The organism is Massilimicrobiota sp. An105 (genome assembly GCF_002161155.1).
GTDB classification, from domain to species: Bacteria; Bacillota_I; Bacilli_A; order Erysipelotrichales; family Coprobacillaceae; genus Allocoprobacillus; species Allocoprobacillus merdigallinarum.
In genome coordinates, this window is record NZ_NFLY01000014.1 from 1 (window position 1) to 55,926 (window position 55,926).

Annotated in this window: 62 protein-coding genes and 1 pseudogene; 16 read left to right on the forward strand and 47 right to left on the reverse strand. The window is 31.2% G+C overall.

The window, feature by feature from the left end; genetic code table 11:
• Positions 1–165 precede the first annotated feature (165 nt).
• Positions 166–573: a hypothetical protein gene (locus B5E48_RS05385; RefSeq protein ID WP_087297525.1), complete on the reverse strand. Its 408-nt coding sequence runs from the start codon at positions 571–573 to the stop codon at positions 166–168.
• A 1-nt stretch (position 574) separates the two neighbouring features.
• Positions 575–1,600: an amidase domain-containing protein gene (locus B5E48_RS05390; protein ID WP_087304349.1), complete on the reverse strand. Its 1,026-nt coding sequence runs from the start codon at positions 1,598–1,600 to the stop codon at positions 575–577.
• Positions 1,601–1,786: 186 nt separating this feature from the next.
• On the opposite strand from B5E48_RS05390, the gene B5E48_RS05395 reads away from it, so the two are divergent.
• Positions 1,787–2,080 carry a hypothetical protein gene (locus B5E48_RS05395; protein ID WP_087244274.1) on the forward strand — a complete coding sequence of 98 codons (294 nt, stop codon included), beginning with the start codon at positions 1,787–1,789 and terminating at the stop codon, positions 2,078–2,080.
• A 33-nt stretch (positions 2,081–2,113) separates the two neighbouring features.
• Here the strand turns inward: B5E48_RS05395 and B5E48_RS05400 are convergent, their stop codons facing one another.
• The 8 genes from B5E48_RS05400 to B5E48_RS05435 all read right to left on the reverse strand — a co-directional run bounded on the left by B5E48_RS05400 (position 2,114) and on the right by B5E48_RS05435 (position 7,754).
• Positions 2,114–3,115 carry a DUF362 domain-containing protein gene (locus B5E48_RS05400; protein ID WP_087304350.1) on the reverse strand — a complete coding sequence of 334 codons (1,002 nt, stop codon included), beginning with the start codon at positions 3,113–3,115 and terminating at the stop codon, positions 2,114–2,116.
• Between the two features lie 112 nt (positions 3,116–3,227).
• Positions 3,228–3,857, reverse strand: a complete 630-nt coding sequence (locus B5E48_RS05405) for an NAD(P)-dependent oxidoreductase (protein ID WP_087304351.1) — start codon at positions 3,855–3,857, stop codon at positions 3,228–3,230.
• 129 nt (positions 3,858–3,986) lie between these two features.
• Positions 3,987–4,793 carry a Cof-type HAD-IIB family hydrolase gene (locus B5E48_RS05410; RefSeq protein WP_087304352.1) on the reverse strand — a complete coding sequence of 269 codons (807 nt, stop codon included), beginning with the start codon at positions 4,791–4,793 and terminating at the stop codon, positions 3,987–3,989.
• 45 nt (positions 4,794–4,838) lie between these two features.
• Complete coding sequence (locus B5E48_RS05415) at positions 4,839–5,105, reverse strand: hypothetical protein (RefSeq protein WP_087297521.1); 267 nt, start codon at positions 5,103–5,105, stop codon at positions 4,839–4,841.
• Between the two features lie 17 nt (positions 5,106–5,122).
• Positions 5,123–5,956, reverse strand: coding sequence for a PTS system mannose/fructose/sorbose family transporter subunit IID (locus B5E48_RS05420; protein WP_087304353.1), 834 nt, complete (start codon positions 5,954–5,956; stop codon positions 5,123–5,125).
• Position 5,957: 1 nt separating this feature from the next.
• The gene (locus B5E48_RS05425; RefSeq protein ID WP_087304354.1) at positions 5,958–6,800 is read right to left on the reverse strand and encodes a PTS mannose/fructose/sorbose/N-acetylgalactosamine transporter subunit IIC; all 843 of its coding nucleotides are present in this window, start codon (positions 6,798–6,800) and stop codon (positions 5,958–5,960) included.
• Between the two features lie 25 nt (positions 6,801–6,825).
• Positions 6,826–7,317, reverse strand: coding sequence for a PTS sugar transporter subunit IIB (locus tag B5E48_RS05430; protein WP_087304355.1), 492 nt, complete (start codon positions 7,315–7,317; stop codon positions 6,826–6,828).
• 14 nt (positions 7,318–7,331) lie between these two features.
• Entirely contained in the window at positions 7,332–7,754 is a 423-nt protein-coding gene (locus B5E48_RS05435) for a PTS sugar transporter subunit IIA (protein ID WP_087244266.1), read from the reverse strand.
• 410 nt (positions 7,755–8,164) lie between these two features.
• Between B5E48_RS05435 and B5E48_RS13835 the strand changes: the two genes are divergently transcribed.
• Positions 8,165–8,269, forward strand: a complete 105-nt coding sequence (locus B5E48_RS13835; protein WP_143747008.1) for a DUF3990 domain-containing protein — start codon at positions 8,165–8,167, stop codon at positions 8,267–8,269.
• A gap of 45 nt (positions 8,270–8,314) precedes the next feature.
• Positions 8,315–8,746 carry an NADAR family protein gene (locus tag B5E48_RS05440; protein ID WP_087304356.1) on the forward strand — a complete coding sequence of 144 codons (432 nt, stop codon included), beginning with the start codon at positions 8,315–8,317 and terminating at the stop codon, positions 8,744–8,746.
• Between the two features lie 194 nt (positions 8,747–8,940).
• Here B5E48_RS05440 and B5E48_RS05445 read toward each other — a convergent pair whose 3' ends face one another.
• From B5E48_RS05445 to B5E48_RS05475, 7 genes are all read right to left on the reverse strand, one after another.
• Positions 8,941–10,227, reverse strand: a complete 1,287-nt coding sequence (locus B5E48_RS05445; protein ID WP_206407318.1) for an ABC transporter substrate-binding protein — start codon at positions 10,225–10,227, stop codon at positions 8,941–8,943.
• Entirely contained in the window at positions 10,220–10,894 is a 675-nt protein-coding gene (locus B5E48_RS05450) for a response regulator transcription factor (protein ID WP_087304358.1), read from the reverse strand. The genes B5E48_RS05445 and B5E48_RS05450 overlap by 8 nt, the downstream gene beginning before the upstream one ends.
• 20 nt (positions 10,895–10,914) lie before the next feature.
• A complete protein-coding gene (locus B5E48_RS05455; RefSeq protein WP_087304359.1) occupies positions 10,915–12,204 on the reverse strand; it encodes a sensor histidine kinase in 1,290 nt (429 codons plus the stop codon).
• A complete protein-coding gene (locus B5E48_RS05460; RefSeq protein WP_087244260.1) occupies positions 12,204–13,157 on the reverse strand; it encodes a sugar ABC transporter substrate-binding protein in 954 nt (317 codons plus the stop codon). Before B5E48_RS05460 ends, B5E48_RS05455 begins: the two co-directional genes overlap by 1 nt.
• A gap of 145 nt (positions 13,158–13,302) precedes the next feature.
• Positions 13,303–14,739, reverse strand: coding sequence for a 6-phospho-beta-glucosidase (locus B5E48_RS05465; protein WP_087304360.1), 1,437 nt, complete (start codon positions 14,737–14,739; stop codon positions 13,303–13,305).
• Positions 14,740–14,960: 221 nt separating this feature from the next.
• Positions 14,961–15,542: a PTS sugar transporter subunit IIB gene (locus B5E48_RS05470; protein WP_087304361.1), complete on the reverse strand. Its 582-nt coding sequence runs from the start codon at positions 15,540–15,542 to the stop codon at positions 14,961–14,963.
• Between the two features lie 16 nt (positions 15,543–15,558).
• Positions 15,559–16,665, reverse strand: coding sequence for an aldo/keto reductase (locus tag B5E48_RS05475; protein WP_087304362.1), 1,107 nt, complete (start codon positions 16,663–16,665; stop codon positions 15,559–15,561).
• Positions 16,666–16,864: 199 nt separating this feature from the next.
• Between B5E48_RS05475 and B5E48_RS05480 the strand changes: the two genes are divergently transcribed.
• Positions 16,865–17,749 carry a MurR/RpiR family transcriptional regulator gene (locus B5E48_RS05480; RefSeq protein ID WP_087304363.1) on the forward strand — a complete coding sequence of 295 codons (885 nt, stop codon included), beginning with the start codon at positions 16,865–16,867 and terminating at the stop codon, positions 17,747–17,749.
• Between the two features lie 31 nt (positions 17,750–17,780).
• Here B5E48_RS05480 and B5E48_RS05485 read toward each other — a convergent pair whose 3' ends face one another.
• The 4 genes from B5E48_RS05485 to B5E48_RS05500 are packed head-to-tail and all read right to left on the reverse strand — an operon-like array spanning position 17,781 to position 21,708.
• Positions 17,781–18,494 carry an SDR family NAD(P)-dependent oxidoreductase gene (locus tag B5E48_RS05485; protein ID WP_087304364.1) on the reverse strand — a complete coding sequence of 238 codons (714 nt, stop codon included), beginning with the start codon at positions 18,492–18,494 and terminating at the stop codon, positions 17,781–17,783.
• Between the two features lie 10 nt (positions 18,495–18,504).
• Complete coding sequence (locus B5E48_RS05490; RefSeq protein WP_241146930.1) at positions 18,505–19,653, reverse strand: MFS transporter; 1,149 nt, start codon at positions 19,651–19,653, stop codon at positions 18,505–18,507.
• 12 nt (positions 19,654–19,665) lie between these two features.
• Positions 19,666–20,481: an aldo/keto reductase gene (locus B5E48_RS05495; protein WP_206407319.1), complete on the reverse strand. Its 816-nt coding sequence runs from the start codon at positions 20,479–20,481 to the stop codon at positions 19,666–19,668.
• A 36-nt stretch (positions 20,482–20,517) separates the two neighbouring features.
• Positions 20,518–21,708, reverse strand: a complete 1,191-nt coding sequence (locus tag B5E48_RS05500) for an MFS transporter (RefSeq protein WP_087304366.1) — start codon at positions 21,706–21,708, stop codon at positions 20,518–20,520.
• A 250-nt stretch (positions 21,709–21,958) separates the two neighbouring features.
• Here B5E48_RS05500 and B5E48_RS05505 point away from each other — a divergent pair, with 250 nt between their 5' ends.
• Positions 21,959–22,789 carry a histidinol-phosphatase HisJ family protein gene (locus B5E48_RS05505; RefSeq protein WP_087304367.1) on the forward strand — a complete coding sequence of 277 codons (831 nt, stop codon included), beginning with the start codon at positions 21,959–21,961 and terminating at the stop codon, positions 22,787–22,789.
• A 31-nt stretch (positions 22,790–22,820) separates the two neighbouring features.
• Here the strand turns inward: B5E48_RS05505 and B5E48_RS05510 are convergent, their stop codons facing one another.
• Positions 22,821–23,435, reverse strand: a complete 615-nt coding sequence (locus tag B5E48_RS05510) for a hypothetical protein (protein ID WP_206407320.1) — start codon at positions 23,433–23,435, stop codon at positions 22,821–22,823.
• Between the two features lie 201 nt (positions 23,436–23,636).
• Here B5E48_RS05510 and B5E48_RS05515 point away from each other — a divergent pair, with 201 nt between their 5' ends.
• The gene (locus B5E48_RS05515; protein ID WP_087244251.1) at positions 23,637–23,966 is read left to right on the forward strand and encodes a winged helix-turn-helix transcriptional regulator; all 330 of its coding nucleotides are present in this window, start codon (positions 23,637–23,639) and stop codon (positions 23,964–23,966) included.
• A 42-nt stretch (positions 23,967–24,008) separates the two neighbouring features.
• On the opposite strand, the gene B5E48_RS05520 is transcribed toward B5E48_RS05515, so the two are convergent.
• Complete coding sequence (locus B5E48_RS05520; protein WP_087304368.1) at positions 24,009–24,515, reverse strand: TetR/AcrR family transcriptional regulator; 507 nt, start codon at positions 24,513–24,515, stop codon at positions 24,009–24,011.
• A gap of 19 nt (positions 24,516–24,534) precedes the next feature.
• Here B5E48_RS05520 and B5E48_RS05525 point away from each other — a divergent pair, with 19 nt between their 5' ends.
• The 3 genes from B5E48_RS05525 to B5E48_RS05535 all read left to right on the forward strand — a co-directional run bounded on the left by B5E48_RS05525 (position 24,535) and on the right by B5E48_RS05535 (position 26,531).
• Positions 24,535–25,134 (forward strand): poly(ethylene terephthalate) hydrolase family protein, encoded by a 600-nt coding sequence (locus B5E48_RS05525; RefSeq protein ID WP_087304369.1) that lies wholly within the window; start codon positions 24,535–24,537, stop codon positions 25,132–25,134.
• A 664-nt stretch (positions 25,135–25,798) separates the two neighbouring features.
• Positions 25,799–26,116 (forward strand): nucleotidyltransferase family protein, encoded by a 318-nt coding sequence (locus B5E48_RS05530; protein WP_158093979.1) that lies wholly within the window; start codon positions 25,799–25,801, stop codon positions 26,114–26,116.
• Positions 26,106–26,531: a HEPN domain-containing protein gene (locus B5E48_RS05535; RefSeq protein WP_087297504.1), complete on the forward strand. Its 426-nt coding sequence runs from the start codon at positions 26,106–26,108 to the stop codon at positions 26,529–26,531. The genes B5E48_RS05530 and B5E48_RS05535 overlap by 11 nt, the downstream gene beginning before the upstream one ends.
• A 634-nt stretch (positions 26,532–27,165) precedes the next feature.
• Here B5E48_RS05535 and B5E48_RS05540 read toward each other — a convergent pair.
• From B5E48_RS05540 to B5E48_RS05555, 4 genes are read right to left on the reverse strand one after another with little or no spacing between them, the layout of a single operon-like run.
• Entirely contained in the window at positions 27,166–28,017 is an 852-nt protein-coding gene (locus B5E48_RS05540; RefSeq protein ID WP_087304370.1) for an aldo/keto reductase, read from the reverse strand.
• Between the two features lie 53 nt (positions 28,018–28,070).
• Entirely contained in the window at positions 28,071–28,889 is an 819-nt protein-coding gene (locus tag B5E48_RS05545; RefSeq protein WP_087304371.1) for an aldo/keto reductase, read from the reverse strand.
• Complete coding sequence (locus B5E48_RS05550; RefSeq protein WP_087304372.1) at positions 28,889–29,221, reverse strand: hypothetical protein; 333 nt, start codon at positions 29,219–29,221, stop codon at positions 28,889–28,891. The genes B5E48_RS05545 and B5E48_RS05550 overlap by 1 nt, the downstream gene beginning before the upstream one ends.
• A 3-nt stretch (positions 29,222–29,224) precedes the next feature.
• Entirely contained in the window at positions 29,225–29,425 is a 201-nt protein-coding gene (locus tag B5E48_RS05555) for a TetR/AcrR family transcriptional regulator (protein ID WP_087304373.1), read from the reverse strand.
• A gap of 334 nt (positions 29,426–29,759) precedes the next feature.
• Between B5E48_RS05555 and B5E48_RS05560 the strand changes: the two genes are divergently transcribed.
• Entirely contained in the window at positions 29,760–30,770 is a 1,011-nt protein-coding gene (locus tag B5E48_RS05560; RefSeq protein WP_087304374.1) for an aldo/keto reductase, read from the forward strand.
• 156 nt (positions 30,771–30,926) lie between these two features.
• Here the strand turns inward: B5E48_RS05560 and B5E48_RS05565 are convergent, their stop codons facing one another.
• Positions 30,927–31,862 carry an AEC family transporter gene (locus tag B5E48_RS05565; protein WP_087304375.1) on the reverse strand — a complete coding sequence of 312 codons (936 nt, stop codon included), beginning with the start codon at positions 31,860–31,862 and terminating at the stop codon, positions 30,927–30,929.
• A gap of 129 nt (positions 31,863–31,991) precedes the next feature.
• On the opposite strand from B5E48_RS05565, the gene B5E48_RS05570 reads away from it, so the two are divergent.
• On the forward strand, positions 31,992–32,876 hold the full coding sequence (locus B5E48_RS05570; protein WP_087304376.1) for a LysR family transcriptional regulator: 885 nt from the start codon (positions 31,992–31,994) through the stop codon (positions 32,874–32,876).
• Between the two features lie 159 nt (positions 32,877–33,035).
• Here B5E48_RS05570 and B5E48_RS05575 read toward each other — a convergent pair whose 3' ends face one another.
• From B5E48_RS05575 to B5E48_RS05585, 3 genes are all read right to left on the reverse strand, one after another.
• Positions 33,036–33,905 (reverse strand): aldo/keto reductase, encoded by an 870-nt coding sequence (locus tag B5E48_RS05575; protein WP_087304377.1) that lies wholly within the window; start codon positions 33,903–33,905, stop codon positions 33,036–33,038.
• 11 nt (positions 33,906–33,916) lie between these two features.
• Positions 33,917–34,756, reverse strand: coding sequence for an aldo/keto reductase (locus B5E48_RS05580; protein ID WP_087304378.1), 840 nt, complete (start codon positions 34,754–34,756; stop codon positions 33,917–33,919).
• A 333-nt stretch (positions 34,757–35,089) separates the two neighbouring features.
• Positions 35,090–35,371, reverse strand: coding sequence for a hypothetical protein (locus tag B5E48_RS05585; RefSeq protein ID WP_087304379.1), 282 nt, complete (start codon positions 35,369–35,371; stop codon positions 35,090–35,092).
• A 512-nt stretch (positions 35,372–35,883) separates the two neighbouring features.
• On the opposite strand from B5E48_RS05585, the gene B5E48_RS05590 reads away from it, so the two are divergent.
• Both B5E48_RS05590 and B5E48_RS05595 read left to right on the forward strand, forming a co-directional pair.
• On the forward strand, positions 35,884–36,138 hold the full coding sequence (locus tag B5E48_RS05590) for a type II toxin-antitoxin system RelB/DinJ family antitoxin (RefSeq protein WP_087244239.1): 255 nt from the start codon (positions 35,884–35,886) through the stop codon (positions 36,136–36,138).
• Positions 36,131–36,403, forward strand: coding sequence for a type II toxin-antitoxin system YafQ family toxin (locus B5E48_RS05595; protein WP_087297502.1), 273 nt, complete (start codon positions 36,131–36,133; stop codon positions 36,401–36,403). Before B5E48_RS05590 ends, B5E48_RS05595 begins: the two co-directional genes overlap by 8 nt.
• Before the next feature lie 365 nt (positions 36,404–36,768).
• Here the strand turns inward: B5E48_RS05595 and rpsR are convergent, their stop codons facing one another.
• The 3 genes from rpsR to rpsF are packed head-to-tail and all read right to left on the reverse strand — an operon-like array spanning position 36,769 to position 37,768.
• Entirely contained in the window at positions 36,769–36,996 is a 228-nt protein-coding gene (gene rpsR, locus B5E48_RS05600; protein WP_087244237.1) for a 30S ribosomal protein S18, read from the reverse strand.
• Positions 36,997–37,010: 14 nt separating this feature from the next.
• Complete coding sequence (ssb, locus tag B5E48_RS05605) at positions 37,011–37,466, reverse strand: single-stranded DNA-binding protein (RefSeq protein WP_087244236.1); 456 nt, start codon at positions 37,464–37,466, stop codon at positions 37,011–37,013.
• Between the two features lie 14 nt (positions 37,467–37,480).
• On the reverse strand, positions 37,481–37,768 hold the full coding sequence (rpsF, locus tag B5E48_RS05610; protein ID WP_087244235.1) for a 30S ribosomal protein S6: 288 nt from the start codon (positions 37,766–37,768) through the stop codon (positions 37,481–37,483).
• A gap of 285 nt (positions 37,769–38,053) precedes the next feature.
• Here rpsF and B5E48_RS05615 point away from each other — a divergent pair, with 285 nt between their 5' ends.
• Together B5E48_RS05615 and B5E48_RS05620 are read left to right on the forward strand one after the other, a co-directional pair.
• Entirely contained in the window at positions 38,054–38,659 is a 606-nt protein-coding gene (locus tag B5E48_RS05615; RefSeq protein ID WP_087304380.1) for a peptidoglycan recognition protein family protein, read from the forward strand.
• Between the two features lie 14 nt (positions 38,660–38,673).
• A complete protein-coding gene (locus B5E48_RS05620; RefSeq protein ID WP_087304381.1) occupies positions 38,674–39,375 on the forward strand; it encodes an MmcQ/YjbR family DNA-binding protein in 702 nt (233 codons plus the stop codon).
• 30 nt (positions 39,376–39,405) lie between these two features.
• Here B5E48_RS05620 and B5E48_RS05625 read toward each other — a convergent pair whose 3' ends face one another.
• From B5E48_RS05625 to ychF, 12 genes and pseudogenes are all read right to left on the reverse strand, one after another.
• Positions 39,406–40,533: a glycoside hydrolase family 10-like protein gene (locus B5E48_RS05625; RefSeq protein ID WP_241146931.1), complete on the reverse strand. Its 1,128-nt coding sequence runs from the start codon at positions 40,531–40,533 to the stop codon at positions 39,406–39,408.
• A 31-nt stretch (positions 40,534–40,564) separates the two neighbouring features.
• A complete protein-coding gene (gene ispD, locus B5E48_RS05630) occupies positions 40,565–41,200 on the reverse strand; it encodes a 2-C-methyl-D-erythritol 4-phosphate cytidylyltransferase (RefSeq protein ID WP_087297947.1) in 636 nt (211 codons plus the stop codon).
• A 74-nt stretch (positions 41,201–41,274) separates the two neighbouring features.
• Positions 41,275–43,482, reverse strand: coding sequence for a glycoside hydrolase family 3 N-terminal domain-containing protein (locus B5E48_RS05635; RefSeq protein WP_087304382.1), 2,208 nt, complete (start codon positions 43,480–43,482; stop codon positions 41,275–41,277).
• A gap of 20 nt (positions 43,483–43,502) precedes the next feature.
• A complete protein-coding gene (locus B5E48_RS05640) occupies positions 43,503–44,264 on the reverse strand; it encodes a MurR/RpiR family transcriptional regulator (protein ID WP_087304383.1) in 762 nt (253 codons plus the stop codon).
• A gap of 39 nt (positions 44,265–44,303) precedes the next feature.
• Positions 44,304–46,958 carry a glycoside hydrolase family 38 N-terminal domain-containing protein gene (locus tag B5E48_RS05645; RefSeq protein ID WP_241146933.1) on the reverse strand — a complete coding sequence of 885 codons (2,655 nt, stop codon included), beginning with the start codon at positions 46,956–46,958 and terminating at the stop codon, positions 44,304–44,306.
• Positions 46,942–48,282 carry a PTS sugar transporter subunit IIC gene (locus B5E48_RS05650; protein WP_087297944.1) on the reverse strand — a complete coding sequence of 447 codons (1,341 nt, stop codon included), beginning with the start codon at positions 48,280–48,282 and terminating at the stop codon, positions 46,942–46,944. Before B5E48_RS05650 ends, B5E48_RS05645 begins: the two co-directional genes overlap by 17 nt.
• Before the next feature lie 112 nt (positions 48,283–48,394).
• Complete coding sequence (locus B5E48_RS05655; protein ID WP_087304385.1) at positions 48,395–49,657, reverse strand: glycoside hydrolase family 125 protein; 1,263 nt, start codon at positions 49,655–49,657, stop codon at positions 48,395–48,397.
• 62 nt (positions 49,658–49,719) lie between these two features.
• A complete protein-coding gene (locus B5E48_RS05660; protein WP_087304386.1) occupies positions 49,720–50,139 on the reverse strand; it encodes a GNAT family N-acetyltransferase in 420 nt (139 codons plus the stop codon).
• A gap of 14 nt (positions 50,140–50,153) precedes the next feature.
• Positions 50,154–50,576: pseudogene (locus B5E48_RS13840) on the reverse strand (DUF3788 domain-containing protein).
• 124 nt (positions 50,577–50,700) lie between these two features.
• Positions 50,701–52,701, reverse strand: coding sequence for an AAA family ATPase (locus B5E48_RS05670; protein WP_087304387.1), 2,001 nt, complete (start codon positions 52,699–52,701; stop codon positions 50,701–50,703).
• A gap of 209 nt (positions 52,702–52,910) precedes the next feature.
• Entirely contained in the window at positions 52,911–53,639 is a 729-nt protein-coding gene (gene srtB / locus B5E48_RS05675) for a class B sortase (protein ID WP_087304388.1), read from the reverse strand.
• On the reverse strand, positions 53,639–54,739 hold the full coding sequence (ychF, locus tag B5E48_RS05680) for a redox-regulated ATPase YchF (RefSeq protein ID WP_087244224.1): 1,101 nt from the start codon (positions 54,737–54,739) through the stop codon (positions 53,639–53,641). The genes srtB and ychF overlap by 1 nt, the downstream gene beginning before the upstream one ends.
• Positions 54,740–54,864: 125 nt before the next feature.
• Between ychF and B5E48_RS05685 the strand changes: the two genes are divergently transcribed.
• Positions 54,865–55,185: a putative heavy metal-binding protein gene (locus B5E48_RS05685; protein ID WP_087244223.1), complete on the forward strand. Its 321-nt coding sequence runs from the start codon at positions 54,865–54,867 to the stop codon at positions 55,183–55,185.
• 160 nt (positions 55,186–55,345) lie between these two features.
• Here the strand turns inward: B5E48_RS05685 and B5E48_RS05690 are convergent, their stop codons facing one another.
• Entirely contained in the window at positions 55,346–55,789 is a 444-nt protein-coding gene (locus tag B5E48_RS05690; protein WP_087246041.1) for an Hsp20/alpha crystallin family protein, read from the reverse strand.
• Positions 55,790–55,926 lie beyond the last annotated feature (137 nt).

Consider the following 55,926-nt stretch of genomic DNA (forward strand, 5'->3'; position numbering starts at 1 on the left):
TGGTTACGTTTTTGCATGCAGAAAAATAGAGTAATGCTGGTGCATTACTTTTTATTTTGCTCATTGTTAATATTTGCTTTAAGCGTTTATCAACCAAACGAAACCAAATTCCTATAATATAAAAAAGGTAGTTAGAAATAACTACCAATTGATTTTTTGAAACTATTAAACATATCCACCATCAATCCATTCCCAAGTCGCCTCTGCAGTCTTTCCGGCTATATACATATAATCAAAATAATAGTGATTATTGCCTAATTGCTCAGGAGCATTGAAAAACGAAGTCTTAAATTCCACATAGACGATTATCACTTCTCGATAACTGCCTTTTTTGACATACTCAGCTTCCATTTCTTTGCTTTTATTCTCGTCATAATACACGCTATAGACTTTTGAATTATCGTTCTTATAACTTTTGATGGCGTCGTCCATAATCATATGGACATCTTCTTCTTTATGTGTTTCGTTATAACGAATTTCTTTTTTTGTTTTGATGGGTTGATTCAAAAACATAGCAACAAGTGATATAGCGACAATCAGTCCTAATATGATTCCTTTTGTTTTATTTTTCATACTATATTCTTAATCTTACATATAATCCTTTCTTTAAATCCTTCCAACCTTTCTGAGAAGCTTTTGCAACATAATTTGGAGTATGTTGTGCAATCGTCACATCATAATATCCGGCTGATGTTTTAGGTCCGTCAGCAACAACATATGCACAATGGTCATAATGGCCATCTCCACCCCAATCAGCTCCTATAATATCTCCTGCTTTAAGACTCTTAGATATTGAAGCAAAGTTAGGATATCCATTTTTAGCTCCTGTTTTCATATACCAGTATAAAACAAAAGCATGTGCATTTACCCAGGTTCTTGTATAAGGTTTCCATGTGTTATTTGTTTTTATTCCTCCAGCAACTAAAATCTGTGAAACAAAGTTTGTACAATCTCCCCTATTATCTCCTTGATAATACTTATACTTTTTTGTATTTGGTTTATCGCCATATACCCTTGCGTATCTATTTTGCTGCATGATTCTTCTATCTCTTGCACTTATACTTCTTGGAGCCATTCTTAAAGTTGCATTTGAATTTATAACCTTTTCAATGACTGGACTCGTGTATGGTAACAATATCACTAATTCATCAAATTGATAATCTTTTTGATTATATAGACTTAATATTTCTTTGTTCATAATATGATTTCTACAGACTGTAAAAAATTGACTTAAAATCTTAAGCTGTTTATCTTGAGCCACTTCATCTATTGTATATAACTTTTCGAATTCCTCTGCATATTTTTCACAATTATGAATCGTTAATTCTGATAAGTCGATTTTATCCTGATTATAGGATTTCATGATAGCTATAGCATTATCAAAATTCTTAAACTCCCAATATAATGGATTCGTCGTTCCCTTCAATTCAATACTTTTTTCATTGATTACAGGAATAATCTCATTCAATTCTAAATATGGATTATTTATGGTGTTTTCTGTATACTGTATGGCAGGATTTTCATTTGAAGCCATAACGTTTCCGATTGTTATTGAAAACACCATGATACCTGATAAAATCATCGTAAATACTTTCTTCATTGTTTTTCTCCTTTCCACTTTATAAATTCATATTATTATAAAAATGTGGATAATAGATGGAAAAAATATGAAAGTTTTATGAACAATTTTTTTGATAAATTTCATACAACAAGCATTTAATGTGATATACTATTCCTTGCCACAGGAGTCTCATAGACTCCTTTTGTTGTTGGCGGAGGGAAAATATTGTCAGTTAAACTTATTAATTCTATTATGGTAGAAAAGAATAATATCAATCTAGGACTTTCATTATATTTACATACAGATAAAGACAATAAACAGCACTTTGTCTATTATACAGACTATCTAGGATATGGAACCGATGAAGGAAAATATAGTCCTGTCATAGAGAAGACTATACACTTGGATAATCCGGATAATATGAGCGAAGAAGATTATGCTCAACGTATGGAAAGATATGTCAACGATATGAATAATATGTCCTTTGATGATGTTCTGTCATTGATTGCCTGTGCATAAAAAAAGTTCAAGGAAAAACTCCCTGAACTTATATTACTTTGTAAAAGGAACAACATCTTTAACAGCATCTTCTAAAGAGATTTGTTGATCATCATGATCCACATCAATAAGAAGATATTTATCATTTCCCATGTGTAATTCTTTCATATATGATAATTGACGTAAACCATGACGTGTTTCTATTCTTTCAACCAAATCATGATGGTCTTCTTCTTTCATGGCATAGACTAAATCTACTGATGCCTGATCAATCGCAAGGATATCTAATGAAGCTAAGATACCAACATTTGGTGTCACAACTGGTGCTGCAGCTGTTCCTTCACAGTCACAAGAAACAGACATATTACGCATCACATTGATAAAGACAATCTGATCTCCAAAGTGATCAACAACAGCTTTTGCTGATTCTGTCATACGTTCCATAAATTCTTCTTTCGCAATATCCCACATATCATCAGAACCAGGTGTGGTATGAATCATAGCTTTTCCAATACGTCCATCAGCACAGCCAATACCAATATTTTTATTGGATCCTCCAAAACCACCTTGTGTATGTCCTTTAAAATGCGTTAAAACAAGCATAGAATCATAGTTCACAATGTTCTTTCCCATTGTCATATGATCAAACCATTTTCCATCTTTCACTGGTAAATCGACTGTTCCATCAGCATCCATAATATCAACTGGGCAGAATGTCCATCCATTTACTTTTAATGTTTCAAGATGCTGATCTGTTGTATAACGATCTCCTTCGTAATACGTATTTGTTTCCACAATTGTCGCATCTGGTAACTGTGTTTTGATTAACTCTTCTACCCATGGACGAGGAATAATATTAGGTCCATGTTGTTCTCCGGTATGAAGCTTCACTGCAACTTTTCCATTTAAATGTTCCTGAATACGATTATAAACTTTTAATAATCCTTTTGCTGAAAGATCTCTTGTAAAATAAACGATAGATTCTTTTCCAATTCTTTCTTTGTAAGGTACATAATGATTTCCATTTGTTCCTGGAATAGGTTTTTGATTTGACATCTTCTTTCCTCCTCTCAATATGGATATTCTTAAAATTCTATTTCCATTAATCAAATTATAGCACTCATAAAAAAGATAAACAAGATACGAAAAAAGTCCGAAATGATCGGACTTATTTTCTCACAACACTGATTCTTTGTTGGATATGATTTCCTTTTGTGATTTCATCTACCATTGCGATAGCATAGTCAGCATATGAAATAATGCTTTCACCTTTTTCATTCAATATCAATTCTTCTCCACCTAAAATATATTGACCAGTTCTTTCTCCTTCAGCCTGGAAATCTCCTGCTGGACTGATAAATGTCCATTTGACATCATATCTTTCTCTTAATTCATCTAAAGCTTTTCCTTGTGCAGAAGCTAATGGTTTGAATTCTGCAGGGAAATCTTCACCATCCATAACCTGTAATGTATGCTCTTTATTCACATATAAACTTCCTGCACCACCAACAATACATAATCTGATGTCTGTTCCAGATAAAATATCACATAAATGTTTTAATGACGTACTATGTCCTGGAAGTTCTTCTGGAGCCCATGCACCAAATGCATCTACCACAACATCAAAACCAGCTAAATCTTCCTTTGTTAAATCATATAAATCTTTTTCTACATATTGCGTTGCTATAGTTTCATTTTCTCCTAAGGCAAATGCTGTCACATCCAATCCTCTTTCTACCGCTTCCTTAACAACTATTCTTCCAACTCTTCCGTTGGCACAAACAACTGCAATTTTCATAAGTTTTCCTCCTTCATTTTGTTGTAACCTTTCTTATTACAACTTTATTATATACCCGCTTTATTGTAACGTCGATAGTTACAATAAAATAATTTTATTATTTTTCCCGTCAAAAAAACATGAAATGTATTACATCCCATGTTCTTCCTTTTTATCTAAACTTTTTAAAGCATGATAAATGCCATCATGATTATTATCCTGAGTGACTCTTCCGACTTTCTTTTGAATATCTACAGGAGCATTCCCCATTGCCCAGCCATAACCAACTTCCATCAACATATCTAAATCATTATACTGGTCGCCAAATGCAACAACATTTTTTAATGGTATATGCCATAATTGACAAAGCTTTTGAACTGCTTTGGCTTTATTAATTCCTAAATCTACAATTTCAATCAGAATATCAGAAGATCGAACAATCGTACATTGAGGAAAAGCTTGTTGGAGATGTTGTTCGATGGTGAAAATATCTGATGAATGACAAATGCAAAGAATTTTATGAACTGTTGATAATGTCTGTAAGTCTTCTAGAGTGGCTTCTAAAGATTGCGCTTTCACTATACTTTCTTCTCTTAAAATACGCTCATCATGACGACTTTTAACAAACCATTGATCAAAAGAATAAACACACCATGCGACATCAAATGTTTCCAGTTCTTTTAAAACTTGTAATGCTGTTGTCGTGACCATACCTTTTTCTGCTAAAATATATCGCTGCTGATCCATAACCAAAGCTCCATTATAGGCAATAATTGATGCTTTCAATTGATAATCTTTAAGTATAGGGAAAATACCTGATGGACTACGTGCTGAAACCACAACAAAAGGAATATTTCTTTCCATCAATTGATGAAGTGCTTTTTGTGTCAATGGTGTGACTTGATGATTTTGATTTAAAAGTGTTCCATCAACATCACTAAAAATAGCCTGATACATAATATTTCTCCTTTATACAAAAAGGGATTGTTTAATAACAATCCACTATTTGATCTGATTAATGATTTTTTGAACGTTATCATATCCGTTTTTATAGCCAAGTCCTACAAGAGCACAAGAGAGGATGCTGATAATCAAAAGTATAACTCCTAGAACTTGTATAAATGGATGAATGGATGAACCAAATAGAACAAGAACGAAAGAAATTGAAGAAAATATAATAAGATTTCTTAACCATTTTTTTAAATGATTTAACATTTTTGTTTGATATTGTACTTCTGCTATATATGCTTTTTTCAGTTTGGCATCCATGATATCGTCTCCTTTGATTAATATTGTAAACCTGGATTAAAGAATCCAACTAATACACCAACAAATGCAATCACAACAAGTAATAACATAACTTTGATTGGTGACATTTTTCTTTTAGCAAGTAAATACCAGCAAAGCATAACAAATGCTGCCGTTAAAAATCCTGGATAAACACTATCTAATGTTTTTTGTAAATTCAAGTATGGTTCTGTTGCTCCTTTAGCTATTAAAGTAAAACTTGTTTCCACTGATACCCAAGTAGCTGCAACAGCTCCAATAACAATACCACCTAACATTGTAATTGATTCTCTTAAAGCTTCTCCTTGAGGTCCAACTAAGAAATCAACGGCTTTCCCACCTAATTCATATCCTTTGAAATATAAGAATTTCATTCCAAAGTAAGCAAATAAGTTCCAAACAATGATATAGAAGATAGCTCCTAAAGGTGATCCCCCATCAGACATTCCTAATGCAACGCCTAATAAAATAGGAATGACTGTACCAACAACTAATGAATCTCCAATTCCGGCTAAAGGTCCCATTAACCCAGCACGTAAACCATTAATTGTTTCATCATCTACATCATCACCATTGGCACGCGCTTCTTCCAAACCAGCTGTCATACCAACAATGACTGAACCAATTTGTGGCTCTGTATTAAAGAAAGCTGTATAAGTTTGCATAGCTTTGGCTTTATCTTCCTGTTTGTCATACAATTCATTAACAATAGGAAGCATTGAACATAAATATCCAAAAGTTTGCATATGTTCCTGAGAGAAACATGTTAAGTTTCCATAATACCAATTATGAAATGACTTTGTCAGAGTCTTTTTTGTTAATTTCTTTTCCATCTTAAATATCCTCCTCGTCATCATCATCAGCTTCTGATGCAGCTGCTGGCTTATTGATTGCTAACATTTTAATACGATAGTTAATTAAAGCAAACATTCCGGCAATCACTGTTGCAGATACAAGGTTAATACCCAATGCTGCTGCTAGAGTAAATCCAAAGAAGAATGGAATAAAGTCAACTGCTTTTGTTGCAATCTGTTTCAATAAAATCGCAATTCCAACACATGGAAGTAATGATCCAACAGTAAATAATGTCATCATTGCAATACCATCCATTGGTAAATAATTTTTAATTAATTCTACCATTGGAGCTCCCATCTTACACATAATCAAAGTTGGGATAAATGAACAAAGAATATGTGAAATCCAAGGTAATCCCATATTGACAACATATAATTTATTGAAATCACCTTTTTCTACAGCACGCCATCCCATATGTTGCCATACAAGATTGATTGTTGCTGTTCCATAAAACAAAACAGTTCCTAAAGTTCCAACCATTGTTCCAAATGAAGTTGCCATCGCTTGTCCATCTGCACTTCCGGCATCTAAACCATAGCTCTTTAATGCAATCATAGCTAGTGGAATTCCAATGTAACTTACAGCACGAACGTCAGCTGAAACAGTTCCTCCAGGTGTAACTAAAGCAATATAAACGACTTGCATCGCTACCCCAACTAAAATACCTGAATAAATATCTCCTAAAATAATACCACATACCAATCCACCAATTAATGGTCTACCTAAAGTGTAGTTACCAATTGATGTTCCACCTAAACCTGGCATACTTGATAAACAGGCAAAGAGTCCAAGTAAGGCAGCTTGAATCCAACTAATTTCCATAATAATGAAACCTCCCCTTTATTTTTTAATATCCAAATTTTCCTTTAAAATCATCCCATGTTCCAATAGAAACATCTGGTAATAAGGCGAATTTGATTTTATAACCAGCTTTAGCCATTTTCTCGAAAGCATCTGCTTCTTCTTGTGTAATAGACTGGTTATTTCCTAATTTGACTGCCCCTTCTCGATCATTACATGGTCCAACAATGACTGTATCAATACCACATTTGAACCCTTGATCCACTAAAATTTTGCACATATCAACTGGGTTTTTAGTAATCAAGAAATATCTTGTATCACTATCTAAAACCTTTTGTGCCTTTTTTTGAAAGTCATCCAATGTCCAGACAAATGTTTTCTTTCCACTGGCAGCTTTATAAGCAGCTTTTAACACATCATTTTTAGCTGCTTTATCATTCACAGCAATCAATCCATCACATGGATATTCACGAGCCCAACGTGTACATGTTTGCCCATGAATCATACGATCATCAATACGAATAAATGAAACTGACATATTATTCTCCTCCTTTAAATATCATCTTCATCATCATTAACAACTTTAAATTCTTTTAAAGCACTTTGTGCTTCATTTAAAACTTGTACAACAAGGTCATCACGTGCCATTGTATCTTTCATCAATACTGTTGTTAAAGCAAGTGGTAAATTCATTCCACCTATTGTTGTACAATGTTCACTTAATCCTTTTTCAGCGATTACATTCATAGCTGTTGTCAGTGGAGATCCACCAATCAAATCACCTAATAAAATGATTTCATCATCTTGATGAATACCCTCAATAACATGTGAAAATTCTTCTGCGAATTCATCAGCACTTTTTCCATTTTTTAAACCAGCTGATAAAACATCATCACGTTCTCCTGCTAACATGGAAAGTGCATCTTTTAATCCATCAGCAAATTGTCCATGACTTACCAAGACTAAGTATTTCATTTCTTTTTTCCCCTCCTCTTTTTGACACCATTATTGTATCAATTAAGCCCTTTCATTCCATCTGTCTATTGTCACATTTTTATCATGACAGATGATAGAAACAAATATGACATTTGTCATGCTTTTTTAATAAATTTCTTTTCTTAACAATTAACTCTTGTACTCAATAAAAGCATATGGCAAAATTATCCATAAGAAGAATGAATTGTTATTATAGAATGGGATATTTTATCAATATAAATCTCATCATGAAATATTCAAAGTAATTAACAAGAAAGATGAGAAAACACTCATATTTATACAACAAGATGGAGCTATGTTATTGCTGTCATCAATGACTTTCCACATAGATAAGTTTTCAGTATAGTTTTATTATTATTAACTCAGTTGAAAAGAAAGGAACAGATCATATGACGAAAATTATTTTATATCATAGAAGTCCTCATAAAATGATTAAACCTACTTATGGCTATGGAGAAGATAAGCATGATTATGGTAGAGGATTTTTTACCTAACTGATAATTTAGAATTAGCAGTCAAGAAAGTGGGTGAATACTAATATGGATTTTGTTTTCTTTCATAACCCAGATGAAGAAAATGGATATTTAAGCAATTGGTACATATCACAGTTTACTATACATGATATGTCCTTTTCTTCTATGGAACAATACATGTATATGAAAGCTAAATATTTTCATGATCATGAAATAGCTGAAAAAATACTATCTACTGATAATCCTGCCACTATCAAAGCGTTAGGAAGAGAAGTTTCCAATTATAATGAATCTTATTGGAATGGTATCAGGCAAATTATTATTTATGAAGGTTTATTAGCTAAATTTTCACAAAACGAACAATTAAAAATAGAATTATTAAACACACAAGAAACTATATTGGCTGAATGCGCTGTTGACGATAAAATCTGGGGTATTGGTTTGTCAATGAATGATAAAAAAAGATATGATATGTCTTATTGGAAGGGTAAAAATTGACTAGGATATAGTCTTATGATGGTGAGAAACAAAATAAGAGAAAGCCTCTAATTACAGATACAAAAGAATATAATAATGAAATATAAAAAGAGATTTCTTAAATGATAGCGTAAAATCATTGTTGAAATCTCTTATTTTTTCATGACTCATTATAAATCATAAACAAGTTAGAAAAATATACAATTTTTGATGCTTTATTCTCTTAAATATTCATTAACTTCATTTTGTAAAGACATTAATGATAAATCTAAATCTTCATTATTTTGTATCATCTGTTGTATCTGTGTATCCATCATTGTTAGAGTGGCATTATATTTTCGAAATTGATTTTGATTCATAGCATTTTCCATAACATCATTCAACAAGCTTAAATCAACTTGCGTATCTCCTAAGGATTCTTCGTTGAGTAGACTTAATGCTTCAGTTGATTGAATAACAGTTTTTAAAGATGATATTCCCTGTGAATAGCGAAAAAGACTTTCTTGCGTTTCTTGATCATATGTTAGTAGTTTTAAAAAATCCCAGGCCTGCTGTCCATAAGATGTACGAGCAGAAATACCCATCAATAATGAAGACACTTCACTACGACTTTCTGTCATCCCAGGCATAGGAACACAATCCCATTCAAACTGAGAATATTTTTGAACACGATAAGGATAAGGCTTATAAGTACGATATTGTGCAAAAGGCATCGGAGAAAATGCCACCTTCCCTGTATCAAAATCCTGAGAAGTCACTGTATAGCCTTTATTCAATTGATTCAATCTCTGAATGAAAGCAATCGCATTTTTTACAGGTTCCTGGTTTAAATAACATGTCTGACCTGTTTCATCAAACAAACTAACTTCATGACTATAAACAGAGTCTAACCAATCATAATTATAACAACCATATTGGTCAATCTGTCCATCATTATTCGTATCTTTTGTTACTTGTTGACAGATATTATAAAAATCATCTAAAGTCCAGTCATTACTTGGAAGATCTATATTTTCTTTTTGCAGTAATGTTTGATTCACAAACATTAATGTTGGATTACTTTCATAAGGCAAAGCATACTGATGATGCTGATATTGCCCTGCAAGCAAGGCGTTTTCATAGTAAACATCGCTATGAAACTGACTATCTTTTTGCATAAAATCATCTAAGTTCTTTAATGCACCTAGCGCACTTAAAGTATTAAAATCTTCACTTAAGACCATAAAGATGTCTGGTTCTTCTCCTTTTAAATATTGAGCAGATAACCATTCTGAATAATCATCTTTTAAAATACCACTTTCATATTCAATATGAATATCAGGATTTTCCTCTTCATATCTTTCAATAGCCTGATCAATAATTTTATAACAATCACCATTAGGTACATCCCAGTTACTTCCAGCAAAAATACCAACTTTTAAAGTTATGCGTTGAGGGCGCCAAACAACACATAAAAGACATCCCAATACAACCAGTATACAGACTATCTTTTTTCTACTCATCGCTAAAATCCTTTGTCGTAATACCTGTTTGTACCGCCCATATTGCCAGTTGTGTACGATCTCTTAAATTTAATTTAGATAAAATCGAACTTAAATAATTTCTTACTGTTCCTTCTGATAGAAAAAGCTTTTGTGCTATTTCTTTATTGGATAATCCAAATGCAACTTGTTGAATCACTCGCCATTCAGGATGACTAATATCTTGAATAGCCTCTTCATCAACCTGAATTGCATAATTATTTTGTGTCATTTTAGAAAACATGCTGAAAACTTTCGTGGCAATATCGGGATTAATCATAGCTCCACCACTATTCACAGTGACAATAGCCTGATAAAGCTCATCCATTCCTACACCTTTCAATAAATAACCACTCGCTCCATATTTAAGCGCACTAAATACGAAATCGTCATCATCAAATGTTGTCAAAATAATAATTTTTGTTTGAGGATATTTTTCCTTCACAATTTTTGTACAGTGAACACCATCCATTCCTGGCATACGAATATCCATCAAAATGACATCAGCTGTTTCTTGTTCAAGAATATGAATCACTTCAAACCCATCCGATGCAACATCTACAACCTGGATATCTTCATGTATCCCTAATACAATTTTTAAAGATTCTCTAATCAATTCCTGATCATCTGCAATAATCACTTTAATCATTATCTGTCCTCTCCTCTTACTTATACTGGTATTTTAGCGATTGTCAAAAAGCCATGATGACCATCAAACTCTACCTGACCATTAATAACCGCAAGACGTTCTCTCATTTGTGTTAAGCCAAATCCATAATGGACATGATCACAACCAATTCCATTATCTTGTATTTTGAGATATAAGAAATGATTTTCCTGATAAAGATGAATATGAACTTCTGTCGCATGTCCATGACGCAAAGCATTCGTAATAGATTCCTGTATAATTCTAAATAAAATTTCTTCTTTTGTTTTTTCCAGATCTATATTTTCTAGTTCATACTCTAATGCAATCGTCAGATCACTTACACTGGAAAATTCTCCTATCATACGTTCTATAGCTTCTTTTAAACTATGTTCTTCTAAAGCTCCTGGTCTTAACTTATTTAAAGAATTACGAACATCTTTAATGCCCTGCCTGACAACTTTTGAAATAACTTGTAGCTGCGCTTTCGTTGCTTTAGGATTTTGATCAATCATCGCAATACAAGCATCCACTCCTGCTGCTATTCCCGTCAAAGCATGACCTAAAGTATCATGAATTTCTCTAGCCAGACGTTTTCTTTCATTGTTTTCTCCAATTTTTTCGGTAATGGCTGCATAATTTTCTAATTCTTTATTCACCTGATGCACCATATCCAATTCTTGAGAAATATGCTGATTCTTTTGTATTTCATCTACCAGATAAACAATCATAAAAGCAATAAACAATATCATATTGAGCGTTTCTAAACATGACTTACTCATCATAAAGATACCATTAATTTGTGATCCATAGATTTGAAAATATTCATTTATACTTGTCAATGGAAAAATAGCCGAAAAAACATCATAACTAGATATTAAATAAGCCACAACCAAAACCCCAATAAACCACTTAGAATATCTTCCATCTCTTAAATGAAATATACAATCACAAAAAACAAGCAACAAGATACCATTATATCCCATATACAAAAAATAAATCAAAGTAAAACTAACAATCATTTCAATAAAACTATAAATAAAATTGAGTCTTTTATGCGCAATTACTTTTTCACTACGACTATACATAATAAAGATAAATATACCATACAACATCAATGAACCAAAAAATGCAACAATGGGCTGATGTGGAAGATACGTAATCCGATCTAAAAAATCCCTAGCCAAACGTGTGGAAACAATATATTGCGTTGTCAAAAGAATAACACTGCCATAAAAAACAACAATCAACATATTCAATATCGTCATTGCATTTCTTAAAAATGATAATAAACGCTGATAAGAATATTGCATTATTGCCACCCCGTTTCATCATACATTTCAATATTATCTTCATTAATCAGTTGAACAGGTATGACAACTTCATTTTCAATATCTTTTCCTGCTAAGTATTCATACATTTTTTCTGCTGCCAGATGCCCAATAGAAATAGGTGATTGAGCGACTGTTCCAGCTATCATTGCATGACCACCTATAAGTGTTTTCATATCAGGTGTTCCATCAACTCCATAAACAACTGTATTTTCCTGATGATGTGCTTCCAATGCAGCCAAAGCTCCTAAAGCACTTGGATCATTCAATGCCATGACAACATCAATATTTGATTGACGCTGTAATATATCTTCCATTAAAGGCATCGCCAGTTCTACCTGTCCTTCACACTCACCTTCATCTACAACTTGATATTGTGATAATCCATCTATTGTATCTAAAAAACCATCTATACGATCTTTCGCAGATTTGACATTTGTATGTTTCAACAAAACAATGCGCGCAGAATCAAATCTTTTCATCATATCATTGGCACATTGTACCCCTGCATCATAATTATCTGAAACAATTGTACAATTCACAAGTTCTTCATTTTTAACAGGTGCATCCACAACAATAACAGGTATTCCAGCTTGATGAGCCGCTTCTAATGCTGGTGTAATTTTCTCAGAATCAATGGGATTAATAAAAATACCATCTACATGATAATCAATAAATGAGTATATCTGTTCTATTTGTTTATCCACATCTAAAGCAGGATCTCTGACAAGAAGCTGATCGCCATTGTCTTCTATTGCTTTCAATAACTCATTGTTGATAACTTCATAAAAAGGATTATTCATTGTCATGTATGTCACACCAAATATGCGATTTTGTGTATTAGGATATTGATAATGATAATAAATAATGCCTATCATCAATGCTCCAATGATGCCTAAAATCACTATTAATGATTTTAAATTGTTTTTAACCATGATTTCACCACTTTTCCTATAATTCTATCTTATCTATTTTTTTAAATATTCTCAATAATAAATATTTTCAAGTCTATGATTTTTTACAAAAAAAAGCTCCAAGAAAATCTTGGAACCTCTTTTTAATATTGTATTCTCTTTTTGATTAATCTAAATCCTCACCATTAGAAGCAATGACTTTCTTATACCAATCATAAGAATCTTTTTTACTTCTTTCTAATGTTCCATGTCCTTCATTATCTCTATCTACATAAATAAATCCATAGCGTTTTTTCATTTCTCCTGTTGTAAATGAAATACAGTCAATACATCCCCATGGTGTATATCCCATTAAGTCTACTCCATCTTCTTCTACTGCTTTCTTCATTTCTTCAATATGTGCTCTTAGATAATCAATACGGTATGGATCATGGCATGAACCATCTGCTTCTTTAACATCTATTGCGCCAAATCCATTTTCTACAATGAATAATGGTTTTTCATATCTTTCATAGAAAATATTCAAAGCATATCTTAATCCTTCTGGATCAATAGCCCATCCCCAGTCAGAAACTTTGACATATGGATTTTCTACACTGTATTCACTAGAACCATCTGTTGCCTTAGAAACATCTTTATGCGCTGTTGAATCTACAGTGTTTGTCATATAATAACTGAATCCAATATAATCCACTGTTCCCTCTGCTAAGATTTTTTTATCCTCTTCTGTAATATCAATATCAAATCCTTTTCTTTCAAACATCTTTAAAGCATAAGCTGGATAATGTCCTCGACATTGGACATCACAGAAGAACCAGCGATCATGCATCATTTGTACTGATAACACCATATCCGCAGGACGACAAGAGTATGGATAAATAGGAACCATGGCTATCATGTTTCCAATCTTGAAATCAGGATTGATTTCCTTACCTGCTTTGACAGCTAGAGCACTGGCAACTAGGGTATGATGAGCGCATTTATACATGGCTTCCTCTGGATTATCATAATCTCCAAAATGAGCTCCGCTGTTTGTCCATCCGAAGATATCATTCTTATAATTCATCTGATTGTTGATCTCATTGAAAGTCATCCAATATTTGACTTTATCTTTATATCTTTCAAAGCAGACCTTTGCGAATTTCACAAAGAAATCAATTGTCTTTCTGTTCATGAACCCACCATATTCTTTAGCTAAATGATATGGCATTTCAAAATGAGATAAAGTAATGACTGGTTCAATACCATATTTTAATAATTCATCAAAAACATCATCATAGAACTGTAATCCTTCTTCATTAGGTTCTTCTTCATCACCCAATGGAAAGATACGTGTCCAGGCAATAGATGTTCTAAAACATTTAAAGCCCATATCAGCAAACATGGCAATATCTTCTTTATAATGATGATAGAAATCAATCCCAACATGATTAGGATAGTATTTTCCTTCAATCACACCATCCGTAATTTCTCTAGGTACGCCATGTGCTCCTGCTGTCATGACATCTGCGACACTTAAACCTTTTGATGTTTCTAAAACACCACCTTCAAATTGATGGGCAGCTAAAGCTCCACCCCATAAAAAATCCTTACTTAATACCATTTTCTTTCTCCTTTCCTCATATAAAATATAAGCTTATAATTTTATTATAAGTATATTTCTATTGATATCAATATCTTTTCATCTTATTGGTTTTTTAAGCCCAACAAAACCATCTATAATGGAAATATTTGATAAGATGAACACATAATTTTAACAAAATAACAGAAGAAAATCATATAAACATATATTCAATTATGATTATTACGCATCGTTAAAAACATCTATACAAAAATACTTTCTAAAGTATGATTAACATTTCCTGTCGCAAAATCTAAGGCTTCTACTTCCATAACCTTTTTGCCAAACTTTCTTTTTAAATTTGGATACATATAAGCCACTTGAGGTGCTAATAAAATGATATCATAATCATTTGCTACATCTTCTACATTCATTATTGGATAAGCATCCACAATGATATTTTGTTGAGCTTGTTGCATTAAAGAAGCATAATAATGACTTGTTAAACCTGATGTACAACAGATTAATATTTTTAAAGAAGAAAGTTTTAAAGAGGAATTTACTTTATTGTGATGATTTTCATCTTTTAGAAATTGGAAGAAAGAGAGAATGTTTTTTCTGGTTGATAAAATATCCATCATTTCAAAATGTAAATAAAACACATTCTTTTCAGTCCATTTATCCTCAATAGATAATTCCATCATGTTAAACTCTTTATAAAATATGATATGAGCATGATACTTATCATTACAAAAACACACAATATTCTTGTCATGACAGATATGTGCATTTTTCATTGTGCTCACCCAGCGATAAAAATAACGAAATAAATAATCACGACTCATGATTCCATCTCCTTTTCTATGAATCAAAAACTTCTGATACTTCTTTGAGTAAAGATATAATCTCTAAGTGCTGTGGACAGACACTTTCACATTGTCCACATGCAATGCAAGCTTTAGCGGGTTGATAATCTCCTGTGCTATGATCTTTATAATAAGTCTGATAGCGTCTATTTTCGCCATACATTTTGGCACTGTTATAAGCTGTAAATAAATCCGGTATTTGAATACGCATTGGACAGCCTGGTGTACAGTAACGACATTTTGTACATGGAATAGTTGGATATGATAAGACCTGATCTGTAACTTGCTTAATCAATTTGGCTTCTTCATTATTGATTTTTTCAAAATGAGTCATCGTATCCAGATTATCATTCATCTGTTGTGCATTAGACATACCTGATAAAATTGTCATAACACCATCTAAGGATGCAACATAACGCAAAGCCCATGATGCTATAGATTTTTGAGGAGCGTAATCTTTATATATTTTTTCAATATCATCAGAAAAGCTTGCCAGTGTTCCACCTTTGATAGGTTCCATCACAATAATAGGTTTATGATGTTTTCTAGCTACTTCATAATTTCTTCTTGATTGAATCACTCCATTTTCCCAATCTAAATAGTTAAGTTGTAACTGTACAAAATCTATTTCAGGATGCTCTGTTAAAACTTTGTCTAAAAAATCAGCATCATCATGAAATGAGAATCCCATATATTTGATTTTTCCCTGCTTTTTCATTTCTTGAATAAAATCAAAACATTGATATTTTTCATATGTTGGATAATGACTCTTTTCAACACTATGCAATAGATAGAAATCAAAATAATCAACACCCGTTCTATTTAATGATTCCTGAAAAATCCTTTCAACATCTTCCTGACAAGTTAATTTCCATGCAGGAAGCTTATCTGCTAATGTATAAACATCTCTAGGATACTTTTCAACTAAAGTTTGACGAATAGCTTCTTCACTTCCTTCATACACATAAGCCGTATCAAAATAGTTAAATCCTCTTTCCATATAAGAATCAACCATTCTCTGGACTTCATCTAACTTGATTTGACCTTGCTTGTCTTTTGGTAATCTCATTAACCCAAAACCTAATTTTGAATTTGATAACATACGATTCCTCCTTATCATTTTTATAAGCACTTTTATCATATTGATTTTAGATTCATTAAACAATGGTATTTCATTGAAATAAAACTCCATTTACAAATAAGTTGTTTTTTATATACAATTCTGTAAATTCATTTTGAATCTTTGGGTGATTCTAGAGTCCTTAAAAAAATTATGCTATGATAAAAATGAGGTGATATCCATGTTAATTAGAGAACGATTAGAAAGATGTGACTTTTCTCATAGCGAAAGAGTCATTATTGATTTTATTTTAAAAGAAAAAATGAAAATTAAGGATATGACAACCAAGGATATAGCAAACGCTACATATACTTCACCTTCTACTTTAATCAGAATTGCACATAAGATGAAATTCAAAGGATGGAATGAATTAAAAGAAGCTTATTTAAAAGAGGAAGAATATCTGGAAACACATTTTTTAGATGTAGATGCAAACTTTCCATTTACCAATGATGATACAATTATGTCTATTGCTTCCAAACTTGCGGCTTTAAAGAAAGAAGCCATTGATGATACATTATCACTTGTGACTCATGATGATTTACAAAAAGCTGTTCAAATCATTCGTAAAGCATCTTCTATTTATGTTTTTGCAGTTAGTAATAATGGTCTGATTTCACAGGAGTTTGCACATAATATGTCTAGAATTCAAAAGAAAGTCACGATCTGTCATCTGCAAGGAGAACTGGTTTATAGTGCTATGAATGCTGAACCTCAATCTTGTGCTATTATTGTTTCTTATTCAGGTGAAACACCCATTCTTTCAAGAGTCATTCAAGCTTTAAAAGCCAATGGCATTCCCATCATCGCTTTAACAAACATCGGTGAAAACACTGTTTCTAAACATGCAGATGTGGTTTTAAGAATTTGTACAAGAGAAAAGCTTTATTCAAAGATTGCGACTTTTTCTACTGATATTTCTTTTGAATATATATTAGATTTACTTTATTCCTGCATCTTTGCATTAAACTATGATCAAAACGTAGAAAGAAAAACAAAGATTTCTTCAATGATTGAAAAAGGACGTTTTTCAACCATTGATATTATGAAAGAAGATGAATTTTAAAAAAGATATAGCCATTGCGCTATATCTTTTTCTATCCCTTATATTCCCATCCATGTTCTCCATGATAAATCATCTGTTTTGTCATACCACCATCAATACAAATGTTTTCACCAGTGATAAAACTGGCTTTATCGCTACATAAAAATAAAACCATATGAGCAATATCTTCAACTTTGCCAATACGTTTAACAGGATGTTGTAAAACATCTGCTCCCTGATAAACTGTCTGGTCTGATTCTGTTTGAATCCATCCCGGTGAAATAGAATTCACACGCACTTTTCCAGCTAAGGACATGGCTAAACTATGCGTTAAGGCATGAATACCACCTTTAGCCGCACTATAACTTTCACTTTGAGGCTGACTCATCCCATCTCTTGATGAAGAAATATTGATAATACAACCTCCTTTACGAAAATCATCTTGAAACAATTTCGTCAAATAAAACGGAGCAGTGACACCAACAGATAAAGCATATTGAAATTCATCATAACTACATTCTTCAATTCCTTTAAACAGTGGTTTTGCGTTATGAATCAAATAATCTATATGCCCATAATCATCAATCACTTTTTGATGAAACTGTTCTAAAATATCTTGACTGCCAACATCACCCTGAAAATAATCATTCTTTTCAGTATCTATAATGCAAACATGCGCTCCTTCTTTTTGAAACATTTCAGCAATGCATTTCCCAATACCTTTAGCGCCACCTGTCACAACCACAACCTTATCTTGAAATTCCATAAAAAACCTCCTAATCAAATAGATGTTGATGATTTCCACTTGGTATTCTATAAAAGATACAAATCACCATACCCACTATAGATAATAAACATAGAATTAAATAAAATATATCATATGAATAAAAATCAATCAAATATCCCGCAACAAACTGAAATACAATAGAGCCAAAATTACGACATGTCTGAACAAGGGCTAAGGCACTCATCTGATGTTTCATATCCACAATTGTTGCGACAATTTTTAAATTCAACATGATAAATAACATTGTGGAAACTGCTTTTGTACATATTGATACAATGATTACAATCATTGCCTGTTTTATAAAGGAATAAGTAAAAAACTGTATCGTTAGTAATAAAAATATACCGATAAGTAATTGTTTATTAGTTAATCTGTTCATATAATACTGTGAAAAATAAATAATCGGTAGTTCTGAAAGAGTCAAAATAAAAATCACTGTCGATATTGTATTCATTGATAATCCCAAATTTTGAAACATAGCTGGTAGGTAGGTTGTATTGGTATTTGTTATAGCATAGAACAGACATACAATAATTAAATAGATGATAAAATTCTTTTGAAATAAACCTATTGTTTTTTCTTTCTTTTGGGTTTTGATCTGTTTTACATTTTGTGTGCCATAAATACCTATGACACATAAAATCAATCCTATCGTAAAGAATGCATACATAGCTTCTGGTGAAACATCATCATAAATAACACCTGATATCTTAGATGCAACAGCATAACCAATCGTTCCCCAAATTCTAATCTTTCCATAGGAAAAACGTGATAATGTTGCCATATTCTCAATAACAGGATTAGCCGCATTAAATAATCCTAAAGCTAAACTATAAATCAATGCAATCATATAAATATTTTGAGCATAAATAAATATGATTCCTAAAACTGCTGCTAATAATAAAATCAACATATTTAATCTTTTTTGAGAATAATGATCATTGAAATAACCGACAATAGGTTGAATAATCATGGATAAAATAAATGAACATGAGACAACCATAGAAACTTGTGAAGCATGATAACCTTTATCCATCAAATAAACAGATATATATCCAGAAAAAACAGCTAATGAAAAGAAATAAAAGAAATACATGAGTAAATAACTGAAATAACTATTTTTATAATGTATACGCATAGACATTCTTTCTTAAAAATCAAAATGGTCTGGATCAGGTCCGGTTCTTTTATTTTGATTCAGTGCATTCATGATCTCCATTTCTTCTTTCGTTAATTCAAAATCAAACAAATCAATATTTTCTTCAATACGTTCTTTATGAACTGATTTAGGTAATACAACAATATGTCTTTGTAGTAACCATCTTAAAATAATCTGTGCTGTTGATTTATGATATTTATCAGCAATCATTTGAATAGCAGGCATATGTAAACAGGCTCCACTTCCTAGTGGTGACCAGGCTTCCAAAACAATTTTATTGTCCTGACAAAACTGTATAGTTTCTTCATCCTGCATTTGTGGATTGATTTCTATTTGGTTCACTGCTGGAATCTTATGAACCTGAGATAATAAATTTTGTAAATGTGATTTTCTAAAATTAGATACACCTATACTTTTGACAAGTCCTTCTTCTTTCAGTTTCTCCATTTCTAAATAAGCTTCAACATAACCTTCTACAGGCCAATGAATTAAATATAAATCTACATAATCCATCTGTAATTTCTGTAAACTTGTTAATAAAGCCTTGTGTGTATTTCCAACTCTGATATCATCATTCCATAATTTTGTCGTGATAAAGATATCTTCTCTTGGTATTCCACTTTCTTTGACAGCCTCTCCAACAGCTTCTTCATTACCATAACAGGCTGCAGTATCAATATGACGATAACCCGCTTTTAAAGCATCTAAAACAGCCTGTTTTGTATCTTTTCCACTTTGCCATACACCTAAAGCAATAACAGGCATCTTTTGACAACAACATAATTTGACTTTTGTATTCTGATTCATTTTCATCTCTCCTTATTCTTCTCTCATTCCCAATTTCTAACTAAATAATCTTTTTTCATTTCCTCGATCAATCTTAAAGGAAATAACTAATAATAAACTGATCACCATGCAAATCAGACAAATCATATAAAGATAAGAATATGAGTTCATGTCCAGTATGTATCCAGCTGCATTTTGAAATATAATCGAAACTAGATTTTTTAATGTCGCAACAATGGCTAAAGCAGTTATTTGATGTTTTTCATCAATTAATGTATTCACAACTTTAAGATTAATCATTATAAATAACATTCCAGCAGGATGCTTGACTAAAAAAGTGACAATCACAGTCATCCACATAGGCATGTCTAATTCATATACACCACATTGAACACAGACCATTGTCGTCGCAATCATTAATAATGTTTTATTAGATAAACGATCCATAAAATGACTAGATAATAATACAAGTGGTGCTTCACAAAAAACAGCAATAGATAAGACTGTCGATGTTATTCCTACATCTAATCCTTTATCTGTCAACATGGATGGAATAAATGTATTGGACATATAAGTCACACCATAAAACAGACCACAAATCAGTAAATAATATAAGAATTTTTTATTTTTTAATATTTCGCTTGTTTTGGCTGTATTGTCACGCTGTGATTGTTTTTGCATATGTGGTTGAGTTCCTAATAAACCAAGAATACATAAAAACATGGTGAAAACAAAAAAAATAAAAATAGCTTGTGGTGAAATACGTTCGTATAGAAGCCCAGCTAATTGTGAACCTAAAGCATAACCAATTGTTCCCCAAATTCTTATTTTTCCATATTGATAAGGGGATGCAGTCGCAATTTTTTCCATGATAGGATTGACACCATTAATGCTCATCAAGACAACACTGTAACTGATCATAATCATGATAAGATGACATGATAACATAAAAACAAGACCACCCACAATCGCAATGACAAATAAAACAGTATTCACTTTTTTGAGATTATACTGATCATTCCATTTACCAATGATGGGTTGTGTGATTAAAGATATTAAAAATGAGGCAGATACAACCAATGAAACCTCACTGGCTTTAAATCCCATGCCCATCAAATAAACTGAAATCAAAGCACCAAATAATGCCCATGATAAATAATAAAAATTATACATGAAAAAGTAACTTAAATAACTATTCTGATAACGTTGCCAAAGACTTACACTTTTATAATTTCTGATACTTTCCATAACTTTTCTCCTTTCTGCTTTTTTAATTTAACAAAAAGGATTTCATGATAAAAGACTTGAACGAAAGTTTCAAAACCTGTTTTAAAAAATAAAATGTATAAGCTTATATTTTGTAAATAGGATTTACAAAATATATTCTGAAAATAAAGAAATAATCTTATTTTATTGAAAAATATTTGTCAGGAAGATGTTTTTAGCTTTCTATTTTATGTTTTTTTGATAAACTAGAAATAAAGATAGGAGGAATATTATGCTTTGTGATTATCATGTACATACTCACTATAGTGATGATAGTGAATATCTCATGGAAGATGTTGTGAAAGATGGAATTAATAAAGGATTATCAGAAATCTGTTTTACTGATCATGTGGATTATGGAATCAAGTATAACTGGGATGATCCACGTGCTTTTCAAAAAAGATATGAAACACTTTTAGCAAATGTCAATTATCCTGAATATGAAAAAGAAATTGATGAGTTAAAAGAAAAATATAAAGATCAGATTACATTGAAAATGGGACTGGAATTTGGTATTCAGACACATACAATTGAAAAATATCAAAAATTATTTCATGAATATCCTTTTGATTTTATTATTCTTTCTATTCATCAGGTAGAAGATCAAGAATTTTGGACACAGGATTTTCAAAAAGGCAAGACACAGCTTGAATATAATATGCGCTATTATCAGGAAATGCTTGAAGTTGTAAAAACATATAAAGATTATAGTGTTTTAGGACACATGGATTTGATTACACGTTATGATTTAAATGGGGCTATTGATTTTGCTTATATTCAAGATATTGTCAAAGACATTTTAGAGATTGTTATCAAAGATGGTAAAGGCATTGAAATCAATACTTCATATCATCGTTATGGCTTAAAAGATATGACCCCATCTCGAAATATTTTAAAGCTTTATAAAGAACTGGGTGGTCAAATTATTACAATTGGTAGTGATTCACACCAACCAGATCATCTCGGTGCTTATATTGAAGAAGCCAAAGAAGAACTTAAAAAATTAGGCTTTGAATATTATTGTACTTTTGATAAGATGCAACCTATATTTCATGAACTTTAAAAGCTAACCCCAGGGTTAGCTTTTCAAATAACTATTTGATATCAATTTTTAAATCTTTAAAGAAAGCTTCTGTTCCAATATCCACAAAAAATCCAACTGAACCTTTCAAATCTTTTCCATGTTTCATATCCTCAACAACAAGAATCAACTTATCATTGATATAAAATGAAGCATGTTCATCTTCGATAACTGCTTTTAATTGAATCCATTCATTCAAATCAATATCAACAGGTGCTTCATATTGTGCAATCTGATGATTTCTAAAATATTCAAAAGTATATTTTGGATATGAAAAATACTGACATCCATGCGTTTTTCTCATAGGATCTTGACATTGTTTACCATTTGTTGGTCGTACATAAAATGACTCAAATTGCTTGTCATCATCTGTAATACGATAAGCAATACCTATAAATCCTCTTGCGAAATCTGGTGCATCAGGCAATAGACGACTTAACATTTTTACTTCGATTGTTCCATTGTGAAATGAAAAATCTTTTAATTTTGCATAAGTATTTTCATCAAATTCCATGATTTTTTCAACTTTGATAACTCTTAATACTTTTTCACCATCAAGTTCTACATTTTCAATATTTGTATGAACAGGTATAAAAGACTTTTTATTTAAATCCATTTGTTTTTCCATTGTTCTTCTCTCCTCTATCATAATATACTCCAAATTTGATAAATTTGTAAGTAGGCACTTTTTTGTGCCATAGTTACCAAAAAGTAGGAATTATAAAAAATTGATTTTATGATTTGCATCATGATATGCTTACATCGTATAATTCTTATATACATAACTTTTGGCATATATCATAAAAATTGACTATAAGGAGTGTTTAAAATGATCAAAAAAGAAAATTTACCTGAATGTCCTGTTGCGACAACTGTTCAACTTATAGGAAGTAAGTGGAAACTACTCATTTTAAGAGATTTGATGACTGAAAAAAAACGTTATAATGAACTAAGGAGATCATTAGATGGAATTTCTCAAAAAGTTTTAACTGCTACGCTTAAATCCATGGTAGAAGATGGTATCGTCATTAGAACGGCTTATCCTGAAGTACCACCAAGAGTTGAATATAGTTTAAGTGAAATAGGTGAATCGCTTCGTCCTATTATTGATATTATGGGACAATGGGGAACACATTATAAAGAAACTTTGCAAGAATAAAAGGAAAGTTCAAATGTTGAAAATAACATAAGAACTTTCCTTTTATATATGAGATTTATCTGTTTTTTGTGCTTCCATAAAAGCATAAATATCATCCGGACTTTCTTGCATGCCTCGTGCAATCCACTCTTTAATCCAGCCATAATTGCCATAAGTCATATAAGCGACTGCATAGGCTTCTAGATTAGATAATTGATTATCTTGAATCATTAATTTTTTTAAAGTATTTCTAAATAAATAAAATAAATCTTTTTGATAAAGTAAAATATAAAAATCTTTATAAGCTACCAAATGTTCAAATAAAGTTTTCATAATCAATTCAAAGGGCATCTGATCTTGAAGTTTCCATTCTTTGATAATTTTGTCAAGATATTGTTTTAAAATATCTTCTTTATCTTTATAGTTACGATAAAAAGAAACTCTCCCAACTTGAGCTTTTTCAGTAATTTCACTAATCTGTATATCCTTTAAATTTTTTGTATTTAAAAGTTCTAATAATGCTTTTGTCATTGCCACTTTGACATATTGATTTCTTTCATCATTATCCATGATGTAACACAATCCTGCTTTGTTTCAGCATTTGGCTTCATGGGGATTTATTGTCATTGGCAATGATGATCCAAGCACAGGATTTGGTTTATCAGCTGATGAAACAATTGACTACTTAATAAAAATTAATGAAAATCAAAATCATATTCTCCACCATCATATTGATTTGAAACACATTGGTCTAACGGGTCATTCTCAAGGTGGTGCTGGTGTATTGACTGCTATATCTCATGCAAAACATCAACAGATTTATAAAACAGCTATTGCTTTATCACCCACTCATGAAAAAATGGCTCATGATTTGGGATGGTTCTATGATCTCACTCAAATTTCTATCCCCCTATTCATGATTGCAGGAACAGAAGGTGATTTTGAAACCAAAGCTATTATTCCTTTAGAAGCCATGCAACAAATGTATGATAAAATTCCTTCACCAAAAGTGATGATGCGAAGAAAAGAGGCTGATCACGGAGAGATGTTATATTCAGCAGATGGATATGTTACAGCATGGTTAATGTGGCAATTACAAGATGACATTTATGCAAGCCAGGCTTTTCTAGGTAACAATGCTGAAATATATCATAATGATTTATATCAAGATGTTCACTATGATGAGTAACTTACTAATAAAAAACTATATAAAACAGATTTCTTTTATAACATACAAACGAAAATACTCAGGGATAATCCATATATTAAAAAGATATCTCACAAAATTCTCAAAAGTTTAAAATGGAATTCTGGACTTGCTATTCAAAGAGTGATACCCTTTCTTTCACACTTTCTTCCTTTGATATTGATTCACATAATCTTGGGCCAAAACATATGAGTAACATTGTCCAACGAACAAAAAAAGGAAGCACTGCACTTGGAAAGATTTGAAGATACTAGAAAATACAATGATGGTCGCTTCAAGGCAAGGAAAATGTCTCCTGAAGAAAAGATTGCCTATCAGAAGCTAGAAAAATAGCTACAATAAGCGTCAACAAAAAAGAGCACCAAGATAAGGAAAAGCCTATCTGTCAGTCATGTTGAGAAATAAAGAATCTGTGGAACGGGAATTGGGTGCAACAAACGCCCTTATCGAAAAATCGCAGCAACTCAATCATATGAAATTCAATCTGATTTAACATCTACCGTGCTTACCAATAATCAATTGATTAATGATGAGCTACAAGAAGAAAATGATATGGAACTATAATGATGGCAAGTTGCGGTCGTTAATTTACTGGAAAATATTTGTTTATATATGGTATACTTATAATATAAGGTGGTGGTCTAAGTTGAAATATAAAATTTGCATTCAAAATCCATTTCCATTCTGCGAGAAAGTATATCCAACACAACAAAGGAAAGTAAAAGAAATGCTTGATTATCTCAAACAGGATGCTGACATAAAGTCTATAACATTATTTGGCTCAAGCATCACTTCAAATTGTCATAATGATTCTGACATTGACCTATATGTAGAATTGAAGAAGGATAAAAAAGTAATCAATAGGTATTTTGATTTTGTATTTGACTTATGGACTAATTTCACTGCTGATGAACGTCTTAAGAAAGAAATAAAAAAGAAAGGAGTGGTCATATATGAACAATGAAACTCTTTTTGATAAGGCAAAGCAGAATTTAAAGGTTGCAGAAAGTATTTACTCAACCATTGCCATAAATGATGAAGCTTATCTTAATTATGTCGGATATCATATCCAGCAGGCACTGGAGCTATCCATCAAGTATATGCTTGAAATGAATGGAGTCAACTATCCAAAAACCCACGATATTGACCAATTGATAAGATTGGCAAACATCAATAATGTTGAATTGTATCTTAATGAGTATATTGATGATCATAGTGAGATGTTTTCATTGTGGGAAGCTCGAACACGTTATATTTTGAATTATAGACTTGAAAAAAGAAAAATAGAGCGTTCATTAACAGAAACAAAATCATATTTAGATGTTATAGAGAAGATGATAAGTCATCATCTCGACAATGATGAAGGCTTGGAAATATGATAAACAATCCTATTGATATAATATATTGACGGCAAGTTGCCATCTTTTCTTTTTTACTTAATGTTAGTATGAGATTAAGGAAAGCCAATCTACATAGAAGAATGGCAGATATATACCCAATAAACACAAGCTCATATTCAAAACGAGTCTGCTTCTCAATCAACTGATAAAATCTCGCATTGATTTTCAAGCTGGAAAATATATTCTCGAGTGGAGATGAACTTATAGCCATCAGTGTAGGATTGATAATTCTGAATGAAAAGCTATTCCTCATTCCAAAAAGAATCTAAAAAAACAGTAAGCTGACAGGAAGCATTAAGAGATGGGAAGGCAATCCAATGATAATAAATTCCTTTGAAAAGGATTCCTTCAATGATATTACCATTTCTGTTGGTCTTGAATTCAATACATTTGTCATACTTAACACAAACAAGTCTAAATTTTTATAATCATTAAAAATATACATAATCATCTTAGACACAAAGCCACTGATCTTGACCAGTGGCTTAAGACTGTGTCATTCCTCCTTGACACAATCATATAAGATAATTTTTTTATAAAATATACCTTTTTATTTAATTGTCCTTGACATGGTGTACACTTTAAAACCTGAAGTGCTATCATATATTTTTATTTAATCTTCTATCACAAAAGCATTACGTAACATATCTTCCACACCATCAGCTTCTGGATCATGTGTGGTTTTACCAGTATCCAATGCTCTCATAGCTTCCATTTCTTGTTCAGTTAATTGAAAATCAAAAATTTGTATATTACCTTGAATTCTTTGGGGATTGGTAGACTTAGGTAAAACAATAAGCCCATCCTGTGTTTCAAAACGTAATAAAATCTGTCCTGCATCCTTGTTATATTTTTGTGCTAATGAAGTCACTAATGGATGTCCTAATAAATCAGCATTGCCATGTCCCAATGGATAATAACATTCTAATTTAACATCATCTTTATCTAAAATTTGACGAAGTTCTCTTTGTTGACAGAATGGATTACATTCAACCTGATTAACAGCTGGTTTTGTTTTGAATTGAGGAACATACTGATTCCAAATCTTAGGAGTCATATTGCTGACACCTATTGATTTGATTTGTCCAGCTTCTTTAGCTTCTTCCATAGCTTTCCAAGCTCCTGTAACATCACCATAGGGTTGATGAATCAAATATAAATCAATATATCCTAAATCAAGTTTTCTCAGTGATCTTGCAATACCTATTTTGGCTTGTTCATAGTCATAATCCTGTAACCATAGTTTACTTGTGATAAAGATGTCTTCTCTAGGAATACCACTATCTTTGACTGCTCTTCCTACATCCTCCTCATTAAAATAAGCTGCTGCTGTGTCAATATGACGATATCCGGCTTTTAACGCCTGTAAAACTGCATCATAAGTTGCTCCATTATTAGAGATCATAAATACGCCAAAACCAACAACTGGAATTTGATTTCCATCATTTAAAATCATCTTATCCATGCTTGTTCCTCCTTTTAATCATGTACTTTAACAGAATGAATCATTTTGACAAATTAAGGATTGAAATGATCAACAATTTCACTCTTACCCATATCTAATTTTTCAATAGCTTTCATATCTTCTTCATTAAGTTGAAAATCCCATATATCTATATTCTGTTCAATTCTTTCATGATGAACAGATTTTGGAATCACAACAACACCTCTCTCTACATTCCAACGCAATGCAACTTGAGCTGCTGTTTTATTGTATTTTTTCCCTATCTCACTTAAGACAGGATGTGTAAAGATTCCATGTTTTCCTTTAGCAAATGGTCCCCATGCTTTACATATAACCCCATATTCTTTTGCAGTTTTTAAAGCTAAAGGTTGTTGGAAAAATGGGTGTAATTCAATTTGATTAACAGCAGGAATCATTTCAACCGTTTCACAAATGTCTGCTAAAACATGTGGATAACAATTACATACTCCAATTGCTTTCAGTTTTCCTACTTTATAATTATCTTCCATAACACGATAAGCTCCAATATAGTCACCCATTGGCTGATGAAATAAATATAAATCAATATAATCTAATCCTAGCAAATCCAATGAACGATCAATCGCTTCTTGAACATGATCATAGTCCTGCACCCATAATTTTGTTGTAATAAAAAGTTCTTCTCTTTTTACAATACCATCTTGAATTGCTCTTTGAATAGCATTTCCTACTGCTTTTTCATTCATATAAGCTGCCGCAGTATCTATTAATCTATATCCCGATTGAATCGCATGATAAACAACATCTTCACATTCCTGATAATCTGGAACTTGGAAAACACCAAATCCTTCCATTGGCATCTGAATACCATTATTTAAAGTTACATATTCCATTATAATCTCTCCTTATAAATATTTATCATTGGCTTTAAACCATATAGACAATAATGTTCCACACTTTCAATAAGTGTACACTCTTTTCCTTTATTGATACACCATGTCACAACCGCCCCATAATAGTTATCCATAATCATTTCAGCCATAACTTGAACAGGTGCATTTTCATTTAATTCATGTCGATTTTGTGCCTGAATCAAAAGATTTAAAATATTTTCTTTATCAAATTGATATTTCTTGATACCTGAATTTTCATTTTCTAAAGGAGCTGAAACACTTTTTATCCATTGTTGAGCGACCTGTAAAGTATTCTTTTCAATAATTTCCACAGATTATTTAAGATAAGCTGAAATCTGTTCATAAATATTATCAGAAGATTTAAAAGCAAAATCTTTAACAACATCATATTCTAATAAGGCAACTTCTGAAATAACATCTTCTTTTCTTTTAAAATGTGTATAAAAGCTTCCTTTTGCAATATGTGCTCTTTGTGTTATCTCTTCAATATTAATTTCTTCAGCCTTTTTTTTCATCTAAAAGTTCTTTCATAGCCTCGATAATCTTTTTTCTTGTTTGTAAAGCTGCATCTTGTCTTTTTCCCATATGTCCCTCCTCTAAACAAAAGGACACACCTTTCATTGAATAAAGTCAATGACTTTATTCAATGAAATTTACATACTCAAAAGTAAATAAGTTCATTCACTTGTTTGGCATAAAAAGAATGAGTTGCAAAAACATTCTTAATAATCTTATAAATATCCAAAATAGTCTCTTTGAACCAAAAGGTTAACACTGTTAAAACATATTTGTACTTCTATGAATTCATAATTTCATATATAATTAAATTGAAAATATAGGAGGTAAAATATGGAAAAAAGATTCATTGGACAATTAGAAGTATCACCTATTGGTATGGGATGTATGGGATTCTCTCATGGTTATGGTCAAATTCCAAATCGCACATATAGTATTGAAGCGATTAGAAAGGCTTATGAATTTGGTTGTACATTCTTTGATACTGCTGAAACATATGGTCGAGAATTATATTGGGAAGGACATAATGAGGAAATTCTCGGTGAAGCTGTAGAACCATTTAGAAATGAAATTGTTTTAGCAACAAAACTTCATATTCATGATGAAGAAGTCACTGAAGATATGAATCTTTACGATTTAATTAAAGGTCACTTATTAAAATCTTTAAAAAGATTAAGAACTGAATATGTAGACTTATATTATTTACATCGTATTACCGAATTAGTTCCTGTTGAAGATGTTGCTTCTGTAATGGGAAAACTCATAGATGAAAGTTTAATCAAAGGATGGGGTTTATCACAGGTTGATGTGGATACCTTAGATAAAGCACATAAGATTACACCCGTAACAGCTGTACAGAATCTTTATAATATTCTAGAAAGAGACTGTGAAGACAAAATTTTCCCTTATTGTTTAGAAAACAATATAGGTGTTGTACCTTTTTCTCCCATTGCATCAGGATTTTTAAGTGGTAAAATCACAACACAAACAGAGTTTGAAAAAACAGATGATGTCAGAAACTTTGTCCCTCAGTTATCAAAAGAAAATATTGCTGGAAATCAGCCTATATTAGATATACTCAATAAGTTTGCAAAAATAAAAAATGCAACCCTAGCCCAGATTTCTCTAGCTTGGATGTTGAAGAAATATCCAAATGTTGTGCCCATTCCAGGTTCTAAAAATCAGGAAAGAATTATTGAAAACTTAGGTGCATGGAATGTGGAATTAACTGATGAAGAATTCAATGATTTACAGAGAGCATTAGATCAATGCGAAATCCATGGACATAGAGGTATTGTAGAAACACAACATCAAACTTTTTCAAATAACTGGAGAAAATCATAATTTTAAACAACCTCATTCAAAACCCCTCAGTGGGTTTTTTCTTTATACAAAACTTTTTCACTATGTTTTATTTGAACATACAATATCCCTTTTTCACGTTGATTTACCTTTCAACAAAAAAAAGAGTCAAATGACTCATCAGACTCTTTTCAATAACTAATATATAAATACAACAATCAGTGTATAAACAACTAATGTAATCACCATATATAGTGAGATAAAAGCAGATTGAAAATCAGCATCCTCTTCTGATTGATTAAGTGGTGATATTAACATTGGTACCGCAAAACCAGTTGGACTCATAAAATAAATCAATACTGCAATCATATATATTTTATCTGCCATCATGTGAGGGAATAAGATAAAGAACCCAGCAATGATTCCTGCAAATAATACAAATCGAACGATAAGCAATTTCATAAGAGATGGCAGTGTTTCTTTTTTGATTTTTAAATTGTAGCCTATAATCAATAAGATCATACCCACAATTGGTGCAGTTGCCTGTGTCATTGTATTCGTATAAACATCAATAAATGATGTATGACTGAGATACGTGTAAAAACCTGTTAAGTTCAAAATTAAAGCTAAACAGACTGCTATAACAAACGAATTTGTCAATATTGTTTTACATAATTCTTTTACGCTTGTATGACCAGCAGTTGTTTTTGCAACCATAATAGGCATCACAATAAAAGCTATAAAACTTCCAGCAATATCAAAAATAACAGTATTACTGGCATAGCCCAATCCTACAATAGATGTATATAATGGTAAAGCCACATTACCACCTTCTGTTGTTGTTAATAAATATGGTGAAATATGAGCAAATTTTTTACCAGTCAATCCACTTAATAATTTTCCAATAACCATCGTCAATATAAAAGCAATAAAAACATAAAGAATAATCCATATCAATGATGATTCTATTTTTGCAGTTAATAAAACATTAAAAATCATAATAGGAAACAGAATATTAAAAACTATATGATTTGCGCCATCTTTCTGTTCAGGCGTAATCCATTTTTTCATTCGAGCCAAAGCTCCCAATCCAATCATAAAAAATACGGGAAATAATGTTGATAATGCAGCCATTTCTTCTCTCCTTTCTATTTACCAACATTATATAAATCATTTTTTCATATATCAAATACTTATATTTTATTTCTTCCTATACTTGTTAAGCATAGGAAAACAAGATATAATGATAATAGGTGATCAATGATGGAAATAAGAGTCTTACAATATTTTTTAACAATCGCTCGAGAAGAAAGTATTTCTAGAGCAGCAGAAGTTCTCCATATTACACAACCAACGCTTTCAAGGCAAATGAAAGAATTGGAAGATGAATTTCAAAAACAATTATTTATTCGCGGTAATCGAAAAATCACATTGACCAAAGATGGCATTTTATTAAAACAATATGCTCAAGAAATTATCAATCTGACACAAAAAGCTGAACGTGAATTATCAAAAGAACAAGATGATCTTTCAGGTGATATTTATATTGGTGGAGGCGAGAGTGCTTCTATGCGTTTGGTTATGAGGGTGATTGCCTCTATGCAAAAAATATATCCTCAAGTGCATTTTCACATCTTCAGCGGTAATGCGCAAGATGTCGCTGATAAATTGGATAGTGGCTTATTAGATTTTGGTATCTTTTTTGACCCAGTTAACCTTTCTCAATATGATTATTTTACTTTACCAGGCAAAGAAACTATGGGCGTTCTCATGAAAAAAGACGATCCCCTCGCTAAATACGAAGCGATTACACCACAATTATTAAAAGATAAACCTATTATCTTATCAGATCAAAATATAGTCAAAAATGAGTTGGCAGGATGGATTGGTGGTAATGAAAGAAAATTGAATATTAAAGTCACTTATAATCTTATCAACAATTCTGCTTTGCTCGTTGAAGAAGGTGGAGGATATGCCTTAACTTTTGAAAATATTATTCATCTTGATGAAAAGAGCACTCTCTGTTTTAGACCTCTCTTACCACGACTTGAAGATGGTATTCACATAGCCTGGAAAAAATATCATGTTTTTTCCAAACAAGCAGAAACATTTCTAGAATTATTAAAGAAAGAAGTCAATCATATTTAAGATCATCTCAATATATTTTATTCACGATTTCATTTTTTCAATATTTCTATTTCCTTTTCATCATATCAAACTGATACTTTTCATTATTTATTTTATGATAAAAGAGTTTATAAATAACAATTGAAGTATTTATAAACTCTTTTGTTGATATTATACTTTTTAATCATGTATTTTTCTATCAAGTACAGTTTTGACAAATTCTGGATCAAAATGTTTTGTTCTAGAACCTGAATATCCCATGTCTAATGATGCAATCTGATTCATTTCATCTTCATTTAATTGGAAATCAAAAATATCAATATTTTCAATAATTCTTTCAATATGTGTTGATTTAGGAATCACAACAACACCTCTTTGAACATTCCATCTGAGTAATACCTGTCCAACAGATTTTTGATATTTTTTTGCAATCCCTAATAGCATTTCATCTTCAAATGGATTATACCTTCCTCCACCCAGTGGTGCCCAAGCTTCAGGAATGACATCATACTGTTTCATTGTTTCTAAAGCCTGTTCCTGTGTAAAGTAAGGATGTAATTCAACTTGGTTAACCATTGGTTTGATTTTGACTGTTTCACAGAAATTGGTTAAAACATGAGGATAAAAATTAGAAACACCAATAGCTTTTAACTTTCCTTCTTTATAGGCATCTTCCATAGCTCTCCATGCTGAAAAATAATCTCCCATGGCCTGATGCAATAAATATAAATCAATATATTCTAAACCACTCTTTTTTAATGAAGCATCAATTCCATAACGGGCTGCATCATAGTTTTTCATATCCTGAACCCATAATTTAGAAGTAATAAACAAATCTTCTCGTTGACAAATACCTTCATCAATAGCCTGTCTGACAGCTTGTCCTACTGCATCTTCATTTGTATAAGAAGCCGCAGTATCTATTAAACGATATCCTGTTTTAATGGCCTGATATACTGATTCCTGACATTCTTTTTTATCAGGAACTCTAAAAACACCAAAGCCTACCATTGGCATTTTTAATCCGTTTGTTAATGTGACATATTCCATTGCTTCCACCTCTATTCTTCAAAATGACATTTTGTTGTTGCTAACATTTGGAGTGATTCTGGAGTGACTTTATAGAATGGCTCATGCTTATTCACTTGCGCAATATGAGCCATATCCTCATTAGTTAAAGTAAAGTCAAAAATATCTGCATTATCTTTGATATGTTCCTGTGAGCGACTTCCAGGCACTAATCCAAATCCCATTTGTGTATGCCATCTTAAAATGATTTGAACTGGTGTTTTCTGATATTTGTCTGCTAAATCAACAAAAACTTCATCATTCAACATATCTGTATTTCCATGGCCTAAAGGATACCATGACTGTAAAGCTATATTGTGTTGATCACAAAACTCTTTCACAGCTTCAGCTGGATAATAAGGATGACATTCAACCTGCATAAGTGCTGGTACAATTTCACATTGGTCTAATATTTCCTGGATTTTTTCTACTGGAAAGTTAGAAATTCCAATAGCTTTAATTTTTCCTTCTTTATATGCTTTTTCTAGCATTTTATAAGCATAGATATAATTATTCACAGGATGATGCAATAACATAACATCAATATAATCCACACCTAATCTTTTTAAAGTCTCATCAATCGCATGATCATCTTCATATAATGTTGGACCTAACTTTGTTTCTATAAAATAGTCTTCACGTTTTTTACCAGATTTTTTTAATCCTAATCCAACTTCAACTTCATTACCATATCTATTCGCTGTATCAATAAGCTGATAGCCATGATTTAATGCAAAGCTTACATTATCAATGATTTGATCTCCTGATTGATTAATTGTTCCAAAACCTAGTTTTGGTAGTTTCATGTTGTTATTTAAAGTTAAATATCCCACTTTGACACCTCATTTCTATTTCTCTACATATATTTTAAGAAATTCTTTGAGAAAAGTACAATATCAAAATTTAATACTGTTATTCTATTTACGCATAGTCCATATAAAAATATCGTTCAATTTCAATTTTAAATACCTACAATATAAAGAGATAAAAATATCGTGATTATCAACTAACTATTGTAAAGATTATTGAGAATGTTATATCAAACCTGACTGTCTTTTTATAAAAAAAGAACTAACCCTTATGCTAGTTCATACAGGTATAGATTCTAATAGATATTTATCGTGATGAAATAAATACTGTCATTTTCATCATAGTTTTGAAATGATTTACTTTTTATATTTCAAATGTTCTATTAATCCTTTAGATGGAGTTGATGCAGTTTGAAAAGCTGTTCTCATTGTTTTGGCTTCATTTTCTCCTTGTGAACAAATTTCTGAAATAATCTTTTGAGCATTAGATATTTCCTTAGAAGATATACAAATTCTAATAGTTGTCCCATGAAATGATGTTTCGCCTGTTTCAGTGCCTTGATTATCTACAAGTAGATAATTTTCACCACTTATGACACAAAAGCTTCCGTTTAATTTTTTACATATTTCACTAACCATATAAAGCCCAAATCCAGAATTAGCACATTCATCAGTACTTCTTTGTTTTGATGAAGGTCTAAAAGCTTCTGATATCCCTGTCTTTAATGCCCAGTATAATGCTTCTTGATTATTCGTAATATATTCTTTATGTGCAGTATTTTGTACTGATTTTCTTCACTTTTTTATATTTAGCTATCATATTTATTTTGTTATAGCTTCTCTTCAATCTCATTACGCATCAATATATGATTACTTTTATTTTACAAACATTCTTTCATTCATCCATAAATATATCTTTGTTTATATAAAAATTTTATTTCATAGACCAATTTATAACATAATTATTTAAACTATAACAAAAATAAATGAATCATGTATATAAACAATTAAAGATATACTACCATAATGAATAGTGATATGAGATAGTGCATAAAATGGTTGAAACTGCGTATACTATCAATGTAGTTCAATGTATTGACAACGAATTACATTTTGATATAATGATGGTGAGAGAAGGAGGCGAATGAAACATGGCACAGATGAGCTTCAGAATCAATGATTCAGTCAAGAAAGATTTCGAAAAGATATGTGAAGAACTAGGTTTGAATCCAACGACTGCATTGACAATCTTTATTAAAAAAATGTGTAGAGAACGCAGAATACCTTTTGATGTTTCTCTATATAACAGTGATACTCTTAAGATTCTTGATGAAACAGCAAACAATCAGAATCTCAGCAAATCATTTGATACTGTGGATGAATTATTCGATGATTTAGATGCTTAAAATCAGGTATCATCATACCTTCAAAAAAGACTATAAGCTGATGAAGAAACGTGGAAAAGATTTGGAAAAGCTGAAATACGTTGTTAATGAACTGGCTAATCAGCGTCCACTTGATGAAAAATATCGTGACCACGAATTGACAGGCAATTATAGAAACTTTAGAGAATGCCATATTGAGCCTGATTGGCTTCTCATTTATAGAATAGAAAAAGGTGAATTGACACTTGCATTGGTTAGAACAGGTACACATTCTGATTTGTTCTAAAAAGGAAGCCAGACAATCTGGACTCCTTTTTTCATGAAAAAATCTTCTTTATTGATGATATTTCTTATATTCATCCATATCGACATAATATTGTCATTTATCATAGTATAAATTCCCATCTATGATCACATATGTTATATAAAGTTTCAAGCTGACTTTATACGCTCCGATAACAAAATAAGTCCTTTCCTACGACATATTGAGGTAATGGTGTAAGAAACAACAAAAAAACTACGAAATAGCTTCCGTAGTTTCTAAAAAAACATATCATATTAAGTTAAAAATCACTTTAAAAGTGCCACCAGTTTGCCACCAGCTTACATTTTAACTTCAAAATTCCCTGATTATATGGGCTTTTTTTCTTTCTATTCACCAACGTATGGTAATAAAGCCATTTGTCTAGCACGTTTAATAGCAACTGCTAATTGTCTTTGATATTTAGCACTTGTTCCAGTTACACGTCTAGGAATGATTTTACCGTTAGCAGAAACAAATCTTTTTAATAATTCAACATCTTTGTAATCGATGTAATCAATCTTGTTTTTTGTAAAATAGCAAACTTTTTTTCTTGGTCTTTGTCTTTTGAATGCCATAAACCTTTTCCTCCTTAAAATTGAATATCATCTTCCATGATATCAAATGAATCAAAAGAATTATCAAAATCCTTTTCTAATTCTACTGTTTTCATATCATAGAAGTTATCTTGTGATACTTGTGGTTGTTGTTGCTGTGCTCTTTCTCTAGCAGCTCTTGTTTCTAAGAACTGTACACTATCACAAACAACTTCAACAACATACACTTTTTGTCCCTGAGCATTATCATAGCTACGTGAACGAAGTCTTCCTTCGACACCTACCAATGAACCCTTTGAACAATATCTTTCTACATTTTCAGCAACTTTATTCCAAACAACACAATTGATATAATCAGCCTGTTGTCCATCTGCTGAATTATAGTTACGATTTAATGCTAAAGTAAAGCTTGTAACTGCAGCACCACTATTTGTTCTTCTTAACTCAGGATCTCTCGTCATTCTTCCAACTAATACAACACGATTAATCATCAGAATTCACCTTCTTATTTAGATCTTCTAAGAGTCATATGACGGATAACGTTTGCATTGATACGTGAAATACGTTCAAATTCAGAAATATTTTCAGGAGTAGTTGTTGTATCTACGACAACATAATATCCTTTTTTGTAATCCTGAATTTCATAAGCAAAATCACGTAATCCCCATTCGTTAACATTATCTACAGTTCCTTCACCATTTGTTAAAATGTTTTTGAAGTTTTCGATTAATGCATTTCTTGTTTCTTCTTCAACATCAGGTTTTACAATAAACATGATTTCGTACTTATTCATCTTTTTACCTCCTCCTATGGTCTAATGGTCTATATCTTAAATATAGACAGGCAGTAAATTTATTACATGCTCACGTAATATACCACATATACGCCCTTTTGTCAATCCAGACATATATAAAAACCTCATAAAATCAATACTTTTTACAATACAATAATTATTTGATATTCTCAAATCAACAATCATGATATAATAGTTGATATCCACATCAATTTATAAAATATTAAGAAATTATTTATACATTTTCAATGCTATCATGACATAATGTAAAAGCGAGGTGATCTTATGGCAAAGAAAAAAAGAATCAATAAAAAGCCTATGATTTGTATGCTTGTGAATTTACTGATCATTGGCATAGGAACAATTTATCTGTCTTCACGTCATCATAATGATATTGAAGAATATCAGGTTGATGGCTTATCTATACAACATCAATTTTTAACGGTTAATCCCAATTCGCGAAGTGGAAAAACATTACCAAGAGTTAATGGTATTGTGATTCACTATACTGCCAATCCTGGTTCCACTGCTCAAAATAACAGAGATTATTTTGAAAATCTGAAAATAACCAGAACGACTTCTGTATCTAGCCATTTTATCATTGGATTAGAAGGAGAAATCATTCAATGTATTCCTTTGAATGAAGTCGCTTATGCTTCTAACAATCGTAATAAAGATACCATTTCTATTGAATGCTGCCATCCTGATGAAAGCGGACAGTTTAATGATGCAACTTACCAGTCATTACAAAAACTCGTGCATGCTTTAATGGACTCCTATCACTTACAAAGTCAAGATGTGATTAGACATTATGATATTACTGGTAAAATCTGTCCGAAATATTTTGTTGATCATGAAGATCAATGGCAAGAATTCTTAAATTCTCTATAATGAGGTGATTCATCTTGAGTTTAGAACAAGATATATTTCAAAGAACAAAAATTGATTTTAATAAACTGATAGCCTATGGCTTTCAAAAAGAATGTCATCAATATGTTTATATTCAAAATATTTTAGATAATAGCTTTCAAGTAGTCATTACTATCAATACTGATGAAGATATTCATGGAAAAATGATTGATTTAGCTTTTCATGAAGAATATATCAATTTTCGTATCAAAGCGCAAACTGGTGAATTTATCACAAAAATACGTCAAGAATATGAAAAGATTTTAAATGATATCAAAGACAAATGTACTACACCGCAATATTTTATATATCCTCAAGCCAATAGAATTGCTGATTACATAATAAAAACATACCATGATTATCCTGATTTTCCATGGACGAGTGATCCTCACTATGGCGTTTTTAGACATCACAACAACCAAAAATGGTATGCTTTAATGATGAACATCAATAAAAATAAAATCACTTCTGAGAACGGGGATGTAGAAATCATCAATTTAAAATTAAAAGAAGAACATATTTTACAACTACTTCAAGAAAATGGTTTTTATAAAGCTTATCATATGAATAAAAAGAAATGGATTTCTATTATCTTAGATGGAACATTATCTGATGAAGATATTTTCAAATATATAGATGAAAGTTATCAATTGACACAAACAATCCATACAAAAACAAAAAAGGATGTCATCCAATAGACTATATAAGTCGATTGGTCGCATCCTTTTTTATGCATGTTGCCTTAATAATTCATTTAATTCCTGTACTGATGATTCTTTCAGGAATGAATCATATCGAAATAAACTAAACCCTTTATATCCATTTTCATATAAAATTTGAACTTGTGAAGCAATATTACGAGAGTTTTCCTGCCATCCATAATCCTCATCAACAGCCCCGCCAGCACGATAAAGCGCTAATCCAGCATATAATATAACACTTTGATGTCTTGGTATTTTCGCAAACTGCTCACATCGATCAGTAAACATTGTTGTTTTTTTATTTTCACCATACTGATCACTCCAATATATCTGAGGCATTAAATAATCAATATAGCCTTCTTCCCCTAACCATGTATCAATATCAGCCCCATCATTTAAACAATTTTCATAATTGCCTTGAGGACTGATGCCAAATACAACATTTTCATCAGTCTCTTTAATTGTCTGATAAACATCCTGTATGAGCATATTAACATAATCCATACGTTGATTGGCCGTTGTGCCATCATGTGTTCCTGATACATAAAAATAATCATCAAAATGTATACCATCAACATCATAGTTTTCCACAACTTCTTTCACTCCATCAACAATATAATCTCTCACTGACTGACTGGCAGGATTTAAAATATATTGATATGTGGCATAACCAATTGTTTGAGTTGCATCTTCCAACCAGTCACGGTGCGGTGAATGATTTAAAAATTGTTCAAAGCTTGCTTGATTTAAAGAGACTCTATAGGGATTAATCCATGCTTCAATGGACATACCTTGTTGATGAGCAATGTCAATCATCACTTCTAATGGATCAAATGATAATGATTCCTGATGTGTAATCACTCTTGAAAGAGGAAACAAATCTGATGCATATAAAGCATCACTAAAAGCACGCACCTGAACAATAACAGTATTGATTTTATAATCTTTTATATTTTCAATAGCTTGTGAAAAATCTTCTTCAAAGCTTTCCTTTGATTCATAAGAAAACTGTTCTAAATCTCCATACGCAAACCAGACAGCTCTTTTGTCAAAAGAAGATAATGAACATGGTGGATGTGGCATAAAGAAGTAAATAGTCAAACAGATACATAATAATATTATAATAACAAGTAAACTGTGTTTTTTCTTTTTCAAAAGACCACCCCATTGATTATATTCAGAAGTTTTATTTTAAATCCTCTTTTGTTGTAATTTTTTTATTTTCATAATCCCCTAAAACAAAATAAACTTTTTCATCAGTAAAATGTTCTACCATTTGAGCATCATCAGTAGCCAAATAGTGCTGTTGTATCGCTTTTGTGTAAGCATCTAAAATCAGTTTGGTATGAAAAGCCTGTGGTGTCTGTGCCTGCATTAATTCTTGTCGATTAAGTGTTTCTTCGACAACACCATCAATCACTCTTTTAATTGTGTCTTTACAAGGTACCATTAATAAACATGCTGGATGTTCTTCTAGACATGTTAACAGATCATCAATCTGTTGTTTTTTTAAATAAGGTCTGGCTCCATCATGAATCAAAACATTTTCATATGTCACATGTTGTAAACCTGCAAATACACTATCCTGTCTTTCTTTTCCCCCATCAACAAACTCTATGCGTTCATCACTTAATAATTGTTGAAATTCTTTTCTTTCTTCAGGTCTTGTCACAACAATAATCTGTTGACAGCGTGTATCATTGATAAAAGTTTCTAAAGTCATTTCATAGACTGTCTTACCACGAAATGAATATAACATTTTATTATAATTCAATCCTGTTCTTTTCCCCTGTCCAGCACATAAAATAATGACACTATACATTGTTCTTCCTCTTTTCTCTCTATAAACTGCATTTATCATACCATATTTACCCTAATTTATCAAAAAAAGCCACCTTAGCAGCTTTCTTCAATACAGACACTATATTCCTTATAATTTTGTGAATCTTGACCGACACAAACAGCCAAACGTCCTGTTTCTACAATATGTTCCATATCTATATTCCATATTGCCAGATCATCATAACTCAATGTGATACTGACTGTCTGAACAGCATGATGAGGAACATATACTTTCTGGAATCCTTTTAATTCCAGCACTCTAGAAACAATGCTTGATTGTAAATGCTTGATATAAATCTGAACCACATCTTCTCCATCTCTTTGACCTGTATTATGGACATCTAAAGTAATAGTGAGTCCTTTTTCTTTTAATTCCTGAATGGAAATCTTTTGAGGTAAAGATATATTTTGATATTCAAATGTTGTATAACTCAGTCCATAACCAAATGGAAGCAATGGACCAGATGGTAAATCTATATAATCTTTTTGTGCTCCGTTATGCTTATGATTATAATAACATGGCAATGCCCCTACATGACGTGGAATAGAAACACTCAAATGTCCACTAGGATTGTAATCTCCAAATAGCACATCAGCGATTCCATCTCCACCTCTTGAACCAGGATAAAAACTAGCCACAACCGCTTGAGAATAACGCATGACATCATTGATCACATGAACTCTTCCTTGAATCAAGACTGTGACAATATTTGGATTCACACGATGAATCTCTTTTAATAATTGATTTTGATATCCTTCTAATTCAAGACTTGCTAAATCAATATTTTCTCCACAATTCATTTCATTTTCATCTTGAATTCTTAATGCGCCATTATTTTCAAAAGCATTTTGATATAAACGCGTACTATTACCACCTAAAACCAACACAACAACATCTGCCTCTTTTGCAATCTTTAATGTTTCATCTAAATTTTCAAATTGTTTCTTTCTTGTTGTACATCCTAATGCATAGCTGACTTGTGAAGCTTTTTTACAGATTCCCTGATAAACAGTCACAATGTCTTGAGGATTTTGATAAGCTGTATAATCACCCAATTGATGGAGATAGTGATGGGCATTAGGTCCAATCACAGCAATTTTTTGTGTTTTCTTTAATGGTAAAATATGATCATCATTTTTTAATAACACTTGACATTCTCTTGCACTTTGCAACAATAATTCATCACATTGAGGCAATGGTATATTTTGTGAAGGTTCAAAAAGACCTAACTTTTCTTTGAGTCTTAAAATTCTTTCAACCGCTATATCTAATTCTTCTTCAGTGACATAGCCTTGTTTAACAGCTTCATCAAGTTTGGTATAAACCTGATCCCATAAACTCAAGTCAACACCTGCTTTTAAAGCCAGACTTCCCATTTGTAAAGGATTGTCATTTAATAATAACAGTCTATCTAAAGCACATCCATCAGCCATGACAATGCCATCAAAACCATACTCTTTTCTTAAAATATGATGAAGAAGATTTTTATGAATATGACAGGGAATTCCATCTATTTCATTATAAGCTGCCATAACAGCTCTTGCACCTGCTTTGACTGCTGCCTTGACTGGTGGCAAATGAATATCTCTTAATTCTCTTGGACCAATCTTAGCTGCATCCGAATTATGTCCACCTTCACAGGCTCCTTGAGCACATAAGTGTTTGACAACAACGCTGACTCCATTTTGATCTTTTTCAAATCCCTGCACAGCACTTTGAATCATTTGTGAAGTCAGATACGCATCCTCACTAAAACATTCTTCACTTCTTCCCCAACGTGGATCTCTTAATACATCAAAACCAGTAAATAAAGCAAGATTTCCACCTTTGGCGGCTAATTCCTGACTGACATTCTGTGCAATTTTTTCCATCAACAAAGGATTCCAGGTCATCCCCATCGCTAGTTGCGTAGGATAAACAGGACTTTGTAATGCCATATGACCATGAACACATTCTTCTGTAATCAAGGCTGGTATTTGAAAACGCGAATGTTTCTTGATATAATCCTGAATCATTTGAATAACCTGATAACTTTCTTGGCGTGTAATCCCATTATGTTCATCAATCTGTGACCAGGCATCAGCTCTCATAATTCCATAAATCGCACCAACGCCTCCATATTCTTTAACGTGTTTTTTAAATAAATCTGTTAATTCATAATGGTCTCCTACCTTCTGATAACATTGCCAACCATATAAATGCTGGTTTAATTGACCAACTTTTTCCTTTAAAGTCATTTGTTTAATTATATTTTCTACCATTTTCTTTCCTCATTTTTTATTTATAAATATTTTTTACTATATAAATGTTGATTCACTAATTCTCTAAGTAAATATTCAATAGCCAAATGCATATGTAAACGTGAATCAATATCATATCCTTCATCTTTTGATACTGATACATTCACAGTATAATCAGATAGTTTTGACATCGTTGAATTTATTTTTTCTGAAATTAATAATATTTGACATCCATTCATTTTAGCAGTTTTCATAACGTCAATAATATCTTTTGTTTCCCCACCACGTGAAATCACAATGACAAAATCTTTAGAAGTTAAATGATTCGCTTCTAAATATAAAAACCAATTATCATCTGGATATATTGTTCTGATTCCAAATAAACTCAGTTTTACTGCCAATATCTTCGCAACATATTTATTCATCCCAGAGGAACAAACAAGAACATTTTTAGCCTGTACTATACTTTCAATAGCTTTTCCAATATCTAAATGTCTTAACATAGACATTGTATCTTTGATTTCTTTTTCAATAGTATCACAAACATTATCACATCTAGATGTATATTCATATTCATCTCTACGATGGTATAAAAGATCATAGCGAAAATCCATAAATGTTTTATAGTTTAATTTTTTCACCATTCTAAAAATAGTTGTTGTGGATACATTTAAAGCCTCAGATAATGAAGATATTGTTAAATTTGGCTGTAAATCCTGAAAACTCAAAAGTTTATGAAAACATTCCACTTCTAGTTCAGTTAAATGATTTCCATATTCTTGAAAATTTTTAATGAGACTCATAAACAATCAATCCTTTCATATGAAAATAGAGTAGAAAATCTACTCTATTATAACAGTTACAAAAGTATTTGACATCATGCTTTTGATATAAATTTTTCCATCTTGATTTTCAAGTTCTTCTTGTTTTTCTTCTAATGCATCCCCAAGATAACATTTTTTATCTGCTGGAATATATAAAACAACATTTTCAATATCTTCATCACGATTATTAAGAATACGGATGACTGACGCTTGACCACATTCAGCTTTCTTATAAGCCATCAGTTCAACTCTTGTATCTAATTTTATATCTTCATATTGCCATTTTAATCCTTTATTTTTTTGACGGCTGATATCATTAAGATAACGTGTTTGAACTGGTGTATTTAATATTTCAGCTGTACGAACCAAATCAGACATTTGTTGACTTTCACCAAAGAAAAGTGAGTATTGACTCGTTACTTTTTTATCCAACAATTGTGAAGATGGCGTATCCATACGATATCCTGATGATCTTCCTGGTCTGATCAGTAAATCAGCTTTTCCAAATTTTCCAACGCTTCTTAAAAGTGTTAAACAAATTCTTTGATCATTTTCTACTTCATATTCAAGAGGTCCTTGGCTTAATAATGACATGATAGCATTTTGATGATTTAATTTCACAAAGCGTTGCATCGCATAGATAGGTAAAACATATTCTGTTGCCCCATTTTCTATTCCTTTTTGATTTGTAATCACATTATCTCTGATAATAGTTCCAAGTTGATCTTGACTACAGTTTTGTTTAGAAGTATAGATATCATCAAAAGCAACTCTGACAATATGATCACAAGAATGATTTTCAATAGTTGTTTCAAAATCAACTGTCTGACTATGAGCCTTTAAAGAAACATCCGTGATAATACGTAATGGTTTTGTTTCTTGACTACGATGATGGTCCACCACTTTTGATGGCACAGCTGTATCAAAAGTGATACGATATTTGACTTCAATGGATGATGATTCTACCAATTCTATAGTTGGTTTCACATCATTAATTCTGATTTCTTGATCATCAATACATGGTGAATAATTATATTCATCACCATCATCACCTTTTTCAAGTAATGTATGAAGATGATGATAAGTTTCACCTGTCAGTTTATTTGTGACTGTTAAAGTGCCATCTTCTTCAATCACTACTGATAAATATTTATTTTGTGCTCCATGATTCATCACACTCACATCTCCTTGTAGAGATGTAGATGTTTTTTCTTTGAAGCAAACTTTTAAGATTTCATAACCCATTGGTGGTAAAAATGAAGTGTCAATTTTGAATTGAACTTTAAATTTCGTACCCTCTAATACTTCTCCTGAGTCATGGAAGTTTTCCATACCATTATAGTATTCAATATCATGACATGTCTCTTTTGTTTCATTCATGAATTGATAAGGAACAATTGTCCCATCATGACGTTTTAATACAAAATCTTTATCTTTGACAATCATGCTTACAAAGGCAAAATCTTGTCTTTGATACGGTAAAGTATTAAATAATACCAAAATATCTTCCTGATCATTTAATTCACTTAAATCCACTGTTTCGGCTAAAAATCTAAAATTCATCCAAATCAGTTCATTCAAACCATGTCGTAAATTTAATAAACGATTTTCTACCGTATGATTGATACTATCTGGCGAAGAACTATATATAGAATCATGGAACTGATTTTTAAAGATAATCTTCCAGAAATAATTGATTAATTCCTGATCACAGTGACCCCCAAGTGAACGTGTCATACTGACCATTGGTTCTACAACTTTTGCCATGATTGTTTCATAATAACGCATCGCATTTTTTATATCTATACGTGTAGACGTAATGCCTGCATGAATACGTCCTAAAGTTGCACTTCTTGCTTCACCTTTATAGACTTTTAATTCATGATGATTTTGCTTGGCAGCTTTTAAAATATTTTCAAGATATTCTTCAGGGTTTGTCATCTGACATTGATATCCATCTTTTTGTAAACGATTGATCATTTGAGAAGAATGGCGTCTAGGGAAAGCATAATCGCTTCCTAACATAAATAATATTTCGCCATCCTGATAACGTTCTTTAAGTTTTGGAATAAAATTTTCCATATCCTTTTTAACATCTTCATAATCTTCTGGGAAACCACGATAATGTCCATATCCTAAAGCAAAATGAATAGCCGGTAAAACCGTATTGCCGTTTCCTTCCCATAAAAACAATGAATCTTCTAAACAATCATAATCAAATCCACGCCATGCATAAACACCTTTCATACCAATTTGTTTAAATAGATAAGGCGTAATTTTATTTTGACCAAATGCATCTGGAACCCATCCAACTTGGAGGCAATGTCCAAATGACTGTGCATATTGAGATCCTATAATTAAATTTCTAAGTAATGCTTCTCCTGATGGAATAATCATATCTGGTTGCACATACCATGGACCTATAAATAATTTTCGAGCTTTGACTAATCTTGCAATACGCTCTTTTTGAAATGGTTTAATACTTAAATAATCTTCTAAAGCAGCAGTTTGTCCATCGAATGTAAAATATTTCATTTGTGGATCGTTTTCTAACATATCAATTAAACGATCAAAGAAATAACAAAGTTTAATACGTGAAGCATCTGTTGAACGTAACCATTCTCTATCCCAATGAACATGAGGAATAAAATGAATATTACTCAAGAACAACACCTTCATTCTGGGCTTCAATACTATTTTGTTTAATTTGTAATTTGACAAATGGATAATATAAGATTAAATCAATAATAAACAATACAACACATAAGATAACAGGACTGATTGTAAATGCACCTAATACCCATGCATTAACAAAGATAGGTTCTACACCTGAATTTAAGACAACTAAATGGTTAACCCAACCCCAAGAAGTCGCAAAATAACCAATAATTGCATTAATAACAGGAACAAAAACAAATGGTAAGAACATAATTGGGTTTAATACAATTGGTAAACCAAAAGTGACTGGTTCATTGATACCAAATAATCCTGGAATAATTGCAACTTTACCAATAGATCTTTCAGCAGAACCTTTTTTACCTAAAATAAGTAATAAAACAACAAGTGCTAATGTTGAACCAGATCCTCCAATCATGGCATAAACATTACATAATGTATTTGGAGCAACTTGTGTAATACCATCAAATGAACCTGTTTCCACATACATTTGAATGTGTTCATAGAAAATTGGCATCCATAAAACTGAGATTAATCCCCACATAATTGAGAATCCATGAACACCAAAGAACCATAATAATTGCATAATAATGATAACCAAAATAACAGCTGGTAATCCTGTACCAATACCATTTAATGGTGAAATAATAAATTCAGTCATTAATGCCTGTAATGAAGCATACCCGCAAAGTACAACAACTTCTTTAATAACTGAGAAAATAACCATAATGACAAAAAATGGAATAATTGATAAAAATGAATTTAATACCATTGGTGGAACTTGTCCTGGTAATTTAATAGTATATTTAGAATTAACTAAATGATAGTATAAGAATGATGAAGCTAAACCAATAATCATCCCTGTAAACATACCTTCATAATTGAAGAAATTAATTTGAAATGCTGTAATTGTTGAATCACCAACATCAATAGCATTTGGAATTGTTGCGATATAAGCAATAAGTGAAACAATACAAGCTACTAATGGAACACATTTATCACCTGTTTTATTTGCTCTTAACTGATTAGAATAATTGTAAGATGAAGCCAATACAACAACTAAACCAGTCATACCCATAGCGACTGTATTAATATTTGTAAAAGCGTTAATAATACTTCCTAAGATTCCATCTAAAGGAATTCCCCATTCACCAAACCAATAATTAGCTTGTTGACTCACTAAACCTGCAAGAGATCCAACAACAGTAAATGGACTCGTTAAGATACATGCGTCTTTAATCGCATTTAATAACTTGTTTGAAGTGACCTTATCAGAAAGTGGCATAAGATACTTCTCTAAAAATGACATAATTAATTTCATATTTTTTCCTCCTCAACAACAATAAGTATACAGAAAGCACTTTCAAATAGAAATTACAAAACCTGTAATATTTTTACAGATTTCCACAAAAAAAATAAGAGGTTGTTACCTCTTAGAAATAGACTTTCATAATCAGTTCTGCAAACAATGAATTAGCCCAACAAAACCATGGTCTTGTGTATTGACTATCATCATTGACATCAAAACTTTCATGACAATATCCTGTATCACCTGTATTATTCACAATCATATCAATAAGTGTCTGAATTTCTTGTTGATTGGTAGATGTTAAAGCTTGCATTGTCAATGCAATTGGCCAAATATAGTTTTCCCATGTATGTGGAGAACCAATGCCTTTGGCTTTTTTTCCTGCATAATAATATGGATTATCTTCACTTAAAATAAAACGTCTTGTATTTTGATAAATCGGGTCATCTTCATGACAATATTCTAAATATGGTAAAGATAATAAGCTTGGTACATTAGCATCATCCATTAAAATATGATTTCCATATCCATCTGTTTCATAGGCATAAATTTTGCCATATTTGGGATGAAGATATGTTCCAAATAATTCAATACCATAATCAATCTGGAACTTCAAATCAATAATACGTTCTACAAGACGTTCATCCTGATAAAGATCACGTACAATCTCTACTAAATAAGATAAAATAACACTACAAAACATATTTCCTGGAATATTGTAATTCAAAGCACAGGCATCATCACTAGGGCGAAAAGCACTCCATACCATTCCTGTATATCTTGTATCAAATCCATGTCCATGATTTTGTAATGTTTCTGTTTTTCTTAAATTCCATACTTTCGCCATATCTCTTTCAAAAGTATAAGAAGATTTCTGACTATGATACTGTTCAGTTTCAAAAACATCTAAAATCGTATGAATAAAATAAAGATACTGTTTATCAAAAATAGTCGTATCATCTGTTTCTTTGTAATATTGATAAGCGAGTTTGACTGGATAACATAATGAATCAAGTTCAAACTTTCTTTCCCAGACATATGGTTTCATAATTGTTGTATCATGATATTCTCTTGGAACATCTTCCGTATTTAAAAAAGCATTAGCATATGGATCCAATAAAACATATTCTATTTGTGAGCGAATTAATCCTTTGATTTTATTTTGTAGATCCTGATCATCTTTCATTAATTTTAAATAATGATTCACCTGACAACTTGAATCACGTAACCACATAGCATTAATATCACCCGTAATAATATAAGTCTTATCTCCTTCAACTTTTAAACTTGTTTCTAAAGTTGACATAAAACATTTTTTAAACATTTCTCTTAATTTCTGATCTTTGATCACATCATCAGCTTTTTGCATTATTTCTGTTCTATTCATACTATCCCTCCTCCTATTCATTTTATATAAAAGATAGTCTCTTTTCCATTTCTAAATATGTATTATTTTTTCTTTATAAACATCTGCATACCATGTCCTGATAAATCATTAGGCAATAATGAAAAACCTAAACTTTCATAAAAACTCTCTTTTCCTCTTGCGGCAATCAATTGAAGAGAACAGCGTTCACCTTTTTTTAAATGGGATTGGACATATTGAATCATACATTGAATAATTTTTGTCCCTATTCCCTGATGCTGATAGTCTGGGAGAACTGCCACATCACAAATCAGATAATAAATGCCGTCACCTATTAATCTTCCCATTGCAATAGAATGTTCATGATCTTTAACAACAATACTATAAACTGTCATATCTAAAGCCTGTTGTAATTGATGATCAGTCAACATTCTCCATTGTACACCTTCTCTTATCTTTTTAATATCTTCAATATTTAATGTATTTTCTTCATAAATGAACATTTTTATTTTACCTCTTACTTTCCACAAGCTTTTATATTGATGATTTTTTTAATATCTTCATATTGTTTATTATCATCTTCTAAATCAATCATTAACCATTTTTGTCCATTTCCCTCTTGTGTATTTGCATAAATATTTTGTATGTTACTGTGTAATGTTGGTAGTATTTGTTCAAAACTTTCTTTCTCTTTCTTTCCAATAACAACCATAACAGTAAAATAATTTTCCCTAGGATAAATCGTACATAACGTTTTTTAACTTTTTTTCATTTTGATATTCCAGCCATACTCCCAGCTACATTTACTAAATTCACATTTTGGTGTGATATGGTATTGATCTATCATATATTGATAAAACAAGTCCCATAATGGATTATGAATATATTGACTCATATCTTGCTGTGTTGGCATGGATTGACTATCTTTTCTATCTAACATAATCTTCCTCTTTTCTTTTCCATATCATTACCATACCACATCAAATGATAAATGAAAACATTCATCAAAATAAAAGAATCTACAAAAAAGTGCTATTTTTATCAATAGCACTCAGTATCTATCATTATCTATTTTTAGAAACAAGATATTTTTTCATCTGTTTTAATAATGTTCTTGCTCCTTGATTGACATCATAATCTTTTAAAATATCTTCCATCATACTCTCGGTAAGTGGGATTGGTGTCTGATTTTTTAAAATTTGTTGTAGATGTTGTTTTTGTAATGTTTGATATTCAATAATTTCATCAATACGATTTAAGAATTCTTTTGAAAAATAAGACTCTAAATGTTGATATGAAGGAAGTTTCTTTTTAAAACCAACAATAGATTGATTTTGTTTTGTGACATTAGAAGTCATGATAATAATGGTATCTTTAAATGAAATGATATGATGATGATTATCTTTTAATACACCTTCATCAAAGACTTGTAAAAATAAATGCATAACTTGTGGATTGGCTTTTTCTATTTCATCTAATAATAAAATACTGTCAGGATATAAAATCATATCATGAAATAAAGTCGATTGCTGGTCATAACCAACATATCCTGGTGATGAACCAATAATCTTATTGACACTCGTTGTATCACTATATTCAGACATATCTAATTTAATAAAATGTTTATGCATGGTTTCTGCTAAAAATTTAGCTGTTTCTGTTTTTCCAATGCCACTGCTCCCTGTCAGCAGATAAACACCTTTAGGTCTATGAGGATGGGGAAACTGTGCTAAGGACTCTAAAGATTCAATAAGTTGATGTATAGCCCTCTGTTGTCCAATAATATGATGATTTAATGAAGTTTCAATATCCTGATAAGAATGATATTGAAGACTTGCTCCTGAAATTTCTTCAATAACCTTTTCAATATGTTGTGACTGTAAAGTCTGATCTTGTTGGAAAGTTGCTTTGACACATGATAAATCTAAAACATCTAGAGCTTTATCAGGAAAAACACGTGATAATAAATATTGATCACAAAGACTAATAATTTCGTCAATACGTTCATCAGGTATATCAATATGATGATAATTTTCATACTGTTGTTTTAAACCTAAAAGAATATCTTTTGTTTCTTCTTTTGTATTCTCGTTTATTTTGAGTATGGAAAAACGTCTGTTCATAGCTTGATCTTTTTCAAAGTATTTATAATATTCTTCGATAGTCGTTGCCCCAATCAAAGTTAAATCTTTTCTAGCTAGAAAAGGCTTTAAAATATTAGAAGCATCAATAGCTCCTTCTGCTCCTCCTGCACCAATTAAATTATGAATTTCATCAATAAATAAAATAGCATCTTTAGCTTGAATCACTTTATCAATAATCTTCTTAAACTTTTCTTCAAATTCTCCTCTATATTTTGTCCCTGCAACAATACTCGATAAACTGAGTTCATAAATAACTTTGTTTTGTAAAAGCTTTGGAACTTCCTTGTGATTGATTTTATAAGCTAATTTTTCAACAAGCGCCGTTTTACCCACACCAGCTTTTCCAATCAATAAAACATTATTTTTTTCTTTTTTACATAATGTTAAAAAAAGTTGTTCTAATTCCTGATCTCTCCCTATCATCAATCTATTTTCTTTTTTTACTAATTCATTAAAATTAACAAGTTCATGAATTTTATCTAATTCATAGAGTAATGATCTGGTTTGACTTAGTTCTTCTTTAATCTGATCAAAAGAAACATGATATTTATTTAATAATTCAACAGCAACACTTTCCTTTTGTGAAAGTAAAGCTAAGCACAATATATTTAAACTGACTTTTGACTCTTTTCTTTCACGTGTGATATGGATAGCTTCTTCTAATATCTTTTTGACAATATCACTATATTCCATATAAAAAGGTTGAATATCCTTTTCACCAAACAACCTTACAATATCTTTATATATGACTTCATCATCAACATGGTAAGATTTTAACATCTTTGTCATAAGTATATCTTTCATCTTTAATAATGATAATAAAAGATGTTCACTTCCTACATGACTATGTCCTAAATCAAACGCAATACTTTCAGCTATGACAATTACTTTTTGTGCCTGTTCATGAAATTGTGTAAGCATACTACACCTCTTTTCCTTTCTATCATATGAACTCTATTTGAAATTATTAACGTTTTCTTTATATTTAATCAATTTATTATTTTGCATTATTTTCCAAAAATAATGCATACCCTTTCTATGACTGTCATGTGATGAAAATGACTCTTTTTATAGATGTCTTTTATAAAAAAAGAATTATAACCATTTGTCTTGATTATAATTCTTCATAACTATTCACTTTTTACTTTTTCTCTTAACTGTCCATAAACAACATATCTATTGTCAGTCCCTGAATAACAAGTGCTTAACATAATCATATTCACCTGTTTATCACTTACGTTTTGGTAAACAGAAGCTTCACTTTTAACCTGATTCATATAAGAATCATAATCTATACCTTTTTGATACAGATCACTTGTTGCGGCAATAATTGTAGAAGCTACAGCCTGGTAAACATAAACACTTCCATCAGGCAAATAGATATAAATATCTTGATGTTCATTAAAATAATCTTTTTCAACAAAATATCTCAAATCATGAAAACGTGAACCATTTTTCATATTATGACCATATATGATGGTATTATCATCACTAAAATCTCTAGAATTGATTTCATCAATAAATACATTTCCTGCTGTATTAGATTTCATATATAAATCTGTATATAAATAAGTATCATTGTTTTCACCTTTTAATATAGGTTCATCAATTTTTGTATCAGGAATATATAACCATCCAATCACATCAGAATTAATATTTTGTAGTTCTTCAAAATTAACAACACGTTTTAATGGATCTTCTTTTTCTTCTTCTGGTTCTTTTACATATTGAGTCACTAATTCTGCACTTTCTTTTTCAATTGTATAATAATTATAAAAGATTTTTCCTAATTGAAAAGCTGAAAATAGAAAAACACAAATACATATAAAAAGCAATATTCTTCTGATTATTTTGTTCATTATACATTAAATTTGAAGAACATAATATCTCCATCATGTCCTACATATTGTTTTCCTTCCTGACGAATTTTTCCAGCTTCTCTTAAAGCATGTTCACTGCCATATTCAATTAAATCATCATAGCTATATGTTTCTGCTTTAATAAATCCTTTTTGGAAATCAGTATGAATAATTCCTGCCATTTCTGGAGCTAACATTCCTTTTTTAAATGTCCATGCTCTGACTTCATCAGCCCCAACAGTAAAGAAAGTATTTAAACCTAATAAAGCATAAGCTTCTTTAATTAATTTATCTAAACCACTTTCATCAATACCTAAATCATCTAAGAACATTTGTTTTTCTTCTTTATCAAGTCCGACAAGTTCACTTTCAATTTTGGCACAGATAGGAACAACATCACAATTTTCTTTGGTTGCATAATCCTTTAAGGCAACATAATATGGATTACTTTCAGGATTTTCTAAATCTTCTTCACCAAGATTAGCCACATAAATTAATGGTTTCATTGTTAATAATGTGTATTGTTTGACAATATCCATATCTTCTTTTGAAAAAGTCATCACTCTTGCTGGTTTTCCTGCTTCTAAAGTTTCTTTTAATGGTGTCAAAACATCCATTTCAGCTTTGGCTTCTTTATCACCTGATTTTGCTTTCTTTTCAATTTTTCCAATACGTTTTTCAACTGTTTCTAAATCTGCAAAAATCAATTCTAAATTGATTGTTTCAACATCTCTTACAGGATCAACATCTCCATCAACATGTGTAATGTCTTTATCTCTAAAACAACGAACAACTTCACAAATCGCATCTGTTTCACGAATATTTGCTAAAAACTTATTTCCTAGTCCTTCTCCACGACTTGCCCCTTTAACAAGACCTGCTATATCAGTAAATTCAAAAGTCGTTGGAATTGTTTTTTTAGGATTAAAAATCTTTGTTAATTCATCTAATCGATAGTCAGGGACTTCTACCACTCCCACATTTGGATCAATTGTTGCAAATGGGTAGTTGGCAGCTTCGACCTGTGCATTTGTAATTGCATTAAATAATGTTGACTTACCTACATTAGGAAGTCCTACAATACCGGCTGTTAATGCCATTTTTTCATCACTCCTTAACTCCATTCCATTTTAGCGAAAAATAATCAAAAAGGCAATCTTATTAACTGTAAAATACACATCTTTTCCAAACAAATATGATATTTTAAAAGTAAGGAGGCGATTATATGATTTTAACAACAACACCTTCTGTTGAAGGAAAAGAAATTATTGAATACAAAGGTATTGTTTTTGGTGAGGTTATTTCTGGTATTAACTTTATAAAAGACTTTACTGCAGGATTATCTAATTTTTTTGGTGGAAGATCTGCCACATATGAAAATGAATTGTTAGAAGCTAGAGAAAATGCATTAAAAGAGTTAGAAGAACGTGCTTATCAAAAAGGTGCAAATGCTATTGTAGGAATTGATGTTGATTATGAAGTTTTAGGTGCTGATAATGGTATGTTAATGGTGACTGTATCTGGCACAGCGGTAGTTGTACAATAAAAAAAAGTGGTTAACCCACTTGGTTATCAGTATAAAGAATGTTATTGTGGAGAGAAAACCTGATAACTGTCCTTAATATATGCTCTTTTTCATGAGCTTACTATCATTTTATATAAAATTTTGTTTAAGAATATGTAAAGCAGGGTTGTTTTAACCCTGCTTATTCAATCGTAATTGTATTGTTGTTTTCGATGACTTTCATATCCTGTTTTGGTATTGATATTCTCAAGACTCCATCTTCAAATTTAGCCTTGATATCGCTTTGTGGTACACTTTCTCCCACATAGAAGCTTCGACTCATGCTTCCTGCATATCTTTCCTGTCGGATATATTGTCCTTCTTTATTCTTCTCATCTTTATTTAAGCTCTTTTTAGCTGAGATTGTCAAATATCCATTGTCAAATGACAATTCCACATCTTCTTTCTTGAAGCCTGGAAGATCCACATCCAATTCATATGTTCCTTCTGTTTCTCTTACATCTGTCTTCATCACATTTCTTGAATGTTTTCCATACAATGGATTTTTCTTTCCAAAGAATTCCTTGTCAAAATCATCAAACCAGTCATCAAATAAACTTTCTCCAAAAATACTAGGCATTAACATATATATCACCTCTTATGAATAATTCTAAGCATTGTTAGAGAATGAACAATGTTTGATATGAGAAGTAAGGAATGCCTTTTTTATTCTCTTTCCTTATTTCTATTTATATTATAGTCCTCTATTTTAGCAGAGTCAAG

Bases quoted from the DNA above. Each gene is read 5' to 3' on its own strand.
- B5E48_RS05385 (WP_087297525.1), bottom strand. From the start codon at position 573: ATGAAAAATAAAACAAAAGGAATCATATTAGGACTGATTGTCGCTATA.
- B5E48_RS05390 (WP_087304349.1), bottom strand. From the start codon at position 1,600: ATGAAGAAAGTATTTACGATGATTTTATCAGGTATCATGGTGTTTTCA.
- B5E48_RS05400 (WP_087304350.1), bottom strand. From the start codon at position 3,115: ATGTCAAATCAAAAACCTATTCCAGGAACAAATGGAAATCATTATGTA.
- B5E48_RS05405 (WP_087304351.1), bottom strand. From the start codon at position 3,857: ATGAAAATTGCAGTTGTTTGTGCCAACGGAAGAGTTGGAAGAATAGTT.
- B5E48_RS05410 (WP_087304352.1), bottom strand. From the start codon at position 4,793: ATGTATCAGGCTATTTTTAGTGATGTTGATGGAACACTTTTAAATCAA.
- B5E48_RS05415 (WP_087297521.1), bottom strand. From the start codon at position 5,105: ATGGATGCCAAACTGAAAAAAGCATATATAGCAGAAGTACAATATCAA.
- B5E48_RS05420 (WP_087304353.1), bottom strand. From the start codon at position 5,956: ATGGAAAAGAAATTAACAAAAAAGACTCTGACAAAGTCATTTCATAAT.
- B5E48_RS05425 (WP_087304354.1), bottom strand. From the start codon at position 6,800: ATGGAAATTAGTTGGATTCAAGCTGCCTTACTTGGACTCTTTGCCTGT.
- B5E48_RS05430 (WP_087304355.1), bottom strand. From the start codon at position 7,317: ATGTCAGTTTCATTTATTCGTATTGATGATCGTATGATTCATGGGCAA.
- B5E48_RS05435 (WP_087244266.1), bottom strand. From the start codon at position 7,754: ATGAAATACTTAGTCTTGGTAAGTCATGGACAATTTGCTGATGGATTA.
- B5E48_RS13835 (WP_143747008.1), top strand. From the start codon at position 8,165: ATGACGAAAATTATTTTATATCATAGAAGTCCTCATAAAATGATTAAA.
- B5E48_RS05440 (WP_087304356.1), top strand. From the start codon at position 8,315: ATGGATTTTGTTTTCTTTCATAACCCAGATGAAGAAAATGGATATTTA.
- B5E48_RS05445 (WP_206407318.1), bottom strand. From the start codon at position 10,227: ATGAGTAGAAAAAAGATAGTCTGTATACTGGTTGTATTGGGATGTCTT.
- B5E48_RS05450 (WP_087304358.1), bottom strand. From the start codon at position 10,894: ATGATTAAAGTGATTATTGCAGATGATCAGGAATTGATTAGAGAATCT.
- B5E48_RS05455 (WP_087304359.1), bottom strand. From the start codon at position 12,204: ATGCAATATTCTTATCAGCGTTTATTATCATTTTTAAGAAATGCAATG.
- B5E48_RS05460 (WP_087244260.1), bottom strand. From the start codon at position 13,157: ATGGTTAAAAACAATTTAAAATCATTAATAGTGATTTTAGGCATCATT.
- B5E48_RS05465 (WP_087304360.1), bottom strand. From the start codon at position 14,739: ATGGTATTAAGTAAGGATTTTTTATGGGGTGGAGCTTTAGCTGCCCAT.
- B5E48_RS05470 (WP_087304361.1), bottom strand. From the start codon at position 15,542: ATGAGTCGTGATTATTTATTTCGTTATTTTTATCGCTGGGTGAGCACA.
- B5E48_RS05475 (WP_087304362.1), bottom strand. From the start codon at position 16,665: ATGTTATCAAATTCAAAATTAGGTTTTGGGTTAATGAGATTACCAAAA.
- B5E48_RS05480 (WP_087304363.1), top strand. From the start codon at position 16,865: ATGTTAATTAGAGAACGATTAGAAAGATGTGACTTTTCTCATAGCGAA.
- B5E48_RS05485 (WP_087304364.1), bottom strand. From the start codon at position 18,494: ATGGAATTTCAAGATAAGGTTGTGGTTGTGACAGGTGGCGCTAAAGGT.
- B5E48_RS05490 (WP_241146930.1), bottom strand. From the start codon at position 19,653: ATGCGTATACATTATAAAAATAGTTATTTCAGTTATTTACTCATGTAT.
- B5E48_RS05495 (WP_206407319.1), bottom strand. From the start codon at position 20,481: ATGAATCAGAATACAAAAGTCAAATTATGTTGTTGTCAAAAGATGCCT.
- B5E48_RS05500 (WP_087304366.1), bottom strand. From the start codon at position 21,708: ATGGAAAGTATCAGAAATTATAAAAGTGTAAGTCTTTGGCAACGTTAT.
- B5E48_RS05505 (WP_087304367.1), top strand. From the start codon at position 21,959: ATGCTTTGTGATTATCATGTACATACTCACTATAGTGATGATAGTGAA.
- B5E48_RS05510 (WP_206407320.1), bottom strand. From the start codon at position 23,435: ATGGAAAAACAAATGGATTTAAATAAAAAGTCTTTTATACCTGTTCAT.
- B5E48_RS05515 (WP_087244251.1), top strand. From the start codon at position 23,637: ATGATCAAAAAAGAAAATTTACCTGAATGTCCTGTTGCGACAACTGTT.
- B5E48_RS05520 (WP_087304368.1), bottom strand. From the start codon at position 24,515: ATGGATAATGATGAAAGAAATCAATATGTCAAAGTGGCAATGACAAAA.
- B5E48_RS05535 (WP_087297504.1), top strand. From the start codon at position 26,106: ATGAACAATGAAACTCTTTTTGATAAGGCAAAGCAGAATTTAAAGGTT.
- B5E48_RS05540 (WP_087304370.1), bottom strand. From the start codon at position 28,017: ATGGATAAGATGATTTTAAATGATGGAAATCAAATTCCAGTTGTTGGT.
- B5E48_RS05545 (WP_087304371.1), bottom strand. From the start codon at position 28,889: ATGGAATATGTAACTTTAAATAATGGTATTCAGATGCCAATGGAAGGA.
- B5E48_RS05555 (WP_087304373.1), bottom strand. From the start codon at position 29,425: ATGAAAAAAAAGGCTGAAGAAATTAATATTGAAGAGATAACACAAAGA.
- B5E48_RS05560 (WP_087304374.1), top strand. From the start codon at position 29,760: ATGGAAAAAAGATTCATTGGACAATTAGAAGTATCACCTATTGGTATG.
- B5E48_RS05565 (WP_087304375.1), bottom strand. From the start codon at position 31,862: ATGGCTGCATTATCAACATTATTTCCCGTATTTTTTATGATTGGATTG.
- B5E48_RS05570 (WP_087304376.1), top strand. From the start codon at position 31,992: ATGGAAATAAGAGTCTTACAATATTTTTTAACAATCGCTCGAGAAGAA.
- B5E48_RS05575 (WP_087304377.1), bottom strand. From the start codon at position 33,905: ATGGAATATGTCACATTAACAAACGGATTAAAAATGCCAATGGTAGGC.
- B5E48_RS05585 (WP_087304379.1), bottom strand. From the start codon at position 35,371: ATGGTTAGTGAAATATGTAAAAAATTAAACGGAAGCTTTTGTGTCATA.
- B5E48_RS05590 (WP_087244239.1), top strand. From the start codon at position 35,884: ATGGCACAGATGAGCTTCAGAATCAATGATTCAGTCAAGAAAGATTTC.
- B5E48_RS05595 (WP_087297502.1), top strand. From the start codon at position 36,131: ATGCTTAAAATCAGGTATCATCATACCTTCAAAAAAGACTATAAGCTG.
- rpsR (WP_087244237.1), bottom strand. From the start codon at position 36,996: ATGGCATTCAAAAGACAAAGACCAAGAAAAAAAGTTTGCTATTTTACA.
- ssb (WP_087244236.1), bottom strand. From the start codon at position 37,466: ATGATTAATCGTGTTGTATTAGTTGGAAGAATGACGAGAGATCCTGAG.
- rpsF (WP_087244235.1), bottom strand. From the start codon at position 37,768: ATGAATAAGTACGAAATCATGTTTATTGTAAAACCTGATGTTGAAGAA.
- B5E48_RS05615 (WP_087304380.1), top strand. From the start codon at position 38,054: ATGGCAAAGAAAAAAAGAATCAATAAAAAGCCTATGATTTGTATGCTT.
- ispD (WP_087297947.1), bottom strand. From the start codon at position 41,200: ATGTATAGTGTCATTATTTTATGTGCTGGACAGGGGAAAAGAACAGGA.
- B5E48_RS05635 (WP_087304382.1), bottom strand. From the start codon at position 43,482: ATGGTAGAAAATATAATTAAACAAATGACTTTAAAGGAAAAAGTTGGT.
- B5E48_RS05640 (WP_087304383.1), bottom strand. From the start codon at position 44,264: ATGAGTCTCATTAAAAATTTTCAAGAATATGGAAATCATTTAACTGAA.
- B5E48_RS05650 (WP_087297944.1), bottom strand. From the start codon at position 48,282: ATGAAATTAATTATGTCATTTTTAGAGAAGTATCTTATGCCACTTTCT.
- B5E48_RS05655 (WP_087304385.1), bottom strand. From the start codon at position 49,657: ATGAATAGAACAGAAATAATGCAAAAAGCTGATGATGTGATCAAAGAT.
- B5E48_RS05660 (WP_087304386.1), bottom strand. From the start codon at position 50,139: ATGTTCATTTATGAAGAAAATACATTAAATATTGAAGATATTAAAAAG.
- B5E48_RS05670 (WP_087304387.1), bottom strand. From the start codon at position 52,701: ATGCTTACACAATTTCATGAACAGGCACAAAAAGTAATTGTCATAGCT.
- srtB (WP_087304388.1), bottom strand. From the start codon at position 53,639: ATGAACAAAATAATCAGAAGAATATTGCTTTTTATATGTATTTGTGTT.
- ychF (WP_087244224.1), bottom strand. From the start codon at position 54,739: ATGGCATTAACAGCCGGTATTGTAGGACTTCCTAATGTAGGTAAGTCA.
- B5E48_RS05685 (WP_087244223.1), top strand. From the start codon at position 54,865: ATGATTTTAACAACAACACCTTCTGTTGAAGGAAAAGAAATTATTGAA.
- B5E48_RS05690 (WP_087246041.1), bottom strand. From the start codon at position 55,789: ATGTTAATGCCTAGTATTTTTGGAGAAAGTTTATTTGATGACTGGTTT.